The organism is Brevibacterium sp. Lmc1, from assembly GCF_057654315.1.
Map to the genome: position 1 here is coordinate 862,428 of NZ_CM172803.1, position 57,671 is coordinate 920,098.

At 64.2% G+C, this 57,671-nt stretch carries 45 protein-coding genes, 3 rRNA genes and 1 riboswitch (1 of these 49 only partly in view); of the genes, 27 read left to right on the forward strand and 21 right to left on the reverse strand.

Annotated elements, in window-relative coordinates; all coding sequences use genetic code 11:
• The first annotated feature begins 106 nt into the window (after positions 1–106).
• From AC239G_RS03675 to AC239G_RS03690, 4 genes are all read left to right on the forward strand, one after another.
• Positions 107–1,634, forward strand: a 16S ribosomal RNA gene (locus tag AC239G_RS03675).
• A 423-nt stretch (positions 1,635–2,057) separates the two neighbouring features.
• Positions 2,058–5,172, forward strand: a 23S ribosomal RNA gene (locus AC239G_RS03680).
• Positions 5,173–5,358: 186 nt separating this feature from the next.
• Positions 5,359–5,477: ribosomal RNA gene (gene rrf / locus AC239G_RS03685) — 5S ribosomal RNA — on the forward strand.
• The 16S, 23S and 5S rRNA genes sit together here, the layout of an rRNA operon.
• 240 nt (positions 5,478–5,717) lie before the next feature.
• Positions 5,718–6,767, forward strand: a complete 1,050-nt coding sequence (locus AC239G_RS03690; RefSeq protein WP_487489839.1) for a DoxX family protein — start codon at positions 5,718–5,720, stop codon at positions 6,765–6,767.
• Between the two features lie 78 nt (positions 6,768–6,845).
• Here AC239G_RS03690 and AC239G_RS03695 read toward each other — a convergent pair whose 3' ends face one another.
• Entirely contained in the window at positions 6,846–7,955 is a 1,110-nt protein-coding gene (locus tag AC239G_RS03695; protein ID WP_487489840.1) for a DUF6882 domain-containing protein, read from the reverse strand.
• Between the two features lie 215 nt (positions 7,956–8,170).
• Between AC239G_RS03695 and AC239G_RS03700 the strand changes: the two genes are divergently transcribed.
• From AC239G_RS03700 to AC239G_RS03710, 3 genes are all read left to right on the forward strand, one after another.
• A complete protein-coding gene (locus tag AC239G_RS03700; protein ID WP_487489841.1) occupies positions 8,171–9,904 on the forward strand; it encodes an ABC transporter ATP-binding protein in 1,734 nt (577 codons plus the stop codon).
• 1 nt (position 9,905) lies between these two features.
• Complete coding sequence (locus AC239G_RS03705; RefSeq protein WP_487489842.1) at positions 9,906–12,026, forward strand: ABC transporter ATP-binding protein; 2,121 nt, start codon at positions 9,906–9,908, stop codon at positions 12,024–12,026.
• 402 nt (positions 12,027–12,428) lie between these two features.
• Positions 12,429–14,144, forward strand: a complete 1,716-nt coding sequence (locus tag AC239G_RS03710; protein ID WP_487489843.1) for an LPXTG cell wall anchor domain-containing protein — start codon at positions 12,429–12,431, stop codon at positions 14,142–14,144.
• 118 nt (positions 14,145–14,262) lie between these two features.
• On the opposite strand, the gene AC239G_RS03715 is transcribed toward AC239G_RS03710, so the two are convergent.
• Positions 14,263–15,471, reverse strand: a complete 1,209-nt coding sequence (locus AC239G_RS03715; protein ID WP_487489844.1) for an MFS transporter — start codon at positions 15,469–15,471, stop codon at positions 14,263–14,265.
• Positions 15,472–15,531: 60 nt separating this feature from the next.
• On the opposite strand from AC239G_RS03715, the gene AC239G_RS03720 reads away from it, so the two are divergent.
• Positions 15,532–15,912 carry an ArsR/SmtB family transcription factor gene (locus AC239G_RS03720; RefSeq protein ID WP_487489845.1) on the forward strand — a complete coding sequence of 127 codons (381 nt, stop codon included), beginning with the start codon at positions 15,532–15,534 and terminating at the stop codon, positions 15,910–15,912.
• Between the two features lie 456 nt (positions 15,913–16,368).
• Positions 16,369–17,142: a hypothetical protein gene (locus tag AC239G_RS03725; protein ID WP_487489846.1), complete on the forward strand. Its 774-nt coding sequence runs from the start codon at positions 16,369–16,371 to the stop codon at positions 17,140–17,142.
• 120 nt (positions 17,143–17,262) lie between these two features.
• Here the strand turns inward: AC239G_RS03725 and purQ are convergent, their stop codons facing one another.
• The 9 genes from purQ to purD all read right to left on the reverse strand — a co-directional run bounded on the left by purQ (position 17,263) and on the right by purD (position 28,338).
• On the reverse strand, positions 17,263–18,000 hold the full coding sequence (purQ, locus tag AC239G_RS03730; protein WP_410710963.1) for a phosphoribosylformylglycinamidine synthase subunit PurQ: 738 nt from the start codon (positions 17,998–18,000) through the stop codon (positions 17,263–17,265).
• Positions 17,997–18,254 (reverse strand): phosphoribosylformylglycinamidine synthase subunit PurS, encoded by a 258-nt coding sequence (gene purS, locus AC239G_RS03735; protein ID WP_487489847.1) that lies wholly within the window; start codon positions 18,252–18,254, stop codon positions 17,997–17,999. Before purS ends, purQ begins: the two co-directional genes overlap by 4 nt.
• A 115-nt stretch (positions 18,255–18,369) precedes the next feature.
• Positions 18,370–19,791, reverse strand: coding sequence for an NAD(P)/FAD-dependent oxidoreductase (locus AC239G_RS03740; RefSeq protein ID WP_487489848.1), 1,422 nt, complete (start codon positions 19,789–19,791; stop codon positions 18,370–18,372).
• Positions 19,792–19,916: 125 nt separating this feature from the next.
• Positions 19,917–20,780, reverse strand: a complete 864-nt coding sequence (locus tag AC239G_RS03745) for an ABC transporter permease (RefSeq protein WP_139470423.1) — start codon at positions 20,778–20,780, stop codon at positions 19,917–19,919.
• A 1-nt stretch (position 20,781) separates the two neighbouring features.
• Positions 20,782–21,720 (reverse strand): ABC transporter permease, encoded by a 939-nt coding sequence (locus tag AC239G_RS03750; protein WP_487489849.1) that lies wholly within the window; start codon positions 21,718–21,720, stop codon positions 20,782–20,784.
• Entirely contained in the window at positions 21,717–22,880 is a 1,164-nt protein-coding gene (locus tag AC239G_RS03755) for a polyamine ABC transporter substrate-binding protein (protein ID WP_435002082.1), read from the reverse strand. The genes AC239G_RS03750 and AC239G_RS03755 overlap by 4 nt, the downstream gene beginning before the upstream one ends.
• Position 22,881: 1 nt before the next feature.
• Complete coding sequence (locus AC239G_RS03760; RefSeq protein ID WP_487489850.1) at positions 22,882–24,069, reverse strand: ABC transporter ATP-binding protein; 1,188 nt, start codon at positions 24,067–24,069, stop codon at positions 22,882–22,884.
• A 15-nt stretch (positions 24,070–24,084) separates the two neighbouring features.
• Positions 24,085–25,803, reverse strand: coding sequence for an amidohydrolase (locus AC239G_RS03765; protein ID WP_487489851.1), 1,719 nt, complete (start codon positions 25,801–25,803; stop codon positions 24,085–24,087).
• Positions 25,804–26,097: 294 nt separating this feature from the next.
• Complete coding sequence (gene purD / locus AC239G_RS03770) at positions 26,098–28,338, reverse strand: phosphoribosylamine--glycine ligase (protein WP_139470418.1); 2,241 nt, start codon at positions 28,336–28,338, stop codon at positions 26,098–26,100.
• Positions 28,339–28,371: 33 nt separating this feature from the next.
• Between purD and AC239G_RS03775 the strand changes: the two genes are divergently transcribed.
• The 4 genes from AC239G_RS03775 to AC239G_RS03790 are packed head-to-tail and all read left to right on the forward strand — an operon-like array spanning position 28,372 to position 32,255.
• A complete protein-coding gene (locus AC239G_RS03775) occupies positions 28,372–29,496 on the forward strand; it encodes an asparaginase (protein ID WP_434593790.1) in 1,125 nt (374 codons plus the stop codon).
• Positions 29,496–29,891, forward strand: a complete 396-nt coding sequence (locus tag AC239G_RS03780; protein ID WP_139470416.1) for a sterol carrier family protein — start codon at positions 29,496–29,498, stop codon at positions 29,889–29,891. Before AC239G_RS03775 ends, AC239G_RS03780 begins: the two co-directional genes overlap by 1 nt.
• Positions 29,892–29,893: 2 nt before the next feature.
• A complete protein-coding gene (locus AC239G_RS03785; RefSeq protein WP_139470415.1) occupies positions 29,894–31,336 on the forward strand; it encodes an aldehyde dehydrogenase family protein in 1,443 nt (480 codons plus the stop codon).
• Between the two features lie 25 nt (positions 31,337–31,361).
• The gene (locus AC239G_RS03790) at positions 31,362–32,255 is read left to right on the forward strand and encodes an EamA family transporter (RefSeq protein ID WP_139470414.1); all 894 of its coding nucleotides are present in this window, start codon (positions 31,362–31,364) and stop codon (positions 32,253–32,255) included.
• A gap of 12 nt (positions 32,256–32,267) precedes the next feature.
• Here the strand turns inward: AC239G_RS03790 and AC239G_RS03795 are convergent, their stop codons facing one another.
• A complete protein-coding gene (locus AC239G_RS03795) occupies positions 32,268–33,245 on the reverse strand; it encodes a universal stress protein (RefSeq protein ID WP_139470413.1) in 978 nt (325 codons plus the stop codon).
• A 188-nt stretch (positions 33,246–33,433) separates the two neighbouring features.
• Here AC239G_RS03795 and AC239G_RS03800 point away from each other — a divergent pair, with 188 nt between their 5' ends.
• Genes AC239G_RS03800 through purM form a run of 3 tightly spaced genes read left to right on the forward strand, consistent with a single transcriptional unit; the run spans position 33,434 to position 36,556 of the window.
• Positions 33,434–33,931, forward strand: a complete 498-nt coding sequence (locus AC239G_RS03800; protein WP_248284107.1) for a hypothetical protein — start codon at positions 33,434–33,436, stop codon at positions 33,929–33,931.
• Between the two features lie 44 nt (positions 33,932–33,975).
• The gene (gene purF, locus AC239G_RS03805) at positions 33,976–35,457 is read left to right on the forward strand and encodes an amidophosphoribosyltransferase (RefSeq protein ID WP_139470412.1); all 1,482 of its coding nucleotides are present in this window, start codon (positions 33,976–33,978) and stop codon (positions 35,455–35,457) included.
• Between the two features lies 1 nt (position 35,458).
• The gene (gene purM / locus AC239G_RS03810; RefSeq protein WP_487489852.1) at positions 35,459–36,556 is read left to right on the forward strand and encodes a phosphoribosylformylglycinamidine cyclo-ligase; all 1,098 of its coding nucleotides are present in this window, start codon (positions 35,459–35,461) and stop codon (positions 36,554–36,556) included.
• Positions 36,557–36,961: 405 nt separating this feature from the next.
• Here purM and AC239G_RS03815 read toward each other — a convergent pair whose 3' ends face one another.
• The gene (locus AC239G_RS03815) at positions 36,962–37,171 is read right to left on the reverse strand and encodes a DUF3073 domain-containing protein (protein WP_139470410.1); all 210 of its coding nucleotides are present in this window, start codon (positions 37,169–37,171) and stop codon (positions 36,962–36,964) included.
• A 127-nt stretch (positions 37,172–37,298) separates the two neighbouring features.
• Between AC239G_RS03815 and AC239G_RS03820 the strand changes: the two genes are divergently transcribed.
• The 3 genes from AC239G_RS03820 to AC239G_RS03830 all read left to right on the forward strand — a co-directional run bounded on the left by AC239G_RS03820 (position 37,299) and on the right by AC239G_RS03830 (position 39,718).
• Positions 37,299–38,114, forward strand: a complete 816-nt coding sequence (locus AC239G_RS03820) for a DUF8083 family protein (protein ID WP_139470409.1) — start codon at positions 37,299–37,301, stop codon at positions 38,112–38,114.
• A 129-nt stretch (positions 38,115–38,243) separates the two neighbouring features.
• Positions 38,244–38,837, forward strand: a complete 594-nt coding sequence (locus AC239G_RS03825) for a hypothetical protein (protein ID WP_139469141.1) — start codon at positions 38,244–38,246, stop codon at positions 38,835–38,837.
• Positions 38,834–39,718, forward strand: a complete 885-nt coding sequence (locus AC239G_RS03830) for an HTTM domain-containing protein (protein WP_248284016.1) — start codon at positions 38,834–38,836, stop codon at positions 39,716–39,718. The genes AC239G_RS03825 and AC239G_RS03830 overlap by 4 nt, the downstream gene beginning before the upstream one ends.
• Here AC239G_RS03830 and AC239G_RS03835 read toward each other — a convergent pair.
• A complete protein-coding gene (locus AC239G_RS03835) occupies positions 39,715–40,620 on the reverse strand; it encodes a LysR family transcriptional regulator (protein ID WP_216657269.1) in 906 nt (301 codons plus the stop codon). The two genes, AC239G_RS03830 and AC239G_RS03835, sit on opposite strands and share 4 nt — an antisense overlap.
• A 72-nt stretch (positions 40,621–40,692) precedes the next feature.
• On the opposite strand from AC239G_RS03835, the gene AC239G_RS03840 reads away from it, so the two are divergent.
• Together AC239G_RS03840 and AC239G_RS03845 are read left to right on the forward strand one after the other, a co-directional pair.
• Positions 40,693–41,682, forward strand: a complete 990-nt coding sequence (locus AC239G_RS03840; protein WP_139469143.1) for an EamA family transporter — start codon at positions 40,693–40,695, stop codon at positions 41,680–41,682.
• Positions 41,679–42,881 carry a hypothetical protein gene (locus tag AC239G_RS03845; protein WP_139469144.1) on the forward strand — a complete coding sequence of 401 codons (1,203 nt, stop codon included), beginning with the start codon at positions 41,679–41,681 and terminating at the stop codon, positions 42,879–42,881. Before AC239G_RS03840 ends, AC239G_RS03845 begins: the two co-directional genes overlap by 4 nt.
• 16 nt (positions 42,882–42,897) lie before the next feature.
• On the opposite strand, the gene AC239G_RS03850 is transcribed toward AC239G_RS03845, so the two are convergent.
• The 4 genes from AC239G_RS03850 to AC239G_RS03865 all read right to left on the reverse strand — a co-directional run bounded on the left by AC239G_RS03850 (position 42,898) and on the right by AC239G_RS03865 (position 47,021).
• Positions 42,898–44,379 (reverse strand): phytoene desaturase family protein, encoded by a 1,482-nt coding sequence (locus AC239G_RS03850; protein ID WP_139469145.1) that lies wholly within the window; start codon positions 44,377–44,379, stop codon positions 42,898–42,900.
• Between the two features lie 54 nt (positions 44,380–44,433).
• A complete protein-coding gene (locus tag AC239G_RS03855) occupies positions 44,434–45,120 on the reverse strand; it encodes a TenA family protein (RefSeq protein ID WP_139469146.1) in 687 nt (228 codons plus the stop codon).
• Positions 45,115–45,221, reverse strand: a riboswitch (TPP riboswitch). Its footprint overlaps the gene before it by 6 nt.
• An 85-nt stretch (positions 45,222–45,306) precedes the next feature.
• The gene (locus AC239G_RS03860) at positions 45,307–45,924 is read right to left on the reverse strand and encodes a nucleoside/nucleotide kinase family protein (RefSeq protein ID WP_482401443.1); all 618 of its coding nucleotides are present in this window, start codon (positions 45,922–45,924) and stop codon (positions 45,307–45,309) included.
• Between the two features lie 71 nt (positions 45,925–45,995).
• The gene (locus tag AC239G_RS03865; protein WP_139469147.1) at positions 45,996–47,021 is read right to left on the reverse strand and encodes an ATP-grasp domain-containing protein; all 1,026 of its coding nucleotides are present in this window, start codon (positions 47,019–47,021) and stop codon (positions 45,996–45,998) included.
• A 128-nt stretch (positions 47,022–47,149) separates the two neighbouring features.
• Here AC239G_RS03865 and AC239G_RS03870 point away from each other — a divergent pair, with 128 nt between their 5' ends.
• Positions 47,150–47,512, forward strand: a complete 363-nt coding sequence (locus AC239G_RS03870; RefSeq protein ID WP_139469148.1) for a VOC family protein — start codon at positions 47,150–47,152, stop codon at positions 47,510–47,512.
• A 54-nt stretch (positions 47,513–47,566) separates the two neighbouring features.
• Here AC239G_RS03870 and AC239G_RS03875 read toward each other — a convergent pair whose 3' ends face one another.
• Positions 47,567–48,949 (reverse strand): MFS transporter, encoded by a 1,383-nt coding sequence (locus AC239G_RS03875; RefSeq protein ID WP_229664224.1) that lies wholly within the window; start codon positions 48,947–48,949, stop codon positions 47,567–47,569.
• 312 nt (positions 48,950–49,261) lie between these two features.
• Here AC239G_RS03875 and AC239G_RS03880 point away from each other — a divergent pair, with 312 nt between their 5' ends.
• The 3 genes from AC239G_RS03880 to AC239G_RS03890 all read left to right on the forward strand — a co-directional run bounded on the left by AC239G_RS03880 (position 49,262) and on the right by AC239G_RS03890 (position 53,076).
• Positions 49,262–49,795: a HutD family protein gene (locus tag AC239G_RS03880; protein WP_487489853.1), complete on the forward strand. Its 534-nt coding sequence runs from the start codon at positions 49,262–49,264 to the stop codon at positions 49,793–49,795.
• 199 nt (positions 49,796–49,994) lie between these two features.
• On the forward strand, positions 49,995–51,362 hold the full coding sequence (locus tag AC239G_RS03885; protein ID WP_139469151.1) for a hypothetical protein: 1,368 nt from the start codon (positions 49,995–49,997) through the stop codon (positions 51,360–51,362).
• Between the two features lie 235 nt (positions 51,363–51,597).
• Complete coding sequence (locus AC239G_RS03890; RefSeq protein ID WP_434593824.1) at positions 51,598–53,076, forward strand: catalase; 1,479 nt, start codon at positions 51,598–51,600, stop codon at positions 53,074–53,076.
• A gap of 180 nt (positions 53,077–53,256) precedes the next feature.
• On the opposite strand, the gene AC239G_RS03895 is transcribed toward AC239G_RS03890, so the two are convergent.
• Positions 53,257–55,191, reverse strand: coding sequence for an aconitate hydratase (locus tag AC239G_RS03895; protein WP_482401448.1), 1,935 nt, complete (start codon positions 55,189–55,191; stop codon positions 53,257–53,259).
• A 231-nt stretch (positions 55,192–55,422) separates the two neighbouring features.
• Here AC239G_RS03895 and AC239G_RS03900 point away from each other — a divergent pair, with 231 nt between their 5' ends.
• Positions 55,423–56,268 (forward strand): DNA-formamidopyrimidine glycosylase family protein, encoded by an 846-nt coding sequence (locus AC239G_RS03900; RefSeq protein ID WP_139469154.1) that lies wholly within the window; start codon positions 55,423–55,425, stop codon positions 56,266–56,268.
• Positions 56,269–56,345: 77 nt separating this feature from the next.
• On the opposite strand, the gene AC239G_RS03905 is transcribed toward AC239G_RS03900, so the two are convergent.
• Positions 56,346–57,026, reverse strand: a complete 681-nt coding sequence (locus AC239G_RS03905) for a TetR/AcrR family transcriptional regulator (RefSeq protein ID WP_180345638.1) — start codon at positions 57,024–57,026, stop codon at positions 56,346–56,348.
• A 48-nt stretch (positions 57,027–57,074) separates the two neighbouring features.
• On the opposite strand from AC239G_RS03905, the gene AC239G_RS03910 reads away from it, so the two are divergent.
• A protein-coding gene (locus AC239G_RS03910) for a flavin-containing monooxygenase (protein WP_181272260.1) crosses the window boundary here: on the forward strand, positions 57,075–57,671 show its start. Its footprint extends 780 nt past the window's final position; only the first 597 of its 1,377 coding nucleotides appear in the window; its start codon is at positions 57,075–57,077; its stop codon lies beyond the right edge, outside the window.

Consider the following 57,671-nt stretch of genomic DNA (forward strand, 5'->3'; position numbering starts at 1 on the left):
CGCATCACATGGGTGGATGGTGTGTTTGGTCAGTATTTTTTGGTCAACCTTCTCACCCCGTGAGGGGTTGGCTGTCTTGCTGGGATTCATTCGTAACATAAAGTTTTTTATGGAGAGTTTGATCCTGGCTCAGGACGAACGCTGGCTGCGTGCTTAACACATGCAAGTCGAACGCTGAAGCCGACAGCTTGCTGTTGGTGGATGAGTGGCGAACGGGTGAGTAACACGTGAGTAACCTGCCCCTGATTTCGGGATAAGCCTGGGAAACCGGGTCTAATACCGGATACGACCATCCCTCGCATGAGGGTTGGTGGAAAGTTTTTCGATCGGGGATGGGCTCGCGGCCTATCAGCTTGTTGGTGGGGTAATGGCCTACCAAGGCGACGACGGGTAGCCGGCCTGAGAGGGCGACCGGCCACACTGGGACTGAGACACGGCCCAGACTCCTACGGGAGGCAGCAGTGGGGAATATTGCACAATGGGGGAAACCCTGATGCAGCGACGCAGCGTGCGGGATGACGGCCTTCGGGTTGTAAACCGCTTTCAGCAGGGAAGAAGCGAAAGTGACGGTACCTGCAGAAGAAGTACCGGCTAACTACGTGCCAGCAGCCGCGGTAATACGTAGGGTACGAGCGTTGTCCGGAATTATTGGGCGTAAAGAGCTCGTAGGTGGTTGGTCACGTCTGCTGTGGAAACGCAACGCTTAACGTTGCGCGTGCAGTGGGTACGGGCTGACTAGAGTGCAGTAGGGGAGTCTGGAATTCCTGGTGTAGCGGTGAAATGCGCAGATATCAGGAGGAACACCGGTGGCGAAGGCGGGACTCTGGGCTGTAACTGACACTGAGGAGCGAAAGCATGGGGAGCGAACAGGATTAGATACCCTGGTAGTCCATGCCGTAAACGTTGGGCACTAGGTGTGGGGGACATTCCACGTTCTCCGCGCCGTAGCTAACGCATTAAGTGCCCCGCCTGGGGAGTACGGTCGCAAGGCTAAAACTCAAAGGAATTGACGGGGGCCCGCACAAGCGGCGGAGCATGCGGATTAATTCGATGCAACGCGAAGAACCTTACCAAGGCTTGACATACACTGGACCGTTCTGGAAACAGTTCTTCTCTTTGGAGCTGGTGTACAGGTGGTGCATGGTTGTCGTCAGCTCGTGTCGTGAGATGTTGGGTTAAGTCCCGCAACGAGCGCAACCCTCGTTCTATGTTGCCAGCACGTGATGGTGGGAACTCATAGGAGACTGCCGGGGTCAACTCGGAGGAAGGTGGGGATGACGTCAAATCATCATGCCCTTTATGTCTTGGGCTTCACGCATGCTACAATGGCTGGTACAGAGAGAGGCGAACCCGTGAGGGTAAGCGAATCCCTTAAAGCCAGTCTCAGTTCGGATCGTAGTCTGCAATTCGACTACGTGAAGTCGGAGTCGCTAGTAATCGCAGATCAGCAACGCTGCGGTGAATACGTTCCCGGGCCTTGTACACACCGCCCGTCAAGTCACGAAAGTCGGTAACACCCGAAGCCGGTGTCCCAACCCACTTGTGGGAGGGGGCCGTCTAAGGTGGGACTGGTGATTGGGACTAAGTCGTAACAAGGTAGCCGTACCGGAAGGTGCGGCTGGATCACCTCCTTTCTAAGGAGCACACATTAAGATCCTCATGGTATGACCCGTATGTGGTCATCATGAGAGCTCAAGGGTGGAACATCACTTCTTCCGCTTGCCCACACAGCCCGGCTGGGGTCAATGCCCCGGGTGCGGTGAGTGATCGGGTGGGCTAGAACGAACACGTTATTGGGTCCTGGAATCACAAACCCCACACGATTGTGTGGGTGTGGTTTCAACCAACAGGACCAACCCGACCAACAGGCAGCAGCGTGAAGCGGTTGTGTGGTGGTGGGTGTTTGGTAGTGGTTTGAGAATCGTATAGTGGACGCGAGCATCAAACACCATATTTGTGTGGTGTTTATGTAATGTGATTTTTCTTGTCATCATCTAGTTAAGGTGAATGAAACAATATTTTTCGCGCACATGAAGCTGGTCCCTTTTTTGGGGGTTGGGTGAGTGTGTAAGAGCGCATGGTGGATGCCTTGGCATCAGGAGCCGATGAAGGACGTGGAAATCTGCGATAAGCCTCGGGGAGCCGATAAACAGGCGTTGATCCGAGGGTCTCCGAATGGGGAAACCCCGCCACTCGTGAGGGTGGTGACCCGTGTCTGAATATATAGGGCATGTGGAGGGAACGCGGGGAAGTGAAACATCTCAGTACCCGCAGGAAGAGAAAATAACAATGATTCCGGGAGTAGTGGCGAGCGAAACTGGATGAGCCTAAACCTGTGCAGTGTCAAGCGTGCTGGTGTTGCTGCAGGGGTGTTGTGGGGTGTACGTGGTCCGGTCCAGCATGACCGGTCTGTGAGTGTTGTTGGTGTAGTCGAACCTGGTGGGAAACAGGACCGGAGTGGGTGAGAGTCCCGTAGACGAAACGCTGACTGTTCGCAGTGTGTGCATGCCCGAGTAGCACGGAACTCGTGGAATTTCGTGTGAATCTGCCAGGACCACCTGGTAAGGCTAAATACTTCCTGATGACCGATAGCGGAATAGTACCGTGAGGGAATGGTGAAAAGTACCCCGGGAGGGGAGTGAAAGAGTACCTGAAACCATGTGCTTACAATCCGTCAGAGCAGTATCTAGATGACTGTGATGGCGTGCCTTTTGAAGAATGAGCCTGCGAGTTAGCGGTGCGTGGCGAGGTTAACCCGTGTGGGGTAGCCGTAGCGAAAGCGAGTCCGAATAGGGCGTTCCAGTCGCGTGTCCTAGACCCGAAGCGGAGTGATCTAGCCATGGGCAGGGTGAAGCGTGTGTAAGAGCGCGTGGAGGCCCGCACCCACTTCAGTTGAAAATGGAGGGGATGACCTGTGGTTAGGGGTGAAAGGCCAATCAAACTCTGTGATAGCTGGTTCTCCCCGAAATGCATTTAGGTGCAGCGTTGCGTGGTTCTTGCTGGAGGTAGAGCTACTGGATGGCTGATGGGCCCTACCGGGTTACTGACGTCAACTAAACTCCGAATGCCAGTCAAGGTTCAGCGTGGCAGTGAGACAGTGGGGGATAAGCTTCATTGTCGAGAGGGAAACAGCCCAGACCATCAACTAAGGCCCCTAAGCGTGTGCTCAGTGGGAAAGGATGTTCAGTTGCGAAGACAACCAGGAGGTTGGCTTAGAAGCAGCCACCCTTGAAAGAGTGCGTAATAGCTCACTGGTCAAGTGATTGAGCGCCGATAATGTAGCGGGGCTAAGTACACCGCCGAAGTTGTGGCAGCACCACAATCGCCGTAATGGTGTGGTGTTGGGTAGGGGAGCGTCGAGTTGCCGGAGAAGCTGCCGTGTGAACGAGTGGTGGAGGCGATTCGAGTGAGAATGCAGGCATGAGTAGCGAAAGACGGGTGAGAAACCCGTCCACCGGATGACCAAGGGTTCCAGGGCTAGGCTAATCCGCCCTGGGTAAGTCGGGACCTAAGGCGAGGCCGACAGGCGTAGTCGATGGACAACCAGTTGATATTCTGGTACCGACACACAACCGACAGTACCAAAACACACGATACTAACCATCCAATTCCTCCTTTGAGTCTTCGGACTTGATGTTGGGGTTGCGGGTGGGACCTGAGTGTGGAGTCGGTAAGCGTGAGGTGTGACGCAGAAAGGTAGCCAGGCCGTGCGATGGTAGTCACGGTCTAAGGTTGTAGCACGTGGGGGTAGGTAAATCCGTCCCCGCATAGAGTGTGAGAGCTGATGGGCGCCCCACATTGGTGGGGTGATCTGGTGATCCTCTGCTGCCGAGAAAAGCATCGACGTGAGGGTGTGTGTTGCCCGTACCCTATAACCGACACAGGTGGTCGAGTAGAGAATACTAAGGTGATCGAGAGAATCGTGGTTAAGGAACTCGGCAAAATGCCCCCGTAACTTCGGGAGAAGGGGGACCATCCCGGTGAACCCAACTTGCTTGGGGATGTGCTGGTGGTGGTCGCAGAGGCCAGAGAGAAGCGACTGTTTATTAAAAACACAGGTCCGTGCGAAGATGTAAGTCGATGTATACGGACTGACGCCTGCCCGGTGCTGGAAGGTTAAGAGGACCTGTTAACCCGTAAGGGTGAAGCGGAGAATTTAAGCCCCAGTAAACGGCGGTGGTAACTATAACCATCCTAAGGTAGCGAAATTCCTTGTCGGGTAAGTTCCGACCTGCACGAATGGCGTAACGACTTCTCTGCTGTCTCAACCACGAACTCGGCGAAATTGCATTACGAGTAAAGATGCTCGTTACGCGCAGCAGGACGGAAAGACCCCGAGACCTTCACTATAGTTTGGTATTGGGATTCGGTGTGGTTTGTGTAGGATAGGTGGAAGACTGGGAAGCCCTGACGCTAGTTGGGGTGGAGTCGATCGGTGAAATACCACTCTGACCATAGTGGATTCCTTAACTTCGGACCCTGATCGGGTTCAGGGACAGTGCCTGATGGGTAGTTTAACTGGGGCGGTTGCCTCCTAAAGAGTAACGGAGGCGCCCAAAGGTTCCCTCAGCCTGGTTGGCAATCAGGTGTCGAGTGTAAGTGCACAAGGGAGCTTGACTGTGAGACGGACGTGTCGAGCAGGAGCGAAAGCTGGGACTAGTGACCCGGCCATGGCTTGTGGAAGCGTGGTCGCTCAACGGATAAAAGGTACCTCGGGGATAACAGGCTGATCTTGCCCAAGAGTCCATATCGACGGCATGGTTTGGCACCTCGATGTCGGCTCGTCGCATCCTGGGGCTGGAGTCGGTCCCAAGGGTTGGGCTGTTCGCCCATTAAAGCGGTACGCGAGCTGGGTTTAGAACGTCGTGAGACAGTTCGGTCCCTATCCGCTGCGTGCGTAGGAAATTTGTGGAGGTCTGTCCTTAGTACGAGAGGACCGGGACGGACGAACCTCTGGTGTGCCAGTTGTTCCGCCAGGAGCATGGCTGGTTGGCTACGTTCGGGATGGATAACCGCTGAAAGCATCTAAGCGGGAAGCCGGCTCCGAGATGAGATTTCCAACTGACTTTTGTCAGGGGAGGTGTCCTATAGATGATGGGGTTGATAGGCCGGGTATGGAAGCACTGTAAGGTGTGGAGTTGACTGGTACTAATACACCGATCACTCACCAACTTTTTCCCTTTAGTGGGGTTGGTGTGTGCGAAGAGTCTTTATTCGCCTTTCTGGTTGTGATGAGAGAATGCGCCCCGTTTTGTGGGGTGTGCATGACATAGTTTTGGTGTTCGCGTTCGCTGTGCGGTTCTTGGACCACTACCGCTGACAACCCTGTGTGGGGTTGTGGTGGTGGTTTGTTGGTTTTGCGGTGGTGATAGTGGTGGGGAAACGCCCGGTTAACCGTTCCGATCCCGGTAGCTAAGCCCATTCGCGCTGATGGTACTGCAACTTGGTGGTTGTGGGAGAGTAAGTGACTGCCGCAATAATTTTTTAGTGGGGGAGGCCTCATCTGACCGTTTGGTCGGGTGGGGCCTTTCTTCTATTCGCGGGTGGAATGGTCGGGCCTATTGGTACGCGCTCTATTGCTACCTGGCGGGGGCGCAGCTACCTGGCGCTAGGTAGCTGCACCCCCGTCAGGTAGCAATAGGGGTGGGGGATGTCTTTTGGAGTAGTCCGGAGAACCCTACTTCGGGACAAGTCGTTTTGTCAGTAATGTGAACATTATGACGACGAACGATACTGCACTGCACGTTCAACCAGCAGAGCCGGACGCTCAACAGGCTCGTTCACGGTCGCGCTGGTTCGGTATCCTCTGGGCCCTGCATTGGCTGCTGCGCATCGGATTGGCGATCGCGCTCCTGCCCTACGCCTGGACGAAGATCTTCCACGTTCAGATGGGCTATGCGGACTACGCCGACGCATTAGTCCAGTACGGCGAGATGAGCCCCATGGGTCTGCTGTGGCGTTTCATGGCGTTCTCCCCGACCGTTCAATTCCTGGCGGGTCTGGCCGAGCTTCTCGCTGTCATCCTGCTGCTCTTCCGTCGTTCTGCCTGGCTCGGCGCACTCATCGCGGCTCTGGACATGAGCGTGGTCTTCCTTCTCAACCTGACGTTCGACGTGCCGGTGAAGCAGCTCTCAGGAGCGATGGCCCTGGTCGGTCTCGTCCTTCTCATCCCCAACGTGCCCCGAGTCGCGAGATTCGCACTCGGGCGCAGCGTCGGGCCAGCGGTCAGCGGCCTCATCTGGCAGAACCGGATCTTCGTTCGTATCACCCGCTGGGTCTCCCCGATACTCGCTGTCGTCATCATCGTCGGCAGCGGACTGGCCACCGGAATCAGTCTCAACTGGGGCCGGCCTGGGACCCCTGAGGAGATCTCAGGCGTCTATACCGTCACCGCGTCAGGCAAGCCTGCCCCGATCGAAGGCACCGACCATGCAACCGCAGACATCACTCAGATCGCTTTCGGGCAGATAGGCTCAGGCAAGGGCAAGAGAATGAGCGTGCGGTACTCCGACGGAGACTTCCAGGACGGTATCTACAGCGTCGAAGGCCAGTCGATCACAGCGAAGCTCTACCCCGTCCGCAAAGGGGCTCAGACGCTTATTCGCGCTCCCTCCGGCACGGTAGAGTTCCGGTACTCGAAGGTCGGAGAGGGGAAGTTCTCTCTTCAAACAGCGGACTCGGAACTGACGCTGCGCAATGACGAGGAGCGAAGGTTCCTCTTCGACCGAGGCTTCCGCTGGGGACCCGAGACGCCCGTCAACCGCTGAAAGCCGATGAATTATGTGGGGCCCCGCCGGTCGGCGGGGCCCGAACATCCTTCAGGGATCCAACAGCTCAGCGGCGCATCAGCGTCCGAACAGCTTGGAGAACAGACCCTTCTTCTTCGGCTTGGCCTCCTTGCTCGGCTCTTCCTCGATCGGAGTCTCCGCCTCGGCGGGTTCGACAGACCCATCTGCGAGCGGCCGCTCGTCTTCCGGCTGCTGCTGTCCGCGTGCGGCGTCCGTAGCCTCCGCCGCAGGCTCTGCAGCTTCCTCGGCCTGAGCCTCGGCCGCCGGGGCCGCTTCCGCTGCCGGCTTCTCGTCCGGCACGGTCTCTGTGGGCGCAGGCTCCTCTATCTGAGCAGGCGTCGGTGTCGCTGGGGTCGAAGCAGGTGGTGCGGCAACATCCTTCGCGGCGGGAGCGGAAGTCGAATCGGTCGCGCGAGAGGCGGCGGCCGCCTCGGTGGGGGTGCCTGTGGGTTCCGCGGCGGCGTACTGCTCGGCGGCCTCGCCCTCCAGTGGTGCATTCAGGTCGCAGTTGGAGATGCGACGCTGATCGTCGAAAGACAGGTCGGCCGAGCCGTCGGCGAACAGCATCCGCAGGCCACCCTCGGGGAGCTCTGCCGTCGGAATGCCGCGTTTGGCGACGTACGCTTCGATGGCCGCGCGGTGGTCGGTCACCGTCGTCTGCGTCAGTCCCTGCATGAGCGCCCTCACAGAGACCTTGACCTGCGGTGCGGGCAGGGCGATCTCGGCGGCATCGACGAGGAGCCAGACAGTGGTCCCGGCGCCGGCGGCGGCAGGATAGTGGGCCCACTTGTCGGTGGCCTCCTTCGATGCCAGGGTCAGCCGCAGTGCGAGCTCCTCATCGAGGGAGAGCTCAGGTGTCGTGAGCTCGCTGACGTCCTCAGCGGCCCCGAACTTGCGCACCTCGTGGGAGAGCCCGACGACGGCATCGGGGAAGTCATTGACGTTCTCCCAACCCCACAGCCACGTCTTCTCCCTGCCTGACTCCGATCCGAGCAGATGCGGCCGGGTGCGCAGGACGGCGCCCTCGGCCGACGTGAACGTCAGGTGCGGGTCGGAGCTGAAGTCGACTTCCCACTCGGCGTCGGCGATGAGCGCACCGAAATGCGTCTGCACCTCCGTCGAATAGAAGACGGCACGATTGACCAGGTCCTGCAGAGTTGAGCTCATGCTTTCAAGCGTATGCGGGAGCGCCCGAGAAGCGAGGAGGCACGCGGTGCGAAGGCCGTGTCAGTGCCTCATGGTGAAGTGGAGGTCGTGGCAGAACGCCACGATCTGCCGCCGGCTCGTCTATCTCTGAGAGGAGAATCAATGTAAGGTAGTCTGTTGCGCTTCGCAACTCTCACGCCTCCATCATCAGTCACTCATCACTCAGGACGTTCAACGTGGCATTACTCCGCCTGTCCCTGAAATACGCCAAAAACTACTGGCCGTTCATCACTCTGGTCGTGATCCTGCAGCTTGCCTCGACCATCGCAGCACTGTACCTGCCCAGCCTCAACGCCCGGATCATCGACGAGGGAGTCGCCAAGGGCGATACCGACTTCATCTGGTCGACGGGCATGACGATGCTGCTCGTCTGCCTCGTGCAGGTCGTCACTGCGATCACCGCGATCTACTTCGGCGCCCGCACGGGAATGGGTGTCGGCCGCGACCTCCGCAGAGCCATCTACCGTCAAGTCGACGACCTGTCGATGCTCGAAGTCGGAAAGTTCGGATCCGCCACCCTCATCACCCGCAACACCAACGACGTCCAACAGGTTCAGATGCTCGTGCTCATGACCCTGAACTTCATGGTCTCGACACCGATCATGTGCATCGGCGGCATCATCATGGCCCTGCGGGAAGACGCCGGGCTGTCCTGGCTGGTGTGGGTCTCCGTGCCGGTCCTCTTCGTCGTCGTCGCCATCCTCGTCTACCTCCTCATGCCGCTGTTCCGCCGCATGCAGGACCAGGTCGACGACATCAACGGTGTGCTGCGCGAACAGATCACCGGCATCCGCGTCATCCGCGCCTTCGTTCGCGAGCCCTTCGAGACCGACCGCTACGCCGATGCCAACCGAGCCCTGACCGAAACCTCGGTCAAGGTCGGCAACCTGTTCGTGCTCATGTTCCCCGCCATCATGATGATCCTGCACCTCGCGACCGCAGCTGTCCTGTGGTTCGGCGGGCACCGTGTCGACGCCGGACAGATGGAAGTGGGATCGCTGACCGCGTTCCTGCAGTATCTGCTGCAGATCCTCGTGGCCGTGATGATGGGTGTGTTCATGATGATGATGATTCCGCGCGCCGTCGTCTGCGCCGAACGCATCGCGGAGATCCTCGACACCCGCAGCACGATGACCATCCCTGCCGGTGTCACGGAGATGCCCAGCCGTGGTGAGCTCGAATTCCGCAACGTCACCTTCGGCTACCCCGGCGCCGAGGTGCCTGTCATCGAAGGACTGAACTTCACCGCCCGGCCCGGAACGACCACCGCGATCATCGGATCGACCGGTGCCGGCAAGTCGACGATCGTCAACCTCATCCCCAGACTCATCGACCCCCAGGACGGCGAGATCCTCATCGACGGAACGCCCGTCACCGAGTTCAACCGTCACCAGCTGGCCAAACTGATCGGTCTGGTGCCGCAGAAGCCGTACCTGTTCTCCGGCACCATCGCTTCCAACCTGCGCTTCGGCAATGACGACGCCACCGATGACGAGCTGTGGGAGGCCCTGCGCATCGCTCAGGCCGACGACTTCGTCGCCGAGAAAGAAGACCAGCTCGACGAACGGGTTGCCCAGGGAGGCACGAACTACTCCGGCGGGCAGCGTCAGCGCCTCTGCATCGCCAGAGCCCTGACGGTGAAACCGCAGATCTATGTCTTCGACGATTCGTTCTCCGCCCTCGACGTCGCCACCGACGCACGGTTGCGGGCGGCCCTCGACGAATCGACGGGGGAGGCGACCGTCATCGTCGTCGCCCAACGCGTGTCCACGATCCGCGACGCCGATCAGATCATCGTCCTCGAGGCCGGGAAGATCGTCGGACGCGGCACCCATGAGGAACTCGCCGAGGCGAACCCGACCTACCGCGAGATCATCGAATCCCAGCTGACCACGGAAGAGGTGAACTGACATGGCCAACGACACCTCCACAGAGACCGTGGTGGCAGCGGAAGACGAATACATCCCCAGCGGCGAAGAGCTGGAGATGAGCGGAGGCACACCTCCGCGCAAGGCCAAGCACTTCTGGCCCTCGGTCAAACGGCTGTTCGGACTCATGGCCAGCGAGAAGAAGGGCATGATCTACGTCGTCGCCCTCGTCGTCGGCTCAGTCGTCCTCACCGTCATCGCCCCGAAGGTCCTCGGCAAGGCGATGGACGTCGTCTACTCCGGAGTCATCGGCGCTCAGCTGCCCGCGGGTGCGAACATCGACGACATCATCGCCGGGGCACGCGCCGAAGGCCGTGACGACTTCGCCGATATGCTCGCCACCGCCGATGTCGTGCCCGGACAGGGAATCGACTTCACCGCGCTCGGTCAGATCATCATCGCCGTCCTGCTCATGTACCTCGTGGCCTCGATGCTCATGTGGGCGCAGGGGTACATCCTCAACGCCCTGGTCATGCGCGTCGTCTACCGACTGCGTGAGGACATCGAGCGCAAGATCAACCGGCTGCCGCTGCGCTACTTCGACACCCGGCAGCGCGGCGACGTGATGTCGCGAGTGACCAACGACGTCGACAACATCCAGCAGGCCCTGCAGCAGGCGTTCTCGCAGCTCGTGCAGTCTGCGCTGACGATCATCGGCATCGGCGTGATGATGTTCATCGTGTCCTGGCAGCTCGCACTGCTGGCTCTCATCGCTCTGCCGCTGTCGGCGATCATCGCCGGCGTCATCGGCACCCGTTCGCAGAAGCTGTTCAAGGCGCAGTGGAAGCACACCGGTGAGGTCAACGGGCACGTGGAAGAGTCATTCTCCGGCCTTGACATCGTCAGGGCCTTCGGTCGTGACGAGGCCATGCTCGAGGAGTTCGACCGTCGCAACGAATCGCTGTACAAGGCTTCGGCAGGAGCACAGTTCGTCTCCGGCATGATCATGCCCTCAATGCAGTTCGTGTCCTACCTCAGCTATGTCCTCATCGCCGTCGCCGGCGGACTCAAGGTGGCGACGGGACAGATGACGCTCGGTGATGCGACCGCGTTCATCCAGTACTCACGTGAGTTCTCGCAGCCGATCTCCGAAATGGCCGGTGTTGCGAATATGCTCCAGTCCGGTGTCGCCTCGGCGGAGCGGACCTTCGAACTGCTCGACGCCGAGGAGGAGGACCCCGACGAGGTGCAGCAAGAACTGCCCCCGCGCACTCCGGGCAAGGTCGAATTCTCCGAAGTGAGCTTCCGGTATGCTCCGGAGACGCCTCTCATCGAGAAGGTGTCCTTCACCGCCGAACCGGGACATACGGTGGCGATCGTCGGCCCGACCGGTGCCGGCAAGACCACCTTGGTCAACCTCGTGATGCGCTTCTACGAGATCACGGGCGGAACCATCTACCTCGACGGCATCGACACCCGCGACCTCAGCCGGGCCGACCTCCGCTCGCATGTGGGCATGGTGCTCCAGGATGCGTGGCTGTTCGAAGGCACCATCGCCGACAACATCCGCTACGGCCGGTTGGGCGCCACCGATGAGGAAGTCGTCGCAGCCGCCAAGGCGACGATGGTCGACAGGTTCGTGCGCCAGCTGCCCGACGGCTATGACACCGTCATCGATTCCGACGGCGGCAGCGTCTCGGCCGGCGAACGGCAGCTCATCACCATCGCTCGAGCGTTCCTCGCCGACCCCTCACTGCTCATCCTCGACGAGGCGACCTCATCGGTCGACACCCGCACCGAGGTGCTGGTGCAGCAGGCGATGGCAGCGCTGCGAACCGATCGGACGTCGTTCGTCATCGCCCACCGGCTGTCGACGATCCGTGACGCTCATACCATTCTCGTGATGGAGGACGGAGCGATCGTCGAACACGGCAACCACGAGCAGCTGCTCGCGGCAGAAGGCGCCTACCACCGGCTGTACATGTCGCAGTTCCGCGGGGAGGATGCCGAGGAGCAGTTCACTGCCGAGGTGCTTGCCGAGGCCGAGGCCGGTGCGTCGGTCGACGAGGCTGCGGCCTCTGACAGCGACAGCGCGGACGGACCGGATGCCGAAGGTGAAAGCCCCGAGGCGCCGGCAGAGGAAGGCCGCTCTCCGCAAGCCTGATCGTTCCGAAAAGTGGCAGGGTCCCCGAGCTTGAGCTCGGGGACCCTGCATCGCATTCACCGCAGAAATCAGATGGCGAACGAAAATCCGACATAACGTTTTTCGGGGCATGAATGCCGAAGTCGATCCAAATGTGACACTGTTCTGACCGCTCTGCCGTGCGGCTCACCAGCCCCAAATAGAAGTTGCTGTGCAGGTGAGAGCACAGCCCGAGGTACGAACACGTGAAGCACCATAATCAGGGCGCGCGACCAGTATTGCGAAGTGATAAACATTCGGCAAAACACCTCTATCACTTCTGTCATGACCTAAATGACCTAAAGTCGTGCGCTCTCCTATGCCTGCGTATGGTCCATGCCATAACTGAAGACGGCAACCGACCAGAACTCTGGAAGGACCATCATGAAACGGTTGGCAATGGCGGCAACGTTCGCTCTGGCACTCTCCCTCGGAGGATGGGGCCAGGCAGCCACACAAGCAGATGAGCGCACAACTGCGCAGGCGGCCGACGTCCAAGCCGCAGGAGAAGCAGGAAACAGCGACGCAGATTCCCCGGGAACAGAGGACCCGCCCACGGATCCTGGTGACGACGCCGCGGATCCCGGCACACCCACCGAACCCGGTGACGGGGAGGAATCAACTGATCCGGGAGGCGATGAGAACGCAGCCGATCCCGGCGACGGTGAAGAGGCGGCCGACCCTGGCGAAGGTTCGGACGAACCGACCGAGGACTCGACCCCGATCGATGCCTCGTTCTCCCTCGACCAGTCGTCGATGCCCGTCGACGAGGCAGCCGAGGCCATCCCGTACACCATCACCGGACTGAAAGCCGGAGACACCGTCACCGCCGGACCCGGCGAGAACGGCTCCATCACCGTCGACAGTGACGGAACGTTCAACGGAGAGCTCCGTGGCAACACCGAGCTCAAGGTCGGCGACGTCGTCGATGTCACCGTGACCGTCGCCCGCGACGGCGAGGAGTCGAAGACCTTCAGCGGCAGTGTGGAGATCACCGACAGCCAAGATGACTCGGATGCGGCCGTCAGCGTCGACCCGCAGAGCCAGGGGATCGACTCGTATCTCGACAACGGTGTCGACATCACCGTGAGCAATTGCGAGGCGGGCGAAGAAGTGACCGTCACTATCGTCCGCAAGGGCGAAGATACGAACATCTGGGAAGAGACGAAGACCGTCGGCGATGACGGTTCGGTCTCCACGTCCTTCATGCCAGGCACCGGCGGTGACGGATGGATCGGTGACTTCGTGGTCAGTGCAGAATGCGGTGACACGAGTGCCGAGACGACGTATTCCGTCACTGAGAACGACGATGGTTCAGATGCAGATCTCAGCGTCACCCCGCAGAGCCAGAAGCTCGCCGACTTCCTCGAGAACGGTGTCAACATCACCCTCGTCGACTGCCATGTCGACTCCGAGGTGAAATTCCAGGTGAGCTCCGCGAAAGACCCCGACACCGTGATCTGGGACGAGACCCAGGAAGCCGGTGAGGACGCAGCGGGATCCGTCCAGTTCCTCCCCGACGGTGACGGCGGCAAGGGCTGGATCGGTGACTTCAAGGTCGTGGCCTCCTGCGGTGATAAGAGCGCAGAGACCACGTTCACGGTCACCGATGACGGCAGCGTCGTCGACCCCGAGCTCTCGATCAACCCCGAAAAGATTTCGGGGGAGGACTTCATCGACCGGGCCCAAGGTGTGCAGCTGATGGTCAACAAATGCGTCCCGGATGCTGACGTCCACTTCGAGGTCTACTCCGGGGACGAGGGCGAGAAACTCTACGAACAGACCGCGACGGCCAATGAAGAAGGCGCGGCCGGAATCCACGTCTACGGACTCGGGGATGATCCTGCATACTACGTCGGGAACTACAAGGTCTTCGCCAATTGCATGGACATCGGCAGGTCAGGAAAGTTCGTCGTGACCGGCGGTGAGTCCGGTGGCGGCAACGGAGGAGACTCCGGTGAAGCCGGCGGATCCGGGGGCGGATCGTCGATGCCTCGCACCGGTGCCGAACTCACCGGGCTGGCTGCAGGCGCCCTGCTCATACTCGGCGGTGGAGCGGCCATCGGTCTGGCCCGCCGGAAGAACAAGAGCTGGCAGTGACCGGTGACCCGTCGGGTTGGTGACTCCACCCGGCCCGACGGCGAGAACCGGTCCTGGAGGGAAGCGATCGGCCTCGGCACTCGACTCATCGTCGAGGGCCGAGGCCGATGCGTGGTTGCTAAGCGGAGCGGGCCGGACAATGGTCGTGGGCATCCATGACGTCTTCCGTGCATGCTCGGCGGGCGGTGACCGTTGGTGCGGCGAGCAGGCACGCGCATAGCAGCGAGGCGGCCGCGACGAAGGGAATCGCTTGCACTCCCACCGAATCGACAACGATTCCTCCCAGTGCTGCGGCAATCGCAGTTCCGGCATAGAGTCCGGAGATATTGAGCGACACCGCGGTCATTGCGGCGTCGGGGGCAGCCGCAATCGTGCTCGCCTGCATTGGAGGATTGAGCGCCCACGCGAAGATCGACCACGCACCGATGCCGATTGCAGCAGCCCAGAGGGGAGCTCCCATGAGAACAGCACCCCCGATCGCAGTCAACGCCGCCGAATGTCCGGCCAAGATGCTGATCCGTGCCGATCGCGGTCCGAAACGGTCGCTCAGGATGCCGCCGAGCAGCGCGGAGGCGACTCCGACGATCCCGACGATCAGCAGAAACATCGTCAACTCGGAGTCATCGCCGAAGGCATAACGGGTCAGAGGTCCCAGATAGGTGTAGAACATCAGTCCGCCGCCACCGCAGAGGAAGATCGAACCGACCATGCGAAGCACACCAGGATTGCGCAGCGGAGCGACCCGTTCGCGCAGCGTGCGCGATCTGCTTCCGGAAAGGTGCGGAAGGCTGGCCGCAATCACTCCGGCTGCGAGCAAGGCGACTGCAGCAATCATGACGAATGTCGCTCTCCACGTCATCACCCCGGCCATCCAGGTGCCCAATGGGACACCCGAGAACAGAGCGACCGTCAAACCAGCCGTGACCACCGACAGGTAACTGCCCTGGCGCCCGTCCGGCGCGCCTTCGGCGGCGGCCGTGAACGCTGTTGTCGAAACGACGGCCGCTGAGAGTCCTGCGATGATCCGCAGAATCAGCAAGGGCGCAAAGTCCGAAGCGAGGGCGCAGACGACATTGGCGACGGCGAACAGCAGCAGTCCCGAGACCAGGGTGTTCTTGCGTGGGAAGCGATCGGCCCAGACTCCGAGAACCGGTGCTCCGAGTGCGAATGCGAACGCATATGCGGTCACCAACTGTCCGGTGACGCCTGGAGATATCTGCAGGTCATCCGCGACCCTGTTGAGGACGCCGGCGATGACGAACTCGTCCGTTCCGAGTGAGAGTGTGGCGACGAAGAGGGCGGTGATCCAGATGGTGCCACGTCGCATGTTGCTCCTTTCGGTGAATGTTCGATGTTCGACGAACATGAAACACGCTACCATGGATGAATGGCGCAATCGCAGCATCCGGACATCGATGACATTTCCCTCACGCAGGTTCTGTCGGCGATGTCGGATCCGCTTCGATTGGGCATCGTGCTTCTGCTCTCCGATGGCCAGGAGCGTCAGTGGGGAGAGCTCGATGCTCCCGTGTCGAAGTCGACCCTCAGCCACCACATGAAGACGCTGCGGAGCGCGGGAATCACTCGTACTCGCGATGAGGGCACCCGGTGCTATGTCCATCTGCGCCGGGACGATCTCGATGGCAGATTTCCCGGCCTGCTCGATTCCCTCTTGACCGCAGCGTCTGAGGACGCAACCCCGGTGGGGTTGAAGCAGCAGTCGCCTCAGCCTCTCGTGCCACGGTCAACGCGCCGCCTCGCAACATAAGCTTCAGCCGCACTGATCGGTCATGCATGTGGGATTTCGGCGGTTTGTGCTGATAACGATTCATTCGTGCGAAATCGGCGGTTTGACGCCGATGTGACCGGCAAGCTGATCACGACCTGAACGACGGACTCGGCGTTGCTCGACCAGGTGATTCCCTCGTCGGCGTTCGTCTTCGAAACGGCACGAATGACCTGGAACGACAGCCCCGCCTCGGCGAGGGGTGACGTCATGGTCAGAGTTCGAAACTGAGCGTCGGCTCAGCGTTCGATTCAGCAGGTCACATTGGTGTCACGGGGAGCCGCGGCGCCCTGTTTCGACTTTGTCATGACCACAATGATCAGAACTCCACAACACCTGTGTTTGCGGCCTAGCGTCGACACTACAACCGAATACGGCCGATCAACCCGACGACGCTCTCAGCACAACACTGACAACGACGAAAGAAGGATGATCACAATGAAGAAGCTCGCACTCGCCGCCACTCTTGCTCTCGGCGTCTCATCACTTGCTGCCGGACCAGCGACGGCAGCCGGTCTCGACGGCGCAGAGTCGAGCGATGCTGCTCGGACAGCCTCTGCAGCAAGCGCGCAGGAGGACAAAGCGAAGAGCGGTGATTCGGACGACGGTTCGAACCCGATCGAGGCCAGCCTCGCACTCAAGTACGCGTATATGAATCCGATGGGGTTCTCCAGTTTCGGAGGGATCCAATACACCATCGACTCGTTGGAAGAGGGGGACATCGTCACCAATACCCTGACCGACGAGACGGCTCGAGTGGATAAGGACGGCCCATACGACGGCTCGATCATGCTCGACAGGGAACCCGAAGTCGGCACGACTGTCGACTTCACCGTCACGGTGGAGCGAAGCGGGGAGAGGACAGAAGAGTTTTCCGCAAGCGTCGAAGTGATGGAGGGCGATCGTGGCGACTCCGCCGATGGGGACGTCATCATCGACAACGACGAGATGACAGCTGCCGATTTCGGGGAATTCGGAATCGACCTCACGGTGGTGCAGTGTCCGGCCGACAGAACGGCGAACTTCACAGTCGCGAAGAAGGACGCGCCGGACACGGTACTGACGGAAAAGTCGCAGCTGGTCGGCGACGACGAATCCGCATCGGTGCACGTGGTGCCTTCGGCAAAGGTCGAGAACCACACCGGCGAATACATCGTCAAGACCGAATGTGGTGACCTCAAATCCGAGGGAACGTTCACGATTACGGATTGAGATACGGCTGTCGGTGTGAGTCGATCGCTCGCATGAATCGACTCTGAGTACGGCTCAGGCCCCGAACCCGGTGTGTCACCGAGGCTCGGGGCCTGAGCCGTGTCCGACTTCTTCCGGTGTTCAGCCCTTGGCGACGAGCGTGCGCACGGCCGAGGAGAAGAACCCCTGACCGTCGATTCCGCCGCCGGACTCGGGGCCGAAGCCGGCCTCGACGGCGTGTTCGGGGTGCGGCATGAGGCCGACGACGTTGCCTGCTTCGTTCGTAATTCCGGCGATGTCGCGCAGAGATCCGTTCGGGTTGAAGCCCTGGTAGCGGAAGACGACGCGTCCGGTGGACTCGAGCTCGTCGAGCACCTCGTCGGTGGAGACGAACCCGCCCTCACCGTTCTTCAGCGGAATGCGGATCGTCTGACCCTGCTCGTAGTCGCTCGTCCACGCGGTGTTCGCGTTCTCCACGACCAGGTCCTGGTCGCGGCAGACGAAATGCTGGTGATCGTTGCGGATGAGCGCACCGGGCAGCAGACGGGACTCGCAGAGGATCTGGAAGCCGTTGCAGATGCCGAGCACCGGCATACCGGCATTCGCCGCAGCCACGACGGACTCCATGATCGGAGCGAATCCGGCGATCGCGCCGCAGCGCAGGTAGTCACCATAGGAGAACCCGCCGGGCAGGATGACGGCATCGACTCCGGACAGCGTCGAATCCGCATGCCACAGGTTCACCGGGTTCGCACCGGCGAGACGAACGGCGCGAGCGGCATCGCGGTCATCGAGAGTTCCGGGGAACGTGACGACTCCGACGGAGACACCGGACTCAGGCGTCGCCTCGGCGGTGGGGTCAGCCGCGACAGCGGTCACGATGCGTCCTCGGTCACGCGGACAGCCACAACGTTTTCGATCACGGGGTTCGACAGAAGCTTCTCTGCGGCTTCGCGTGCCTGGGCGAGGACCTCCTCGGTGGCTTCGCCGTCTACCTCGAGTTCGAACCTCTTGCCCTGACGAACCTCACCGAACCCGGTGAAGCCCAGACGGGTCAGTCCGCCGGAGATCGCCTTGCCCTGGGGGTCAAGGATCTCGGGTTTGGGCATCACCTCAACGACGACACGTGCCATGCGTGTACTGCTCCTTTGTGAAAGTGTTCGGGAGTTCCTCCCGCGCTCACCCAGAGTCTACCAACCACGGCCGAATTCCCCGCCCGCGGTCCGGTCGTCGGACAGGCCGGAGCCCTCAGGAATCGAAGCCCATGCCCACTGCATCGAGGACCTTGAGCAGAGGTCCGCGACGGCCTTCGTTCTCATCGGCCTTGATCAGCGCATTCGTCGTCATCTTGATGCCCAGCCACGCCACCGGCTCTGGCGGGAACGGCAGGGGCAGCTTGCGCACCATCTCGAGCTCGGTCAGCTCGGTGTCCTCGCCGGAGAGAAGATCGAGCATGACCGTTCCAGCGAACCGAGACGCACCCACTCCGAGCCCGGTGAATCCCGCAGCCATGGCGACCTTCTTCCCATAGGCACTGGTGAAGAACGAGAAGAACCGTGAACAGGTGTCGATCGGTCCGCCCCATTTATGGGTGAACTTCAGCCCGGCCAGCTGCGGGAAGGTCTCGAAGAAGTGCTCGGCGAGGGTCTCGAAGGTCTCGGGTCGCTGATCGTATCTCCACGACACCTGCCGCCCGAAGTGGTAGACGGCGTCCCAACCGCCGAAGAGGATCCGGTTGTCAGCGCTCAGCCGGTAGTAATGGAAGCGATTTGCACAGTCGCCGATGCCCTGACGACCCTCCCACCCGATAGAGGCCATCTGCTCGTCGGTCAGCGGCTCGGTCATCAGCGCATAGTCGTAGACGGGAACCGTATGCAGACTCACCCGTTTGAGCAGCGAGGGGAACACATTCGTCGCCAACGCCACCCGCTTCGCCGTGACCTGGCTGCACGGAGCTGACGCGCAGTCCTCGAGGGTCTCCGCGGTCACGCGGGTCTGGACTCGCACGCTCGTCTTCGCGTCGCTGACATCGGTGACCTTCGTGCCCTCATAGACCTCGACACCGAGTTCGCGGATGACCCGCAGCAGCTCCCAGCACAGCTTCGCCGGATGGACCAGCGCAACCTCGCGGGAATCCCACAGCGCACCCTTGTACGTCGGCGACTTGACGATCCCCGCGAGCTCCTGCTGGTCGAGGAAGATGAAACCGGAATCGGGATCGTGGGCCTCACGCAGCTCGGCGACCTGGTAGTCCTCGGTGGCGACATCGAGTTCGCCCGTGCGTTCGAACTCGACGTCCATCCCGTACTTCGCCACCGCTGCTTCGATGGCGTCGAGGTTCTCCCGGCCCAGCTGCGCGAGCCGATCGTTCTCCTCCGGCAGGTGGGCTTCCCCGTTGTCGTAGCCGTGAGTGAGGCTGGCCGCGCAGAATCCGCCATTGCGCCCCGAGGCGGCCCACCCGATCGAGTTCGCCTCGACGAGCACGACCCGACGGTTCGGGTCCCGCTCCTTGGCCTGCAGAGCAGTCCACAGACCCGTGAACCCGCCGCCGACGACGAGGAGGTCGGTCTCGCGGTTCTCCTGCAGCGGCGGCAGCGGCTCCGGACGGAGATCGGTGTCGAGCCAGAACGGAACGGTCGAGGCGTCGGCCAATGCGGCATTGACGTCCATGTCACTTCACTTTCTTCGCAGTGCGGTCGGTGGGCACTCTGCCGGATAGGCAGGTGCGGGGTGGTGCGGAACGGCGGGCCGGCGCGAGCCGGCGAACTTCGGGGCCGCCTCGGTGATGGAGTGCCTCATGCGGCCATCGTCTTGATGATCTCCGTGGCGTTGCCGCCGGCCTTGCGCAGGACGAAGCCGACGAAGCCGAGTGCGGCGAGGGTGAGGACGAACATCACCGTCGACATCGCCGCGACCTCGGGGCGCAGAGCCACGCGGACGGCGGAGAAGATGTAGACCGGCCACGGGGTGTAGCCCGGCTGCTGGACGAAGCTCGAGAGAATCGTGTTGTCGAGGCTGACGGTGAACGACATCAGAGCACCGGCGAGGATGCCGGGGGCCGCGATCGGCAGGGTGATGTCCTTGAACCGGTTCCACGGGGTGGCGCCGAGATCGGCGGCGGCATCCTCGAGCTGGGTGTCCATTCCGGCGAGGCGGGCCCTGACGATGAACGTCACGATCGCCATGGAGAACATCGCGTGCGAGATGATGAGCCTGACCAGGCCGTTGTTGAGCGGTGTGATGCCCCAGTCGACACCGACGGTGACGAACCACGGCAGGAACGAGATGCCGTCGACGATCTCGGGCGTGACCAAGGTCAGTCCAAGGATCGCGGTCAGTCCGAGCGCCCACCAAGCGCCCCTTCTGGCCCTGGCCAGAGCGACTCCGCCGAGGGTGCCGAAGATCGTCGAGACGATGGCGGTGCCGACGGCTGCCTGCAGGCTCGTGACGATGGAGGAGACGATGATGTCGTTGTTGATTCCGCTGATATAGGCGTGCAGGCCGAAGCCGCGGAAGTTCGCGAGCACCTTGCCGTTGTTGAACGAATAGGCGATGATCACCGCGATCGGCACGAACAGGTAGACGAAGACGAGGATGCCCCAGACGTGCAGGGCGATATCGGTCGGTGTCCGACGTGCGAACGTGTTCTTCTTCGGCATCTCAGGCCCTCCCGTCATGCAGCGGAACACTGTTGAGTTTGGCCGTGATCGCCTGCCCGAGCTTGAGCAGTGCGAAGCCGACCCCGACGACGGCCAAGGTAGAGATGATGAGGATCATCGCCATGGCCGCTCCGACCGCCCAGTTCTGTGCGGTGTTGAACTGATTGGCGATGAGCTGACCGACCATGGAGCCGCTCGCTCCGCCGAGGACGGTCGCGGTGACGTAGTCGCCGTTGAGCGGGATGAACACGAGCAGGCAGCCGGAGACGACTCCGGGCATCGCCATCGGCAGCGTGACCCGCATGAAGGTCTTCACCTTCCCCGCGCCGAGGTCGTAGCTGGCCTCGCGCAGCTTCTTGCCCGAGGCATCGATGGCGACGAACAGCGGCAGGATCATCAGCGGCAGGTAGTTGTAGACGACGCCGATCTGCACCGCCGTCCGCGTGTAGAGGATGTCGAGGGGGCCGTCGAGCAGCCCGAGCCCCTGCAGCCAGTTCGACAGGAACCCGTCGGGGGAGAGCATGATCTGCCAGCCGAGGGTGCGGACGAGGAAGTTCGTCCAGAACGGCACCATTACCAGGGCCAGAGCTAATGACCTGCGGGCGGGTGCAACCTTGATCGCCAGCCAGTACGCGAACGGCAGGGCGATGATCAGGCACAACAGGGTGCCGAGCAGCGAGATGCGCAGCGTCGCGAAGAAGGTCGAGACGAAGCTCGCGCTCATCGCCTCCGGGTACCGACCGAACGACAGGCGATCGGTGGCGATGGCCGTGAACTGGTCGGGCTTGTATCCGAAGCTGTAGAAGACGATGAGGGCGAGGGGAATGATGAAGAAGAACAGCGCATAGGCCCATGTCGGAAACGACATGGCCGCCGGGCCGAAGAGCTTCGTCGCCGGCTTCTTCGGTCGTGGCTGCTGCGGTCGGGTCTGAGTGCTCATGCTCCGCTCCTGGCCTGGGCGTCGGTGAGGATCTTCGTCCGGATCTGATCGGCCGGAGTCTGCTTGCTCGGTTCGAGTCGGTCGAGGACCTTCTGTGCAGGGAAGATGAGGTCCTGTTGGTCGAGGTCGGCCTTCTTCGCCTGCTCGGCCAGGCCCTTCGTTCCGATCGGGTAGCCGATGTAGTCGAGCTGGTCGACCGCGGTGTCCGGCGAGAGCATGTGGTTGATGAAGGCGTGCGCGGAATCCGGGTGCGGGGCGCCGGTGGCGATCGCCCAGCAGTCCATCCACAGATTCGCCGAGGGGGTCGGAAAGACGAACTTCCAGTTCTCCGGGTCCTTGACCTCGGTCAGGCCCTGCCTGGCATCGCCGTTGAAGGCGTGCAGAAGGGTGAAGCTGCCCTGGATCATGCTCGTGGCGGCGTTGCCGACATAGGCCTTCACGTTCGGGGCCAGGTCATCGACGATGATCTTCCGAGCCTGGTCGAGCTCTCCTTCGTCCTGGGTGTTGAGGCTGAAACCCTGTGCGGCCAGGGCGATCGCCGAGACCTCCCATGGGTCCTCGAGCAGTGCGGTCGTGCCGGCCGCTTCCTTCTGCGCGGCGTCGAGGAAGTCCTGCCAGCTCGTCATCTCCCGGTCGATCTTCTTCGTGTTGTAGACGAACCCGGTGGTGCCCCACGCCTTGCAGATCGAGTACGTGTTGTCCGGATCGAAGTACTGATGCGTGAAGTTCGGGTCCATGTGCTCGAAGTTCGGGATCAGGCTGAGGTCGAGCTCCTGGAGCAGGTCATGTTCGAGCATCTGCGGAATGTTCGACCCCGTCGGCACGACCACGTCGTAGCCGGACGTCCCGCGCGAGGTCGAGAGCTTCGCGACGAGCTCCTCGTTCGACCCGTAGGCGTCGACCTGGACGAGGATGTCGTTCTGGGATTTGAAGGCGTCGAGAAGTTCGGGGTTGTCGTAGTCGCCCCACGAGTAGAGGTTGAGCTTCGATTCGAGCTTTCCGTCGGTCGGCGGCGATGCCGCCATCTTCGTGGTCTTCCCACACGCGCTCAGTGCCCCGAGTCCGACGACGCCGAACCCGGCCAGCAGCGCTCGCCGGCTCAATCTCGCCGAGGCGGCCCGCGGGGCCAGGAACGTCACATCGGGTCTCTGCCGAACCATTTCAGGCACCGCCTTCGAGGAGGGACGTGACCGCGTTCGGCTCACGGTCGTACACGGCCACGGCGTCGGCGTCCCAGCTCAGCTCCACCTCGGTGCCGGCGCTGATCGGCTCCCGCCCGGCGGCAGGCACGCGGGCGAGGAGCTCATCGTTGTCGCCGACGACGATCATGTACTGGATGACATCGCCGAGGAACGAATACGAGATGACGGAACCGCGCGCCGTGTTCGCCTCCCCGGAGTTCTCGCCCGCCGGGGCGACGTGCATTCGTTCGGGACGGATGGCCGCGCGCACTCGGTCACCGACCTCGAGATCACGTGTCTCTCCGGCGGCGGTGGCCGGTCTGAGCGTCCGCGTCGGGGCAGTGAGCACGGCGTTGGCCGTGCGCAGGGTCACGGCCGACGAATCGGTCGACGCCACCTCGGCGGGAATGAAGTTCTGTTTGCCGATGAAGCCGGCGACGAAGCCGTTGTGCGGGTTCGCGTAGATGTCCTCACCGGAGCCGATCTGCTGGATGACGCCGTCGTACATGACGACGATGCGATCGCTCATCGCCAGCGCCTCATCCTGATCGTGGGTGACGAAGACGAAGGTCGTGTCGAGCTTCGTGTGGAGGCGTTTGAGCTCGAGCTGCATCTCCTCCCGCAGCTTCCGATCAAGCGCCGACATCGGCTCGTCGAGAAGGAGGACCTGCGGCCGGTTGACCAGCGCCCGGGCCAGGGCGATGCGCTGCTGTTGACCGCCGGAGAGCTGTTCGGGTTTGCGCCCGGCGAAGTCCTCCATCTGCACAAGGGCGAGGGCATCGCGGACGCGCTGCGCGATCTCCGGTTTCGGGACCTTCGCCTGCTTGAGTCCGTAGGCGATGTTGTCGGCGATGTTCATATGCGGGAACAGCAGGTAGGACTGGAACACCGTGTTGACCGGTCGGCGGTGCGGCGGCAGGGACACGATGTCCTTGCCGGCGAGCAGGATCGCACCGTCGGTGGGGGTCTCGAAGCCGGCGATCATCCGCAGCAGGGTGGTCTTTCCGCAGCCGGAGGGGCCGAGCAGGGAGAGGAATTCGCCCTTGCGGACGTTCAGATCGAGGCGTTCGATGGCGGTGTTGTCGCCGAAGACCTTCTTCACACCCTGGATCTCGAGGTGGTCGAGTCCGGTCTCCGCAGACGGCGTCGAGGTGGCTGTACTGGTCATGATGGCCTTTCGTCTTCAGCTGGCTGAGCCGGTGGCGGTCGGGGTGGACGGCGTGGTCGGTGCCGGTGTTCGAGGCAGCAGGGCGTCGTGGACGATGCGCCCGTCGCAGATCGTCAGTTCGTTCGTGATCTCCGCGATATCGGTCGGCGGCAGCGTGAACGGGTTGGCGCTGGCCAAGGCGAGGTTGGCCGGCTGACCGGTGCGGATGTGGCCGTTGTCGGCCGAGCGCAGCAGGTGTGCCGAACCTGCGGTGTAGGCACGCAGCGCCGTCGTCAGGTCGATCGCCTCGTCGGGCAGCAGCGGCGACTCATCCGCGGCGGTCGGGTGCGAGCGATTGAGCGCGACATGGATCGCGTCCCACGGGTTCGCCGTTGATACCGGCCAGTCCGAACCCATCGCCAGATGGGTGCCGGAGCGGTTGAGGGACCCGAAGGGATAGAGCCAGCCGCTGCGCTCGGCACCGAGGAACGGCAGGTTGAGGTCGATCATCTGCTCGTCATAGCAGGCCCACAGCGCCTGCAGGTTCGCGGTGACTCCGAGTTCGGCGAAGCGGGGGACATCGGCGGGATCGACGACCTGGACGTGGGCGATATGGTGACGGCGTTCGCCGGTGTCAGCTGCGCCGGTCGACCCGGTGCCGGCCGTGCCCTGGCTGCGGACGGCCTCGAAAGCGTCGAGGGCGGCCTTGACCGCGGCATCGCCGATCGCATGGCAGTGGATGTCGAAACCGGCCGCATCGAGAGCCGCGAACGAGGCCTCGAGGTGGGCGCGAGTGAAATAGCTCGTTCCGAAGCCGCCGCAGGTGCATGTGTATTCGGTCGTCATCGCCGCAGTCCGGGACTCGACGATTCCGTCGAGCATGAACTTCACCGAGGTGGCGCGGAAGCGTCCGTCGGAACGTGCGAGATCGGTCAGTCGGGCCACCTCGGCGTCGATGTCCTCGACTCCGCGCGGCCACCACAGGCTGCCGACGACCTCGGACCGGAGCGCGCCCGATTCCGCCGCCCCGACGTAGGTGTCGTACGGGTCGCGGTGGCCGCCGTAGTCGCCGACGATGGCGTCCATCCATGCGGTCACGCCGAGGGAGTTGAGGTAGCGCTGACCTTCGCGCAGACCGGCAAGGACCTCCTCCTCGGAGGCGGAGGGAACGTGGGCTGAGACGAGGTCGATGGCCGATTCGTGCAGGCACCCGGTGGGACGGCCCGCGGAATCGGCGACGATGACGCCGCCGGCAGGTGCCGTGGACGTCTCGTCGAGTCCGGCTGCGGTCATCGCCTGCGTGTTCACCCATGCCGAATGGTGGTCGGCGCTGAGGAGGATCGCCGGCCGATCGGGGCAGGCCTCGTCGAGGATGTCGGCAGTCGGGTCTCCTCCGGGGAAGTGGGCCATGGACCAGCCGCCGCCGATGACCCAATCGTTCGCGGGGTCGGTCGCGCCGTCATCACGGGTCGTGTCGGCGACATAGTCGCGGATCATCTGCAGTGCCGCCTCGAGGCTGTCCGCTCCGCTGATGTCGCAGGCCAGGGCCTCCTGGCCGCCGAAGGTCGTGTGCACGTGCGCATCGACGAAGCCGGGAGTGAGCAGCTTCCCGGCGGCGTTGATCGTGCGCGACGCGGGCACAGCTGCGGGTCCGGTGCCGATCTCGGTGATGATCCCGTCGCGGATGCTCACACGATTCTCGGCGCGCAGAGCCTCACCGTCGAAGATCGTGACATCGAGGATATCGAGGTCCAATGCTGCCTCCCGACTGCAGTGTCGTGGCAGAGGCGGATTGCCGAGCCCGCTCTCTGAGTGTGTTGTGGATCACTGTGAAGTCACCTTAGCGGAACTTCCCCCGTGATTCCACTGATTCCGTTGCGGAAATATGGGTCAAGTGAGGGAAACTGCAACACGGATTGCCGGTAGCGCTGATTCAGCGTCTCACACTGCGATATTCGCACAGGAGCCGCTGGCGGCAATGGTGAAGCCGCGAGGCACCGACTTGTCGTCGATGCCCCGCGGCTTCTGTGGGGTTGTGAACTGAGCGCTTCAGCCGGGGAAGGTCTCTCCGGTGAGCTTCTCGAAAGCCTCGATATAGCGGGCACGGGTCTTCTCGACCACCTCGGCGGGCAGGGCCGGGGGAGGAGTGTCCGACGCCTTGTCCCAGCCGGATTCTTCGGTCAGCCAATCGCGGACGAACTGCTTGTCGAAGCTCGACTGAGCCTTGCCTGCCTCATAGCCCTCGGCGTCCCAGAAGCGGGAGGAGTCCGGGGTGAGCACTTCGTCGCCGAGGACAATCGTGCCGTCGGGCAGGGTCCCGAACTCGAACTTCGTGTCGGCGAGGATGATCCCGCGTTCCCGGGCGATCTGCTCGGCACGCTGGTAGATCTCCACGGTCAGGTCGCGCAGCCTCTCTGCGGTCTCGGTCCCGACGGTCTCGGCGACGGCCTCGAAGCTGACGTTCTCATCGTGTTCGCCGAGCTCGGCCTTCGTCGCCGGAGTGAAGATCGGAGGCTCGAGGCGATCGGCCTCGACGAGTCCGGCCGGCAGCTGGATGCCGCACACGGACCCGGTGGCCCGGTAGTCCGACATTCCCGATCCGGTGAGGTAGCCGCGGGCCACGCACTCGACGGGGAACATGGAGAGGTTCTGCACGATGAGGCCGCGGCCGGCCACGGCCTCGGGCACGTCTGAGCTGATGACATGGTTGCCGATGACATCGGCGAGCTGATCGAACCACCACAGGCTGAGTCCGGTGAGCACCTTGCCCTTGTCCGGGATCTCCGAGTCGAGTACCCAGTCATAGGCGGAGATGCGGTCCGAGGCGACCATGAGCAGCTGCTGCGCACTCGCGGCATCGGCGGCGTCGGCGGGAATGTAGAGGTCGCGGACCTTCCCCGAATACACGTGCTTCCAGCCCGGCAGCACCGGGGCGACCGGTGCGGGGGCGGCGTATCCGGAGGCGAGATCGATACGTCCGGCGGCGGCCGCCTCGGCGATATCGGTGCGGTGCTGCTCACCGTCCCACTTGATCTGGCCGACCGCGGCATAGGCCTTCGCCCGCGCATCGTCGAGGTCGTCGCCGAGGGAGACGACGGAGAGCACGCGGCCGCCGGAGGTGACGATGTCACCGGTCTCGGCGATGTCCTTCGTGATCACGGCATCTTCGGGGGCGAATCCGCCGCTGGGACCGGTCGCGAGTTTCGTACCCGCGTGAAGGGCGCTGACGTCGGGCAGTGTCGCGACGGTGTCGAGTCCGCGGATGATGTCTCCGGTGCTCGGAGTCCCCGGGTAGTTCTCGGCGGCCATGACCACTGTCACCGATGAGCGCGGATCCCATTCGAGGGGCGCGGTCTCGTTCAGGCGTCCTTCGGCAGCGGCGAGCAGCGTCTGGCCCAGGGGGCTGGACAGGCGGGCGAGCACCGACTGGGTCTCCGGATCGCCGAAGCGGACGTTGAACTCGATGACGCGCAGACCCTTCGACGTCAGCGCGAGGCCGCAGTAGAGGAGCCCGGTGAACGGGGTGCCGCGGCGGGCCATCTCATCGACGACGGGCTGGGCGACGGTGTCGATGATCTCGTCAACGGTGCCGGCAGGCAGCCACGGCAGCGGCGAATACGCGCCCATCCCGCCCGTGTTCGGGCCGGTGTCACCGTCTCCGATGCGTTTGAAGTCCTGAGCCGGGGCCAGGGGAACGGTGGTCGTGCCGTCGCAGAGGACGAACAGGGAGACCTCGGGGCCGTCGAGATAGTCTTCGATGACGACCCGGTCGGAGACCTCGAGGCAGGAGCTCGCATGCGTCAGCGCGGCATCGAGGTCATCGGTGACGACGACTCCCTTGCCGGCGGCCAGGCCGTCGGCCTTGACCACGTGCGGGGCGCCGAATTCGCGCAGTGCGGCCGCCGCCTCGTCGGTCGAATAGGCGACCACCGTACGTGCAGTCGGCACGTTCGCGGACTCCATGACCTCCTTTGCGAACGCCTTCGAGCCTTCGAGGTGCGCCGCTTCCGCGCTGGGGCCGAAGACGGGGAAGGAAGCTTCGCGCAGAGCATCCGCAACTCCGGCGACCAGCGGGGCTTCGGGCCCGATGACGACGAGATCGACGTCGAGGGTCTCAGCCAGCGCGGTCACGGCGGCGGCATCCGAGGCATCGACCGCCTCGGTGTGGGCGATCTGCGCGATACCGGGATTGCCGGGAGCAGCGATGACGGCGTCGACCTGCGGGTCGCGCGAGAGAGCGAGGACAAGGGCGTGTTCACGGGCGCCCGAACCGATGACAAGAACCTTCACGCCACCAGCCTAAAGGGTCGTAGGCTTGAGTGCGTGACCTTCTCGACTTTCACCCCCGCGCAGGCTGCCGAGCTCGCAGTCGTCGAGCGCTCCGGCTTCATCGAATCCCGGCACATCGGGTCCGCCGTCGTCCTCGACCCGGACGGATCACCGCTGATCAGTCTGGGCGCCCCCGATGCTGCCGTGTTCACACGCTCGAGTCTCAAACCGCTGCAGGCGATCTCGGCGATGAGCCTTGGGGCGCAGCTCGACGGACAGTCCGCGGCCCTGGCCGCTGCCTCGCACAAGTCCGAAGCCGGGCACGTCAAGGTGGTGGCGTCGATGCTCGACGCTGCTGGGTTGAGCGTTGATGACCTGCAGTGCCCGTCCGCCCATCCCGCCGACGGAGCCTTCCGCCGCGAACTGCAGGAACGCGCACGGGCACAGGGGGACGAGAACACCGACCCGCGCTCGCCCCTGTATTTCAACTGCTCCGGCAAGCACGCGGCGTTCCTCGCCGCCGCCCGCGCCATCGGCGCCGACACCTCCACTTATCTGTCCCCGGACCACCCCGTGCAGCAGAAGGTCGCCGAGGTGGTCGAGACCCTCGCCGGTGAGTCCCCGTCCGCGGTCGGCATCGACGGCTGCGGGGCACCCGTGTTCGCGCTCAGCCTCACCGGTCTGGCCCGCGCGGTCGGCCGTGTCATCCGGATGGGCAGCGCCGACGGCGCGGTTGAGGAGACGGCCGGACCATGGACTGCCTATGAGCGTGAGGCCCGCACCCTCACCGAGGCGGTCTTCGCCGACCCATGGACGATCGAGGGGCACGGCCGACCGAATTCGACCGTCATCGACCGACTCGGCGTCTTCGCCAAGGGCGGGGCCGAGGGCGTCATCGTCATGGCCACTCGGACCGGGTTCGCCGTCGCCGTGAAATGCCTCGACGGAAGTTCCCGGGCCTCAGGGCTCGTCGCCCTCACGCTGCTCCAGCGGGCGGGAGCGTTCGACGCCGAGCCGGGAGCCGCCTCGGCGCCGGAGAACGACACGGTGGACGCCGTGATCGCAGCGATCACGGACCCGGTCACCGGGGGCACGGATTCCGAGGGGCGGACGAACGTTGTCGGGCGCCTGGAGCTCGGGGAAGATATTGCCGATATCGGTGAGAGGAAGAGGGACTGATGGCGATTCGCAGAAGGATCGACCCCGATCAGGGACGCAGCGCACTCGAGCTGTGGCTGACGCAGGCGAGGCTCGACGCGGCCCCGGCCGACCGATCGACCACCGCCACCGCAGTGCGCTTCACCCTCGAGGAGCTCGCCTCCCGCGCCGAAGGCAACAGCGTCGAAGTCCGGGTTCCGCCGTTCGGCGTCACCCAGTGCATCGCCGGTCCCCGGCACACCCGCGGTACCCCGCCGAACGTCGTCGAAACCTCTGCCGAGGTGTGGCTGGGTCTGGTCACCGGACGCACCGACTTCGCGACCGCGCTCGCCGCCGGGGACATCGACGCATCGGGAACCCGAGCCGACCTCGGCGATTTCCTGCCACTCTTCACTCCTGCAGAACTCGAGGCCTGAGCATGAGCGCACAGATCACGCAGACGACGTCGTTCATCGGCGGGCGGCATGTGCCGTCACTGCTCACCTACGCCAATATCGACCCGGCCACCGGCGGCCAGCTCGGCGATATCGCCCGCGCCGGGGCCGATGAAGTCGACCGGGCGGTGCAGGCTGCGGCGAAAGCGCAGCAGGAATGGAAGCGCTCGAGCCCCGAGCAGCGCTCCCGTCTGCTCATCGCCACCGCGGCCGTCATCATCGCCAACCGCGACGATCTGGCCCGCATCGAATCCGAGGACACGGGCAAACCTCTCACCCAGGCCTATGCCGACGTCGATGTATGCGCCCGTTACTTCGAGTTCTACGGGCACACCATCGAGTCCTATTACGGTCACGCGATCCCGCTGGCCGAGGACATGCACGTCTACACGCGCCGAGAACCCTTCGGCGTCACGGGGCACATCGTGGCCTGGAACTATCCGCTCCAGCTCATCGGCCGTGCCGCCGCCACCTCGCTGGCCACCGGCAACTGCGCCGTCGCCAAACCCGCGGACGAGACCCCGCGGTCGACCGTACGGCTGGCCGAACTCATCCACTCCGTCGGCTTCCCGGCCGGAGCCTTCAACGTCGTCACCGGCCTCGGCGCCGAGGCGGGAGCGGCACTGAGCGCCCACCCCGGAGTCGCACATCTTGGCTTCGTCGGATCGACGCAGACCGGTTCGGCCATCGCCCACGCCGCTGCCGATCGGGTCGTGCCCACGGTCCTCGAACTCGGTGGGAAGTCCGCGAACATCGTCTTCTCCGACGCCGATATCGATGTGGCGATCCCGTCGCTGGTGCGCTCCATCATCCAGAACGCCGGGCAGACCTGCTCGGCCGGGTCCCGGCTCATCGTCCACCGTGACATCCACGCCGAGGTCGTCGAGAAGATGGCCGCCGCCATGGCGCAGGTGACCATCGGCTACGGTCTCGACGACCCGATGCTCGGGCCCCTGATCTCGGCCAAGCAGCATGAGCGGGTGGACGGGTTCCTCTCCGAGGTCGACTCCGGGCAGATCGTCACCGGCGGAATACGGCCCGACGGGCTGGCCGACGACCTTGCGGCAGGGGCGTTCATCACCCCGACCATCGTCGACTCCGTCGACCCGGCGTCCCGGATCGCCCAGGAGGAAGTCTTCGGTCCCGTCGTCGTGACCCTGCCGTTCGCCGACGACGATGAGGCCGTGGCGCTGGCCAACGGCACCGACTACGGTCTGGTCTCGGCCCTGTGGACGCAGAACATCTCCCGTGCCCACCGACTGGCCGCCGAGGTCGACGCCGGTCAGATCTTCGTCAACACCTACGGTGCCGGCGGGGGAGTCGAACTGCCCTTCGGCGGGTTCAAGAAGTCCGGCTACGGACGCGAGAAGTCCATCGAAGCTCTCGACGAATACACGCAGACGAAGACCGTCGCCATCAAACTGTGACTGTGCCGAAGAGGGCGGTGCCGAGGTGACCTTTCCAGTCCTCGGGCTCGTCCTCATCGCTTCCGTCGCCCACGCCGTATGGAACCTCGCCGCGAAGTCCGTCACCGGCAAGGGCTTTGCCTTCGTGCTCGCCTACCACGGGCTCTCGGCGATCCTGCTCGCTCCGATAGCAATCGTCATCATCGCCTCCGGAGGCCAGTCGCTGAACTGGGGTCTGGTCGGTGCGGCGGCGCTGAGCGCGGTCTTCCACATCGCCTACTCCGTGGCCCTGCAGTCCGGCTACGACCACGCCCCGCTCGGCGTCGTCTATCCGACGGCGCGCGGCACCGGGCCCGTGGTCACGATCATCATCGCCGTGGCCTTCCTCGGTGAGCGTCCCACCCTCGCCGAGGCGGCCGGAGCCTTCACCGTCCTCGCCGGGATCGCTGTCGTCACGATCCGTCCCCGCGGCGGGGTCGGCCCCACCAGCAGCCACGGATTGCGCCGCGGACTCGCCTGGGGCGGGCTGATCGGGGCGTTCATCGCCTCATACACGCTGTGGGACGACTTCGCCGTCAACCATGTCAGCGACTCTCCGCTGCTCTACTTCGCCGTCTCCGAAGCCTGCGTCGGGCTGATCATGACCGCGGGAGCCTTCGCGCTTCCCGGCGGGCGGGAGAAGCGCGCCGATCTCAGAGAGATCCTGACGAGCCACAAGCGCGCGCTGGTGACCGTGGCGATCCTCTCACCCCTGGCGTATGTGCTCGTCCTCTATGCGATGCAGCAGGCACCGGTGGCGCTCGTGGCCCCCGTGCGGGAGACCTCGATCATCGTCGGCACCCTGCTGGCCTGGTGGTTCTTCGGAGAGAGGAACGTGGTGCTCAAACTCGCCGGTGCCCTCATCGTGGTCGTGGGTATCGGGCTCATCGCCATCGGGTGAGAGGGCCGCGGCTCAGCGGCGGCGCCCGGGCTGACGGCGGTTGACCCGCACCACCCGCACCGGGCACACGGCATGCGAGAGCACACCCTGCGACGTCGACCCGAGGACGGTGGCGACGAACCCGCCACGGCCGCGGGAGCCGATGACCATGAGATCGGCGGTGTACGTGGCGGATACGAGGACCTCGGTGGCGGGAGCATCGAAGACCGAGTACCGCACCTCGAGATCGGGGAAGTCGCCCTTCAGCGAGTCGGCAGCGGCAGTGAAGGACTTCGCCGCTTCGTCGTACATCCGGATGAGGTGCTCCTCGCTGGGCATCCACTCGGGCGAGAGGATGTGCGTGGCGGTGACTCCGACGAGGCGCAGCGGAACACCGTAGATCGCGGCCTGAGAGGCTGCGGCACGCAGCACCGGGGTGTCGGTCTCGAAGGGATCGACGGCGGCGACGACCTCCCCTGAGAAATCGGGTCGGGTTCGTCGGTCCGCCTCGGCGGAGGGATCATCCGTCGTGCGGACGGGATCGTCGACGGGCAGGGGAGTCGTCGGCATGACCCGGGTCGGCCACGTGCTCGGGACGACGACAGTGGGGCACTGCGAGTGCGCGGGCATCGCCAGGGCCACGGAGCCGAGTAGACGACCGGCGAACCCGCCGCGACCGCGGGCGCCGACGACGGCGAGGGCGGCGTTCTTCGAATGCTCGACCATGACCCCGGAGGCGTCACCGGGCGCGATCGTCGTCGATACGGGAACGCCGGCCTTGGTGACGGTGGCGGCGGCCGCCTCGGCGATGTCTTCGACGGTCTTCTTCACGGCGCTGTCGAAGTCGGCGGGGTAGACGATGTCGGCCTGGCTCATATTGACGCCGGGGACGGTGTAGGCGGAGACGATGCGGATCTCGGAGGAGGTCTTCTGTGCATGCGTGATCGCCCACTGCAGGGCGCATTCGGCGTTGTCGGAACCGTCGATGCCGACGATGATCGTGTGGGACATATCGGAACCTCTGTCTTCAGTGACCGTCAATCTGGTTGAGTCCAGCATAGTTGTGTCCAGTTTATGGGAACTGGCATGAGACTGCCTGGGAGGAACCTCAGGCTGACTCGACTAGACTGTTCGCGACCTGTTGTTCCGGGGCGATCCCGGCGTTTCATCGGCCTCAAGGCCACGTGTCCAAGGAGATCATGAAGGACCAGATCGACGTCTCCGTCCGTCGCAGCCCCAAGTACTCGGTGTTCATGGGCATCGGCGCGGTGCTCGGCATCGTGCTTGCTGGAATCCTCGCGGTCTTCGTCGACCCGGCCGATATGCCGATGGGCTACACGGTGGCCAAGGGACTGGGCCTGCTGCTGCTCGTCCTCGGGATCGGCGGACTGTTCCTCGGCGGACTCGTCGCGCTCATCCTCGATTGGCGGGGGCGGAAGAAGTCGAAGGAGTTCCGGGTCGGTGCGCAGATCGACATGGTCGACGACCCGAAGGAGATCGCGCGCCGTCGCATCGCCGAAGCCCGCGGGGAGGACCCGGATGCCGGCGCCGCCGAGGGCGGAGCCGCCTCGGCGAGCCTGGACGCCGCACCTGAGGCGGATGACTCCGCACCTGCGGCAGAGGATGTTGAGCCCACTGCCGACGATGCGGACGAGGCGGGTACGGGTCGGGATACGGCCCCCGGTTCCACAGTCTGATCACCGGGTCAGAGCGCCGTTGCGGGTATGAGACAATTTCACTCGTGGCAAGAGGAGACGGGCAGCTGACGCACGAAATCGACCCCCAGGACCGCGGACCGCAGGACGAATGCGGTGTGTTCGGAGTCTGGGCCCCCGGCGAGGAAACCGCCAAACTCACATACTTCGGGCTCTACGCCCTGCAGCACCGCGGACAGGAGTCCGCGGGAATCGCTGCCAGCAACGGCAAGCAGATCCTCATCTACCGTGACATGGGCCTGGTCTCTCAGGTCTTCCATGAGCGCGATCTCGAGCTTCTGCAGGGCCATATCGCCGTCGGGCATACGCGGTATTCGACGACCGGATCACCGTCGTTCGAGAACGCTCAGCCCACCCTGGGGCCGACTCCGTTCGGCACTGTGGCGCTGGCACACAACGGCAATCTGACGAACTTCGACGCCCTCGAGGCCATGGCCGATTCCCGTCGCGACCACGCGACGAAGGTCGTCGAGGAGGCCACGAAGAAGACGTCCCGCACCCGGCCCTTCCGTGATTCGTCGAACGACACCTCCCTGGTCACCGAGCTGTTCGCGACCGAAGAGGGTGAGAACCTCACCGAGGCGGCCCTGACCCTGCTGCCCCATGTCGAAGGGGCGTTCTCGCTGGTCTACATGGACGAGCACACCCTCTACGCCGCCCGGGACAGGCACGGGGTGAGGCCCCTGTCGCTGGGACGGCTGGAGAACGGCTGGGTCGTGGCCTCGGAGACCGCGGCGCTCGACATCGTCGGTGCGAAGTTCGTCCGCGACGTCGAACCCGGAGAGCTCATCGCCATCGACGAGGACGGTCTGCGTTCGCACCGCTTCGCCGAACCGGACCAGGCCCGCTGCGTCTTCGAATACGTCTACCTCGCGCGTCCCGACAGCATGCTCGCCGGCAAGAACGTCCACGCCGCGCGCACCCAGATGGGCCGGCAGCTCGCCGAGGAGTACCCGGTCGACGCCGACCTCGTCATCGCCACTCCCGAATCCGGAACGCCGGCGGCCGTCGGCTATGCCGAGGCCTCGGGCATCCCGTTCGGCCAGGGGCTGATGAAGAACGCCTATGTCGGGCGCACGTTCATCCAGCCCTCACAGACCCTGCGGCAGCTGGGCATCCGCCTCAAGCTCAATCCGATCCGGGAGAACATCGAAGGACGACGTCTCGTCGTCGTCGACGATTCGATCGTGCGCGGAAACACCCAGCGGGCGCTCGTGCGCATGCTGCGGGAGGCCGGAGCGGCAGAGGTCCACGTGCGCATCTCCTCCCCGCCGGTGAAATGGCCGTGCTTCTACGGCATCGACTTCGCCACCCGGGCCGAGCTCATCGCCAACGGACTGACAACGAACGAGATCTGCGAGAACCTCGGTGCCGATTCTCTGGGCTATATCTCTCTGGACGGCATGATCGCCGCCACCCAGCAGGAGCGCAGCCAGCTGTGCACCGCCTGCTTCTCGGGCGAATACCCGATTCCCGTCAACAACACCCCCGCCGACAAAGGATGCTGAGTTGAGTTCCGACGCGAACCCGAAGTCCACCACCTATGCCGCCGCAGGCGTCGACGTCGAGGCCGGAGACCGCGCCGTCGAACTCATGAAGGCCGCGGTCTCGGCCACCCACAACTCCTCGGTCGTCGGTGGGATGGGCGGATTCGCCGGACTCTTCGACATCTCCGTGCTCAAGGACTTCGAGCGTCCGCTGCTCGCCTCGTCGACCGACGGTGTGGGTACGAAGGTCGCCATCGCTCAGGCCATGGACAAGCACGACACCATCGGCTACGACCTCGTCGGTATGGTCGTCGACGACATCATCGTCTGCGGTGCCCGGCCTCTTTTCATGACCGACTACATCGCCTGCGGCAAGGTCGTGGCCGAACGCATCGCTGATATCGTGCGCGGAATCGCCGACGCCTGCGCCTCGGCCGGAGTCGCACTGGTCGGCGGGGAGACCGCCGAACACCCGGGTCTGCTCGGGGTCGATGAGTACGATGTCGCCGGTGCCGCCACCGGAGTCGTCGAGGCTTCGAAGCTGCTCGGCCCGGAGAAGGTCCGTGCCGGGGACGTGCTCATCGGTCTGCCGTCCTCGGGCATCCACTCCAACGGATACTCGCTGGTCCGCCACATCATCGCCGAGGCGGGATGGGGCCTGGATACGCATGTGTCGGAATTCGGGCGCACCCTCGGTGAGGAGCTGCTCGTTCCCACTCATGTCTACACCGGCGAGCTCGCCGCTCTCTTCGACGCACTGCCCGACGCGGTGCATTCGGTCTCGCACGTCACCGGCGGGGGACTGTCGGCCAATGTGGCCAGGGTGCTTCCGCAGGGTCTGGTCGCGAAGATGTCGCGCGCCTCATGGGAGATCCCTGCCGTGTTCTCCGTGCTCGGCGACCTCGGCGGAGTGCCGCAGGACGACCGGGAACGCACCTGGAACCTCGGCGTCGGCATGGTCCTCGTCGTCGACGCAGCGTCGGTCGATGGTGTGCTCAAGGCGAGCCCCGGAGCCTGGGTGCTCGGCGAAGTCGCCGCCGACGACGGTTCTCTGGCGAACGATCCCTACTATGTGCAGGGCGCCAAGGGCGTCGACGGCGGCGCCGCGATCCTGCAGTAATGGGTCGCGTGCCTCGCGCAGCCGGCTGGCCTGGTCGCGGGGCATCCCTCACCGTTAGTCTCGCCCTCTCGGCGCAGAGGCTTCGCACACCGTTAGTCTCACACCCTCGTGTTCCTGCACGGGGGTGTGCTGCTTGCGGTGCGTGATGGCCGCGGGAGTGGAGGAATTGCACTCAACGGTGCGTGATGCTCCTCGGTCACAGCCGCCTCGACGAGGGGATGGAACTCGAGTTCTCGGTCATTCGGCGCGGTTGCGCATGGCGGGCGCCGCCTCGGCGGGGGAATGCCCACGAGCGGATGGACCGGCGGGCCCACGACCGTCTGCGCGCACGACTGAGGGCGGGGACCGAAGTCCCCGCCCTCTGTGCGTGTCAGATCAGCCGTGTGCGGCTGGACTCATCCGAGATCAGTTCTCGTACTCGTCGTCATCGTCGACATTGTACTTGTCGGCGTAATCCGAGTAGTCGGGTTCATCGTCGTACGGATCGGACGGACCGGACTTGCTCGCGTCGGCGCCCAGCTCCTGCTGGAGTCTATTAAGGTCGGTATCCGGGCTGTAGTACTTCAGCTTCCGAGCTACCTTGATCTGCTTTGCCTTTGCGCGGCCGCGACCCACTGGCGTGACCCCCTCCGTCGTCAATGGGGCGAATGGCCCCGGACTAGATCTCTGCTATGCGCTTAAATCCTACCTGTTCATACTGGGAAGTTCCATTTTGTGAGTGGACCTTGGATAGGCTGAACCCATGGCCTACCGTCGCGATTATGTCGTCACCCTGCGGATCTTCGAACCCCTTGTGGTGCATTCCGAATTGCAAGACAGGCAGGTGGAGGACAACAGGTCACGCATCGAGGAGCAGATCTCCCACGACGCTGACAAGCGCTTGATCTCCCTGCCGCCTTCGCCCGTGGCTGATTCCTTTCGGCGCACTCCGATCTACCTTCCAGCGTCTCAGACCGCGGACGGGGTGGACCGTTTCTGTCCTGCTCAGGAAGACATTCGTGGATGGGAGGCGCTCGATTCGCTGGCCGAGCACACCTCGAAGGCGACCTTGGACATCGTCGCTCCGAAGTCCGCTCGCCGACGTGCCGCCAGCCGTCGTGCGGAGTGGCTGCAGGACGCCAAGGACACGCGGATCTTCACCCGCGTCTCTGCCTGGGACGTGCCCCCGTCGTGGTGGCTGTTCTTCTCTCTGACCGAGGATCAGATCATCACCGAGGAGACCGACGAGGGCCTCCGGGTGCTCATCCATACGGATATCCTGGCCGCCTCGGCGCGCATGGAATGGGCCTCGGAGACGATCGCGGACACCTCGAAGGTCGTCGATATGGTCGAGCAGACCTCGGTTCTGGCCGAGTGGATCGACACCTTCGACATGAACTCGGTCCTCGAACTCGACCTCGGCGGGATGTCCGATGTGCTGTGGCCGAGCGAAGCCGCGGAACTCGTCGACTCGTGGGTCACGGCGCTGAGCAACAACGATTCCGAGTCAGCGGTCGCCGCCTTCCAGAAGTATGCGGCCGGCTGGGAGCAGCTCAACCTCTACGCCCGCAGCTCCTGACCCCAATTACTACCTGACGGGGGCTGAGCAACCTGGCGCCAGGTTGCTCAGCCCCCGTCAGGTAGTAAGAAGGGCGGATAGGATTGTCTGCGAACGAGCCGCACCCGAGAGGACGAGTCCCGCAAGCGTATGGAAGAGAAGAAGCGCCGTCTCCTGACGAGCCAGGACCCCGCTGCTCAGGGGCCTGACCCCGCCGGTGCGTCCGATGGCCCCGGCGCCGGTGAGTCCGCGACCGACATCGCCAGGTCCGCTGGTGCCCCGAAACCCGCGACCCGGGTGAAGCCGCTGTCGAAGGTCTCCGTCGGCTGGCGCATCGTCGTTCCCGCCATCGCCTTCGTCATCCTCACCTGCGGACAGTTCCTCAACACGAACGACTTCTTCCCGCTCGGATCGCTCACCCAGTACGCCACCGCCAAAGACCTCAACGGAACCGTGAACTCCACGTGCATCGAGGCCCAGTTCCCCGGCGAGGACGAACCGCGCCGCCTCGGGTTCAACGCCGCGACCGTCGGCATCGAACGCGGTGACGTCGAATCCCAGCTCGACCGGGTCATCGCCCACCCCGAACTCCTGCAGTCGATGGCCGATTCGTACATCCGGCTGCACCCGGACGAACCGAAGCCCGAAACGATGATCCTCTGCCGCACCGCCACACAGCTGAAGAACGGCCTGGCCGTCGGCGAACCCGAACAGACGACGCTGGCGAAGTGGGAGGTCCGATGAGCAGCGTCCCGACCTTGAGGTCCACCCCCACCGAGGCGGCCCCCACGAATCCGTTCCTCCGCTGGTTCATGCCCGAGGTCCCCCTGGCTCGGGTGGCCGTGTTCCGCGTGTTCATCTACCTCTTCATCATCATCGATGTGCTCACGATCTCCGGTGATGTCATCGCCCACGGCTGGACGCCGGAGTTCTACCAGCCACTGTGGCTGGCCCGGTTCCTTCACATTCCCGCCGTCAGCGTCCTCGGTGCGCAGATCCTGCTCACCCTCATCATCGTCTTCTCTCTGCTCGCCGCCGCCGGATTCCTTCAGCGCCTCAGCGGCTGGGCGGTGGCGCTCAGCTTCGGCGCGTGGATGTTCTACACGCAGGGCTACGGTTACGTCGCCCACGATCATATGGCGCTCGTCATCGCCGCCTTCGTCCTGCCGACGATCGGAACGGCGCGCTTCCGGGACGTCGGCACCGCCTCGGCGCGGGCCGGCTGGGCGCTGCGGATGGTGCAGATCTCCGTCGTCCTCACCTACTTCTACTCGGTGGTGATGAAGTGGATCGCCTCGGGCAACATCACCCACTGGGCCAACGGTGCGGTCATCATCTGGGCGCTCATGCGCCGCGGCGCCGAATGGTCGAAGCCGTTCCTCGAGTTGCCCGGTCTCCTCATCGCCGCGCAATGGGCGACACTCGTCTTCGAGTTCCTCTCACCCGTCGTCCTGTTCCTCAAGCGCAAGTGGCTGTACGGGGCCGTGGCCTTCTTCTTCCTCTTCCACCTCATGACCTACCTGGCGCTGGGCATCCACTTCCTGCCGACCGTCATCTGCTGGGCGGCGTTCCTGCCCCTGGAGAAGCTCGTGCCCAAGCGCTTCACCAGCACGGGCACCGCCTAATCCGCGGCGTCGTCGACCCGGCTGAGCGCGCTGATCACAGCACGCACCGCGACACGTTCAGCCGTGTCCGGACGCATAACCGCTACGATCCAGCGTGTCGTCGTCACCCCCGTCAGCGGCACCAGTGACAGTCCCGCATCGCGCGGCGTCGTGAACCGGGGGAGGAGCGCGACCTGGTCCGAGGAGGCGACGATCGCTTCGATGAGCCGGTTGTCCCGGATGCGTTGGACGACGTCGAGGTCGCGACCGGTGAGATGCTCGATCGAGGTGAGGATCGTGTCGAAGGGGTATCCGCGGGGCACTCCCACCCAGCGACAATCGACGACATCGTCCGGGGTCAGCTCGGCGCGATCGGCAAGCCGATGGCCGATGGCGAGGGCCACGTCGATTGGTTCGCGGGCGAGCGGGACGACGGTGAGTCCGTCGGTACCCAGGGGGCGTTCGGCGACGAGGCTGTGTGCGACGACGATATCGACATCTCGGGTCAGCCCCGCGAATTCGTGCTCGGCGAGGTCGACATCGTCCATGCGCAGATCGATGTGCGGGTGGTCCTCCCGCAGCCTGCGCAGCGCATCGGGGAGGAGGTGGGTGAGCGCGCTCGGCAGCCCGGCCAGGGCGATCTCTCCGACAGCTTCGCCGAGGTGGCCCTCCCATTGGGCCTGCACCCTCGCAAGCGTGCGGGCCACGTCCCGACCGCCGTCGGCGAGCAGTCGTCCTGCGGCTGTGAGCGTGAGTCCGCGACCGGCGGGTTCGACGAGAGCGTGGCCGATCTCGCTCCCGGCCTGCCTCAGCTGCTGAGAAACGGCCGACGGGGAGCGATAGGTGACATCGGCGACGGCGGTGACGCTGCCGTATTCGTCGAACAGGCGCAGCAGCTCGAGATGCTTCGGATCGATGACCATGAAGCCATGCTACAGAGTCAGTGAAGCACTCTGCGATTGTGCTTCATTGTTGTCGAAGTCGAGAATGGGGCCATGTCATTCAAGCACTGTCTGCTCGCCGCCTCGGTGGCGGTGATGTGGGGACTGAATTTCCTCGCCATCGATCTCTCCCTGGCCCAGTTCCCGCCCTTCTTCCTCGTGGCTCTGCGCTTCGCCCTGCTCGCGGTTCCCGCGCTGCTCTTCGTACCGAAGCCCGACGTCAAAGCGCGGTGGATCATCGGCTACGGACTCGGCTTCGGACTGCTGCAATTCCTCTTCCTCTACTGGGCGATGGCCGCCGGCATGCCCGCGGGACTCGCGTCCCTCGTCCTCCAAGCCTCGGGCCCCTTCACGGTGCTGCTGGGCATGACATTCCTGCGCGAGAGGGTACGCGGCTCGCAGATGGCCTTCCTCCTCATCGCGATGGCAGGGCTCGCCGTCGTCGGCTGGCAGCGCTTCGACTCGAACGCGAGCTTCCTGCCCTTCCTCCTCACCCTCGCCGGCGCCTTCGGCTGGGCGATCGGCAATATCTGCAACCGGCAGGCTCACACCACTGAGCCGATCAAGCTGACGATGTGGATGTCGCTCGTCCCGCCCGTGCCGATGCTCGCCCTCTCCCTCCTCGTCGAAGGACCGGCGAGGGTCGGCGCATCGTTTTCGGGACTGACCACACCGACAGGGCTGCTCGCGATCGCGGGACTGCTCTACACCGTGGTCATCGCGACGATCCTCGGTTCGGGCGTGTGGTCGTGGCTGATTTCGCGCAACCCCGCCGGAGTCGTCGCCCCCTTCTCGATGCTCGTGCCCGTCGTCGGAATGAGCGCGGCGTTCGTCTTCCTCGGCGAGCGGGTCACCGTCGGCGAGCTGTGCGGGGCCGTCCTTGTCATCATCGGGGTCCTCGGCGCGGGTTTGAAGGCCGCGAAAGGGGCGCGGATTCTCGCCGCCGCTGAGGCGGTCGTGCCGGTGAGCGCGCCAACGGAGGATTCGACGCGGGCGATTCCATCAGGGCCAGTTGACAGGTGTTCGCGTAGCCTGAGGTCATGACCGCCGATGATGCGCCTCCGACCCTTCATGACGACCGCCTGTCCGCCGAGGATCTGCTCGCGTCCCCGCGGGGACGCTCGCTCGTGTTCGGGCTGGCCCTCGAGCAGGTCGAGAGTTTTCCGTGGACTGGCGATGAAGAAGCCCCAGGCGCGGAGGCGGTGGTGCGCAATCTGAGGTGCCTGTGCCCGATTGCGCCGACTTGGAGTGCAGTTAAGGAAGCCATGTCCGACGTAGTCGACGCTGCAGTGTATTGGCAGCCTCCTGATGATGACGATTGGGGGACCGCGGAAATCGGCGAGGTGCGCGAGGCTCTGCGTCCTTTCGCCGAGATGCTCGTTTCCACGGGCTTGCTAGATGCCTGGTCGAAGCCACTCGATCCCGATGATCAGTGGGCGCTGGGCTGGGACGACAAAGAACTCAATGAAGTCAATGGACGCCACACAGGACTGCCCGCGGTCTTCGACCTCGAGACAGGCCCGACGGATGAGCGCATAGAAATCACTCTGACCGATCTATACCCGCCTCTTGACGAAGACGGAACGAGGCTCCCCTGGGGATTCGACGAGTGGCTCGCCTCTGTCCTCACCACGGAAACCCGTTACCGTCACAACTTCGCCAAGGACCCCTACGACGAGCTCACCGGCGAATGGTGGTCGACCCCACCCCATGGCCTCTGGTCGTCGACGGGAACGTGGCCGGATGGAACCCCGATCGGCCTCGAACTCGTTGAGGATGACCTCGGTCTCGAACGCGCCCGAACCTGCCGTCTGCGCCTGCGCCCGGACGCCCGCATCGCCGAGATCCGCCGTCCGGAGGACTGGGCGGATCTGTGCCGCCGCTACCCACTCGACGTCACCGCCCAGCGCCGTCAGGTGTGGTTCGAGACCACCGGTCGCAGGGGACGCTGGGTCATCCCCGACTGGACACGCGTGGCCGAGGAATACGACGGTGTCCACGTCGGTCTCGCCGGCTATCTGCGGGCGGCAGGTGCGGTCATCGATGTGGCGGAGGGCCACCTCGGTGAGGATCCGGATCCGGACACAGTCCCCACCGCGGGGAACACGGACGATCGGACCGCGAGCCTCATGGCGGGCTGGCACCCGGATACGACGTTCTGGCTGAACGACGTCATCGAAGCAGTCACCGAGGTGGCCGAATGGCACTATGACAGCGACGCTGATCGGTGGGTGCAGGACTGAGTGAGCTGAATGAAAGTCAGTCGCCCGGGGCCAGGCTCGGAGCTTCCGTGATCCCGAACCGGGACTTCAGGGCGCGACGGGCGGCGAACCATCCGTTCATCCCGTGCACGCCCGGTGCCGGCGGGGTCGCCGCCGAGCACAGGTAGGCGCCGGGGACGCCGAGGCTGTAGTTGTCCCAGCTGGTGCGCGGGCGGGCCATCATCCGGTAGAAGGAGACGATGCCGGTGGCGATGTCCCCGCCGATGTAGTTCTGGTTGTGCCCGGCCATCTCGGAGGCGGGGATCGCGTTGTGCGCGACGATGCGGTCGCGGAAGCCCGGGGCGAAGCGTTCGAGCTGGCGGGTGATGTACTCGGTCGGGTCGAGCGGGCAGTCGAAGGGCACGTGCGCATACGTCCACAGCGGTCGCAGGCCGTTCACCTCGCGGGATGGGTCGAAGACGGTCGGATCCGAGACGAGGCACACGGGATCGGCGGGCATGCGACCGGACATCACCTGTGCCTCGGCGGCGGCCATCTGCGCCCGTGAGCCGCCGATGTGGATAGTGCCGGCACGGCCGACGTCGGGGTCGGACCAGGGGACCGGCCCATTGAGGACGAAATCGACCTTGGCCGCGGCGTTGCCGTGTTTGAAGCTGCGCAGGGCTTTGTCGACGTGGCTCGGGATGAGGCCGGAGAAGATCTGCGCGGCGTTCAGCGCCGAGGTGTCGAGCAGGTAGGCGCGGGCAGCGGGCATGTCCGATACGTGGTCGATGCGCGCATCCGTGTGCACGGTTCCGCCGTGGGCTTCGAGGTCGGCGACGAGGTAGTCGATGATCGACTGCGATCCGCCGATGGGGGAGGGCCAGCCGCCCGCGTGGGCGACGGTAGAGAGCATCGTGGCCGTGGCCGCGGTGCCCATCGCCGGCAGCCCACCGATTGCGTGCGCGGCGACACCGGTGAACAGGGCCTGGGAGGATTCATGGGAGAGCGGAATGTTCCACGCCGGACTGGCCTGGGACAGGAGCCGCAGGCCGAACTTCACGACGTTCGCGATGCCGGGAAGATCGCGCAGGGTCTCCGGCACAGAACGTTTGTCACCGAGGGAGAGCCAGATCGCGTCATCGACCCGGTCGAGCAGCGGAGCGAAGAAACGCCGCCATTCCGGTCCTGCCGCGCCGAGGTGGTCGACCGTCTTTTCGAGATCGTGGAAGGCCAGCGCGGCGGGTTTGCCGTCGAGGGGCTGGGCGTAGGAGATCTCGGGGGTGGTGAACTCGAGGCCGCGGGCACGCAGGTCGAAGTCGACGAAGAAGGGGCTGGCGATGGCCAGTGGGTGGACGGCCGAGCAGATGTCATGAGTGACGCCGGGGGCCAGACCGAGGTCGAGGGTGCGTGCACCGCCGCCGATCGTCGGCTGAGCCTCGTAAACTTCGACGCTCAGCCCGGCGCGGGCCAGGGTGACGGCGGCGGCCATGCCGTTGGGACCACTTCCGACGACGACTGCATCTACACCTGTGCTCATGGGGCCAGTCTAGGTCAGTGAGATGGACGGCTGCGGCGTGCGTTCCCTGGCGGCTCAGTTGTCGTACACGTTGTCGAAGAAAGCGCATTCGAGGTCGACGGCGTGCCGCCACACGCGGGTCAGGGACTCGGCGGCTTCGGCGTCGCCGGAGGGGAAGACGCGTTCGAGTTCGTCGACGAGGAACTGCACCCACCCGTGAAAGGCCTCGCCTCGGTGGAGATCGATCCAGCCTCGGTGAATATGTCGCGGCGGCATGTCCATCCGGGACTCGGCCCAGTCGAGATAGAGCCATTCGGCGACAACGAGGACGACGAGCAGCTGCGGATACGACGCCGAAGCGACTGACGAGTCCATGAGATCGCGGAACCCAACCGTCGGGGCGGTCAGTTCCGGGTGGAGATAATCGGCTGTATCGACTCCCAACTCGGCGAAGGAGTCGACGAAATAGGTGTCCTCATCGGCGACGAGCATTCCCAGCTGTCGGGCGAACCGCAGCTTCGCCTCGAGTTCATCGGCGTGGGCCACGCACGCGCCGAGCATCGACAGAAACGACTCGAAGAACTGATAGTCCTGCACCAGATAGTCGCGCATCACGGCGTCGTCGATGCTGCCGGCGAAGAGATCCTGGACGAATCTGTGTTCGACGGCTCCCGCCCACTGCCAGCTGGTCGAACTCACCAGTGCTGATACCGCTCCGTCGGCGTCCACGGTGATCGATGTGTCGAAATCTGTGGTGGTCATTGCTTGTCCACTCCCTCCGCCGGTGCTCACCGGATCAGGTTCAAAGGGTCTGCATGCGCACTCTCAGCGCCGGTCCTTTCGGCGCTCCCCTGTAGCACTTCGACACTATCATCGGGATAAGGTGTGCTGTCAGAGCGAACGGGCCAGGGCTGGCAGATCAGGGCCGGTCGGGCCCGGACCGGCGGATCAGGGTCGGCCGGGCCCGGACCGGCGGATCAGGGTCGGCCGTTCCAGATCGCGATTGTCGAGCACCCATGTGGCGTTTTCCCACGGAGCAGCCTCGGCGAAGTAGAGTCGCTGACCACCGACGTAGCGGCGATTCGACTCATCCTCTGGATCGGCATCGAAGGCTCCGGCAAATCGCTCGTTTCCTCGTGGGACCGAGACTTCAAACGGAACATCGACCCAGATGCTCGCATCCCAGAGATCCACAAGCTCGGGACGATGGAGGAAGATTCCCTCGACCAGGAGGACGCAGTCGTTCGGCAGGCTCCGAGGTTCGGGCGCTATCGGCCGATCCTTGTCGACGTCCCACACGGCTGGAACGACCGAGTCGCCTCGTCGAAATGGTTCGACGACGGATTCGACGAAAGCTCCGTAATCATAGGAACGGCGATAGAAAGTGTCTGGCCCCTTGCCTTGGGCGTACCGGATCGCCCGAGGGTGGTGGAACGCGTCGATGCTGATGGCGGTGACCCGGCGGTCGGAATCTTGTCCAGGAACGTCCGCAGCGGTCTCGGCCAAATTCACGAGCTCGTGAGCGAGCATCGTCTTCCCCGCACCGTCGACCCCATCGAGGGCCACGAGAGCGCGTTGCCTAGGCCGGACTGCGCGGAGATCGGCGAGCAGGTGACGTAGGACCGTGTCCCGGGACCTCACCTGGATGCGGACCCGGCGAGCGGCACGGACGGTGGGGCCGCCTCGGCGAGGGCATCGGCGATGAAATCGGCGATACGGTCCGCGGCAGGCTGACGGCCTGCCGACTGTTCGGCGGACTCGACGGACGGGTTGTAGTTCGTGTTCGTGTTGATGTCGTAGACGACCTGACGGCCGTCGGCGGTCTCGATGAACTCGACGCCGGCGATCTCGATGCCGAGGTCGGCCAACAACGTCTCGAGCCGAGCGATGAGCGGTGTTCCGGCCGTGATCTCCTCACGGCGGGCGAACTGGGGGACCGCCTCGACGTCGGGATCGGCCCCGGCACCCGGAATCGTGCAGGCATCGGCCGGGCACAGCTCGAATGACCCAGCCGAGACGTCGACGCGCACCGCATAGTGGAAGCGTCCGCCGATGACTTCGGCACGGGTGATGAACGGCTGGGCAGGCTGCACATATTCCTGGATGAGGGTGATGCCGTCGATCGGCGCATTCGCTCCACCGGGCGCGAACTCATCGGCGACCGCCTCAAGCTCGGCGTGGGAGTCGAAGCGACGCACACCGAGGCCCTTGCCGCCCTGATTGTGCTTCGTGATGAATGGGGGAGTGAAGCCGGCCGCGGCGTCGACGAGCGCCCGCGGTCCGAACGCGGCGGCGGTGCGCGGAACATCGAAGCCCCGGCCGGCCAGCTCGCGATGCTGACGGACCTTGCTCACCTCGAGCTCGTAGACATCGCGACCGTTGATGACTCGGCGGCCGGCGGCGGCGAGCCAGTCGAGGACCGCACGCCCGTACTCCTTCACATGCGGATCGGTCCGGGTGTGCGCCGACGCCGACAGCCGCGACCAGAACACCCCCTGTGGGGGCTCGGCGTCGAGATCGATCGTGGTCTCGGGCAGCAGCCATTCGACGTGTGCGACGCCGAGGCGGTCGAGCGCATCCGTGAATGGTGCGATCCATTCCGGATTGTCGTGGATGATGTGCACCGTCGGAGTGCCGCCGACGGGCAGGGCATGAGAACTCATCGCGAACCTTCATCGTGTGGAGCCGGTGCGGCCGAGAGTACGCGGAAACATCGGCGGATCTGCTCAACAATCCTACGCCCTGGTGTCCAGCCCTTCGCTGTGTCAGTGCGGCGGCGTAGACTCGGGGCATGGCTATCGCAAAGCAGCCCGTTGTCGTGCTCGACGCCCCTGACGCCGGTGAACTCGCAGAGTTCTACGGCAAACTCCTGGACTGGTCGGTCACCGTCGAAGAAGACGGCACCTGGGCAGAAGTCGTCTCCAATTCGTGGCCGCCGATCTGCATCCAGCAGGTCGAGGACTACCACGCACCCAGCTGGCCCGGGCAGGCCCACCCGCAGCAGATGCACCTCGACGTCATGGTCGATGACCTCGACGTCGCCGAGGAAGCCGTGCTCGAGATCGGCGCAGGCAAGGCCCCAGAGCAGCCGGGAGAGACGTTCCGAGTGTTCCTCGACCCGGCCGGCCACCCGTTCTGCCTGTGCAAGGGATGACCGGCCCCGCCCAGAGCTGATCCGGAGAGACCGACGGCGCTGATACGCGCCGGCTCAGACCAGGTCGGCCTCCTCGTTGAGCTCCTGGGCGAGGTCCTTCGCCTCTTCCTTCGACGCCGCCGACGGAGTCGAACCCCACAGCGGACGACGATTGCTCTCAGGCACGAAGTGGATCGTGACGAGCCCGATGACTCCAGCGGCCATGAGGTAGATCGCCGGCCACATGAGGAATCCGGTGGCGTTGATGAGCGAGGTCATGACGAACGACGTCGTGCCGCCGAACAGCGAGATCGAGACGTTGAACGCGATCGCCAGTGCACCGGCGCGGACCATCGTCGGGAACAGCGACGGCAGAGTCGAGGGCATCGTAGCGCTGAAGCAGATGAGGCTGAGCCCCATGATGAGCAGCCCGAGGAAGACCACGAAGTCGTTGTGCCCGCGGATGAGCCACAGTGACGGGAACGAGAGCACGATGAGCGAGAGCGCTCCCGCGCGCACAACGGCCTTGCGGCCCAGCCTGTCCGAGAGCTTGCCGATGACCGGGATGAGCGCCAGACAGCAGGCCATGACGATGATCTGCAGGACCTGCGAGGTCAGTTCTGAGACTCCGCCGCTGCCCTGGAGGTCCTCGACCATCGGGAAGTACACGGGAATGAAGGAGGTGAGCATGTAGTTCGTCACGTTCCACGCCAGCACCAGACCACAGCAGGCCAGCAGGTTCGGCCACAGCTTGAAGATCTTCTTGAACTCGCCCTTGGCGTGGTTCTTCTGCTCCTCCTGTTCGGAGAGCTTCTCCATCTCCTTGTAGGCAGGAGTGTCCGCGAGCTTCGTGCGCAGGTAGACGCCGATGAAGCCGAGAGGCAGAGCGACGAAGAACGGGATCCTCCAGCCCCACGACTCGAGGAACTCGGGAGTCGAAACAGCCTGCATGATCGTGGCGACGAGTGCACCGAGGACGTAGCCGGTGAACGTTCCGACCTCGAGCAGGCTGCCGAGGAAGCCGCGGCGCCGGTCGGGTGCGTATTCGGCGATGAAGGTCATCGCATTAGAGTACTCGCCGCCGGTGGAGAACCCCTGGAGCAGACGGCAGGCCAGCAACAGGAACGGTGCCCAGAGGCCGACGGTCGCATAGTCGGGGATGACACCGATGAGGAAGGTGCCGGCGGCCATCATGATCATCGTCATCGCCAGCACCTTGTTGCGCCCGATCTTGTCGGCCAAAGGGCCGAACACCAGACCGCCGAGCGGACGGACAAGGAAGGCGACGGCGAAGAGTCCGGCGACGATGACGGTCCCGATCGGTCCTGAGTCCTCCGGCAGGAAGATTCCCTCAATCACGACGGCGAGGTAGCCGTAGACACCGAAGTCGTACCATTCGGTGATGTTGCCGATGGCCGCGGCGCCGATGGCCCGCTTCGTGACGTCGGGCTTGGTCACTGTGATCTCTTCCGGCCGCCACCGCCGGCGGACATTATCCGGTCCGAACATGTCCCTCCCTCCGATTGCCGGTGAGAGGCTTGCGGGAACGCGACCCGGGCGCGAATCCACAGAGTGTGAGAATCACGCGCAGTCGTCTCCGCGAGCCCCTCATCGTTCTGGTTGATGTCGTTGTTCTCAGCCGGGTGGCCCCGACGAAAAACACCACTCAAGGCTAGTCCTCTCAGCTCTCATGGCAACCCCGATTGCGCGGGAACCCCCCCGATTCCGAGGTTGTGAACAGCTCGTCGCAGGTCCGTCTAAAGTGGTTCCATGCGCCTTCTCACCAGCTTTGATGATCGTGATCCCGTTCCCTGGGCCAACGGTGCCGGGGAGACGACCGAGCTCGTCTCCCTCGCCGACTCCGAGAATCTGACCCCGCTTGCGCGGTCGTGGCGACTGAGCATCGCACGGCTCGATCGCACCGCCGAGTTCTCCGTCCTGCCAGGGATGGAGCGCACCTTCCTGCCCACCGCCGAGGTGGTGCTGTCCGTCGACGGTCGAACACACCGCATTCCCCGGCTGACTCCGCTGCGCTTCCTCGGGGACCGAGCCGTCGTGCTTACTGAACTGGGTGAGCCGTGCTTCGCAGTCAATCTCATGGTCGCTCAGTCGGATTCGGTCGACCCGCCTCGGCGAGAGCTGGCGATGATCGGCCCCGACGAGGAACACGCAGTGAGGGCGGACGACGGCGCCGCCTTCCTCCTCACCCTCGCGTCGAGCCCGGACCGCCCGCGTTTCCAGCTGTTCGAACTCACCGGTTCCGACGGTCCGGCGGACCGCCTCGGCGGAGTCCTCCTGCGTTGAGGGAAGACGGGGCCCACACCGCTGGGGAAATGGTGTGAAGCGCGTGTCTGCCGCATCACACCGGTCGTCGTTTTCGCAGGTCAACACGCCTATCCGCGGTCGGGTGGGTCAGCGATCTCCCAGACTGCGAGGGGGTGGGTCAGGATGCCCGCACACTCGAGTCCGATACTGGTGAGAAGTACGTGTTTATGGAGGACCATTGGCATCGAATCACGGCGAAACCGACCAGACGGACAAGCAGCGGACGACTCCCGGCAGTGAGGCTCCGCCGAGCGCGCCGCGGCACTCTCAGACTCTGCCGCTCATCACCGAGGAGATCGCGGAGAGGCCTCGGACCGAGACGGCGCCGACCGAGCATGTCACTACTCCGGTGATGCCGCCCAATCCGATCCGCCGTGACGATCGGACCGGAGCAAGTCCGGCGAAGAGCGTGTCGACGGAGACCGTGGGCACCGAGGGCGGGCAGCGGACCGCCTCGGTGCCGTCGAGGGACGGAAGCCAGGCGGAAGAAGCGGCTGGCGGTGCCGACGAGAAGAAGTCCGAAGGGCGAATTTCAGCCACCCAGCTGATCGCGGGTGCCGGTGCCGCGGCGACCTCCTCGGTCATCGGCGGTCAGCTCGGCGTCGCCGGCACCGTCGTCGGCGCGGGCATCGCGAGCATCGTCACCGGTCTCGCCGTCACCCTCTACGGCCGCAGCCTCGACAAAGGCAAGGAGAAGATCCAAGAGGTCGGCTCCAAGCTGGCCCCGGCCGTCAAGGCGAAGATCGCAAAGAACCCCACCGCGAAGACCGCAGCTGTCGATCAGACACTTGCCGAGGATTCGGCCTTCGCCCCGCCGGAGCCCACCAGTGGCCATGCGACTGCGTCAGCCGCCTCGGTGCCGCACGACAGAACAGCCGAAGACGGCGACAGCAGTGAAACCGAGAGCGAGCCCCGCTCCTGGTGGCAGAAGCTGCGACGCAAACGAGTCCTCTACCCGTTGACGATCGGCGTCGCCGCCTTCGGAATCGGACTCGGCGCGGTCGTCGTGGCCGAGAACTTCACCGAAGCCGATATCTCACCGGGCACCTCGCAGATCTCACGATCAGTGACCGGACAGTCGACGAACGACGAATCCGTCACCGACGACGGAACCTCGAACTCCGGGAGCGCAGGAGACGAATCGTCGAGCGGATCCGGGTCGAGCGCCGACGGCGGTCAGAGCTCATCGAACAGCGGCTCGAACACGCAGAACGGTCAGTCCACCTCGGCGGGGGAGACCGGCACCGAAGGTGCGGCCGAGGGCCAGGACTCTCAGGGTACGGACACGACGACGGGCACGAGCGATTCCACCGGCGGTTCGACGAGCACCGACGGCACCGAAACGAGCAGCGGTTCCACCTCGACCGATGGCACCGGCAGCACCGGGGACACCAGCGGCGGCACAAACAGCAGCACAGGCTCCGGATCCGGCTCGGACGGTTCGGGCAGCGGTTCCGGCAGCGGCTCGTCGGGTTCGGGCGGATCCGGAACCGGCGGCTCGACCGGCGGTTCCGGTGGTGGGTCGGCCGCCTCGGCGGAGGGGTGAGCCGGACAACGTCGAGGACGGGAATTTAGACAGCCCACCCTTGGTTGTATGAAGTAGAGAACATCGCTAGGTTGAAACCAACTCCGACAGTGTTCTGCCGAAGTCGGGATAACGAGACTGGGCGAACGGCGCTCAGCCGATCGATCAGCTGCACCGGCGGGAACCGCATCTCACCGGTGGCCGTGATCGCGGGCTGGGCGACGACGCCTGAAATCAAACGGTTGAAGGAGATGTTATGACGCAACATACAGATCATGAATATGCCGGTCACGACAATACGAAGGCATCGACGACCGAGTCCGGTGCGCCGCGGGAATCCGATGCTCACTCGCTGAGTGTGGGCGCGAACGGGCCGCTGCTGCTCCACGATGTGGCTCTGGTTGAGAAGCTTGCTCGCTTCGACCGTGAGCGTGTTCCCGAGCGCAGCCCCCACGCCAAGGGATCCGGCGCATTCGGTGAGCTCGAAGTCACCGAAGACGTCTCCAAGTACACGAAGGCCGACTTCCTGCAGCCGGGCAAGAAGACCCCGATGCTGGCCCGCTTCTCCACCGTCGCCGGTGAACTCGGCTCGCCCGACTCATGGCGCGACGTGCGCGGATTCGCGCTGAAGTTCTACACCGAAGAGGGCAACTTCGACATGGTGGGCAACAACACCCCCGTGTTCTTCGTCCGCGATCCCATGAAGTTCCCCGACTTCATCCACTCGCAGAAGCGCACCCCCGATTCGGGTCTGCGCAGCAACAACATGCAGTGGGACTTCTGGTCGCTCTCGCCCGAGTCGGCCCACCAGGTCTCCTACCTCATGGGACCGCGCGGTCTGCCCAGGAGCTGGCGGAACATGAACGGCTACTCCTCGCACACCTACATGTGGATCAACGCCGAAGGTGAGAAGTTCTGGGTCAAGTACCACTTCCACACCGACCAGGGCGTGGAGAACATGAGCAACGAGGAAGCCGGTCGGATGGCTGGCGAGGACGCGGACATGCACCGTCGCGATCTGTTCGATGCCATCGAGCGCGGGGACTACCCGTCCTGGACCTTCAGCGTGCAGATCATGCCGTACGAAGAAGCCAAGGACTACCGCTTCAACCCCTTCGACCTGACCAAGACCTGGTCGAAGAAGGACTACCCGCTCATCAAGGTCGGCAAGTTCACCCTCAACGAGAACCCCTCGAACCACTTCGCGCAGATCGAGCAGGCTGCCTTCAGCCCCTCGAACACCGTGCCGGGAACCGGGCTCTCGCCGGACAAGATGCTGTTGGGACGCGTGTTCTCCTACCCGGATGCACAGCGCAACCGCATCGGCACGAACTTCAACCAGCTGCCGGTCAACGCCCCTGTCACGAAGACGAATTCGTATGACAAGGAAGGCCAGATGCAGTACCACCACTCGGGTAATGCACCGGTCTACGCCCCGAACTCGTACGGACGTTCCTTCCAGGACGAGCAGGGACCGGTCGACAACGGCTGGGAGGCCGATGGCGAGCTGGTCCGCAGCGCCTACAGCCTGCACGCCGAGGACGACGACTTCGGCCAGGCACACACCCTGGTTCGCGAGGTCTACTCCGAGGAGGAGCGCCAGGGGCTCATCGAGACTGTGGCCGGCGCACTCTCCGACGGAGTCGAGGAGCCGGTGCTGTCGAACGCGATCCAGTACTGGAAGAACATCGACGCCGAGGTCGGCGCAGCCATCGAGGCCAAAGTCAAGGGCTGACAAGCTCTGAGACTGTGAGCGTCTGACCGCTCGGAATTCGGCACGAGACGGCGGCCCGGAACCTCCCCACCGCGGGAGCGTCCGGGCCGCCTTCTCTTTTTCTCTTTTCCAATTACTACCTGACGGCGGCCCAGCAACCTCGCGCCAGGTTGCTGGGCCGCCGTCAGGTAGTTCGTGGAGTCAACTGAGGTGGGCGGCGCGTTGGGCGATGCGACCGCCGGCGAGGACCATCTCGACCTGACGCGGCGACAGGCCATGGCGGAATTCGAACTTTCGGCCGGCCGCCTCGGCGGTGATCGTCGTCCCTTCGCCGAGCTCATCGCGCAGACCACGGAACTCAAGCACATCACCCTGGGACAGGGATTCGTAGTCGGCCTCGTTCGTGAACTCGAGAGCGAGGACGCCGAAGTTCGCGAGGTTCTGCCAATGGATCCGCGCCAACGATTTCGCCACCACGACCCGCAGTCCGAGATAGCGCGGAGCGATGACCGCATGCTCGCGTGAGGACCCCTGACCGTAGTTGTCCCCACCGACGATCGCGTGCCCTCCGTCGTGGTCGGCGGCGCGGGTGGCATAGGTGTCATCGATCTGGATATAGACGAACTCGGAGATCTTCGGGATGTTCGACCGATACGGCAGAACGCGGGATCCGGCGGGCATGATCTCGTCGGTGGAGACGTTGTCGCCGACCTTGAGCAGGATCTCCAGATCGATGTCATCGGGCAGCGGTTCGAAGTCCGGCAGGGTCGAGATGTTCGTTCCCTTCACGAGCTCGACCGACCGGGCTTCCTCCGGTCCCAGCGGTGGGACGAGCATCTTGCGGTTCGCGGAGTACTTCTCGGGTAGCCGCACCTCGGGATAGTCCATGTCGAGATCGCGAGGATCGGTGATCTTCCCGGTCAGCGCGGCAGCGGCTGCGGTCTCCGGCGAGCACAGCCACACGGCGTCCTCGTCGGTGCCGGACCGGCCGGGGAAGTTCCTCGGCATGGTGCGCAGACTGTTGCGCCCGACCGCCGGAGCCTGGCCCATGCCGATGCAGCCCATGCAGCCGGACTGGTGGATCCTGGCCCCGGATCCCACCAGAGAGGTCAGCCATCCGCCGGCGATGAGGTCGGCAAGGACCTCTCGTGAGGTGGGGTTGATGTCAAGTGAGATCTGCTGGTGGATCTGGCGGTCGGCAAGTGTTTCGGCGACGACGGCGAAATCCCTCAGACCCGGGTTCGCCGAGGAGCCGACGACGACCTGGAAGACGTCTTCGCCGGCGACCTCGCGCACCGGAGTGACATTGCCCGGCGACGAAGGTGCGGCGATGAGCGGCTCGAGCTGGGAGAGGTCGATGGCGTCGGTGAGGTCGTATTCGGCGCCCTCATCGGCCTCGATGCGCGTGAAATCCTCACCGCGGTCGACGGCTTCAAGGTAGTCGCGGACGGCATCGTCGGCGGGGAAGACCGTGGCGGTGGCGCCGAGCTCGGCACCCATATTCGCAATCACGTGACGGTCCATGGCCGTGAGGCTCTTCAGTCCGTCCCCGTGATATTCGATGATCTTTCCGACTCCGCCTTTGACGCCGTGGCGACGCAGCATCTCGAGGATGACGTCCTTGGCCGAGACCCAGTCGGGCAAAGTGCCCGTGAGTTCGACGCCCATGATCTGCGGCGCGCTGATGAAGAGGGGTTCACCGGCCATGGCCATGGCGATCTCGAGCCCGCCGACGCCGATCGCGAGCATTCCCAGGGCGCCGGCAGCGCAGGTGTGTGAGTCGGAACCGATGAGAGTGGCTCCGGGCTTTCCGAATCGCGACTGGTGAACGGGGTGGGAGACGCCGTTGCCGGCAGGGGAGAACCACAGACCGAACCGTGCCGCGGCAGAGCGGAGGAACTCGTGGTCCTCCGGGTTCTTCTCATCGGTCTGCAGCAGGTTGTGATCGACGTACTGCACGGACAGTTCCGTGCGGATGCGGTCGAGGCCGAGCGCCTCGAGCTCGAGCATGACCAGGGTGCCCGTCGCATCCTGGGTGAGAGTCTGGTCGATCCGGATCCCGAGTTCGTTTCCGGGAGCGAGCTCCCCGGACTCCAGATGTGACCGGATGAGCTTCTGAGCAACGTTCTCAGCCATTGTCCGCCTCCTTCGGCAGTCAGCGATCCACCGAAGCCACTCGGTTTGCGGTGGTCAATCCACGCTAGTCCTCGACCGACGGGTTCTCAAGGTCGGTCACCTCCTGCGACCGGGTTTGCGCGTCTCAGAACTACCCGACGGCGGCTCAGCAACCTCGCGCGAGGTTGCTGAGCCGCCGTCAGGTAGCAATTGGGGGTGTTGGGATTGGGAGGTGAGGAGGATACTGGGACTATGCCGGAGCTGCCCGAGGTCGACGCGCTGGTCGACTTCCTGCGTCCTCGGCTGGTCGGGGACTTCGTCACCCGCGCGGACATCGCCGAGCTCAGCCTGCTCAAGACCGTCGACCCGAGCATCGATGCGCTCGCCGGACTTGCAATCACCGAGGTGGCCCGCCGTGGGCGAGCCCTCGTCATCGGTCTCGACGGACTTAACCTGGTCTGCCGGTTCGCCCGAATGGGCTGGCTGAACTGGCACGACACCGCACCGAATGGTCCGGTCCGGATGGGCAAGGGGCCGTTGGGAATGCGCGTAACCCTGGCCTCGGGAGCCGCCTTCGACCTCATCGAACCCGGATCGAAGAAGAACGCCGCCGTGTCCCTCGTCCGTGACCCCTCCGAGGTGCCCGCCCTCGCCTCGCTGGGTCCCGACGCCCTGAGTCTCACCGTCGACGAACTCGCCGCGGCACTGTCCGAGTCGACCTCCCGGATCAAAACGGTCCTCGAAGATCAGAGAATCATCTCGGGCCTCGGCAATGCCTATACCGATGAGATCCTCCACGCTGCGAAGCTCTCCCCGTTCGCAACCGCGAAGACCGTCGACCCGCAGACGCTGCACACCGCCATCCATGAGGTGCTCGATGCCGCCCGCACAGCCCTCGTCGGCCTGCCGCCGGGCAAGATCAAAACCGCGAAGAAACGCGGATTCTCCGTTCACGGCCGCACAGGTGAGACCTGTCATGTCTGCGGGGAGACCATCGCCGAGGTGTCCTTTGCCGACAAATCCCTCCAGTACTGCCCCGGCTGTCAGACCGGCGGAAGGAAGCTCTCCGACCGTCGAATGGACCGCCTCCTCAAGTGATGCGCCTCCTCAAGTGAGGTCCGACCACCGGCATGGACGGCACCATCGACAGGATCTGTACCGCGCTCACCGCACTCTCACGCTGGGCGGAGGCGAAAATGGCGGTCGGCGATGCCATGGGCACGCAGGGCCACCTCGGTGATGTCGGTGAGGAACTCATCCCGGGATGATCGCTCATCGGCGGGAGTGTGGATGCGCTGCACGAGCGTCTCGGTGATTCCGCCGACGAGGACGATGCTTGTGAGGTCATTCGACGCCGCCGGCGCGGTCAGGCCGTAGGCGTGATCGAGTTCGTCGAAGGCTCCCTGCACCGAGGCGGCCAGCAGTCGCATCGTCTGATGACGCCGTTCCTCGAGTGAGTCGCAGATGCCGACGGCTTCTACCTCGAGGACGCGAGCCTTGCGCTCGTCATCGAGCATCGGCGACAGGGCCGCGCCGACGATCAGCCTGGCAGCTTCGGCCAAAGTGGCGTCAGAGGGGATCTGCGCCTCGTCGAGGACCGTGGTGATCTCCTCGTTGAGTTCGATGTAGAGGTCTTCGAGGAGACTCTCCTGAGTCGGGAAGAGCTCGTAGAAGGACCGGCTGGAGACCCCCGACTCCTGGCACAGGGCTTGCACCGAGGTCTTGCGGAACCCGATCGTTCCGTAGAGCTCGAGCGCCGCGTCGAGCAGGCGCGTACGACGCGCCGAATCCCGTTCCGACCGCAGGGTGCCGTGCCAGCGACGTGGGGACGAAGGCTGGGCCGGAGAAGAATCCATCCTCCCATAATAGTGAAAATTCATATTTTCACTGGCATACTCTGTGACATGGCTTACATGATTCGACAAGGTCGTCGCGCACCGGCCCCCACCGCCCCGATCGCCCCGGACCCCTCACTGCCGAAGGTCTGCATCATCGGAGCGGGATCCTCCGGCATCGCCGCCGCGAAGACGCTCTACACCTCAGCCATCCCCTTCGACTGCTTCGAAAAGGGCAGCGAAATCGGCGGCACATGGCTCTTCGATAACCCCAATGGTCAGAGCGCCTGCTACGAGACCCTGCAGATCAACACCTCGTGCCCGCGCATGGCCTTCTCCGACTTCCCGATGCCCGAGCACTACCCGCACTACGCCAGCCACGATCAGGTCTTCGACTATTTCCGTGACTACGTCGACCACTTCGGATTCGGTCACACGATCACCTTCAACACCGAAGTCACCGATGTTCGCCGAGGCGGCCGTGGCGGTTGGGATGTCGACATCAGATCCGGAATAGGTCAAGATGCCGTGTCGGAGACCCGGCACTACGATGCCGTGATGGTCGCCAACGGCCACCACTGGGATGCCCGCTGGCCCGACCCTGCCTACCCGGGGGACTTCGCCGGCGAACAGATCCACGCCCACGACTACCGCAGCGGTGACCAG

Bases quoted from the DNA above. Each gene is read 5' to 3' on its own strand.
- AC239G_RS03690 (WP_487489839.1), top strand. From the start codon at position 5,718: ATGACGACGAACGATACTGCACTGCACGTTCAACCAGCAGAGCCGGAC.
- AC239G_RS03695 (WP_487489840.1), bottom strand. From the start codon at position 7,955: ATGAGCTCAACTCTGCAGGACCTGGTCAATCGTGCCGTCTTCTATTCG.
- AC239G_RS03705 (WP_487489842.1), top strand. From the start codon at position 9,906: ATGGCCAACGACACCTCCACAGAGACCGTGGTGGCAGCGGAAGACGAA.
- AC239G_RS03710 (WP_487489843.1), top strand. From the start codon at position 12,429: ATGAAACGGTTGGCAATGGCGGCAACGTTCGCTCTGGCACTCTCCCTC.
- AC239G_RS03715 (WP_487489844.1), bottom strand. From the start codon at position 15,471: ATGCGACGTGGCACCATCTGGATCACCGCCCTCTTCGTCGCCACACTC.
- AC239G_RS03720 (WP_487489845.1), top strand. From the start codon at position 15,532: ATGGCGCAATCGCAGCATCCGGACATCGATGACATTTCCCTCACGCAG.
- AC239G_RS03725 (WP_487489846.1), top strand. From the start codon at position 16,369: ATGAAGAAGCTCGCACTCGCCGCCACTCTTGCTCTCGGCGTCTCATCA.
- purS (WP_487489847.1), bottom strand. From the start codon at position 18,254: ATGGCACGTGTCGTCGTTGAGGTGATGCCCAAACCCGAGATCCTTGAC.
- AC239G_RS03740 (WP_487489848.1), bottom strand. From the start codon at position 19,791: ATGGACGTCAATGCCGCATTGGCCGACGCCTCGACCGTTCCGTTCTGG.
- AC239G_RS03745 (WP_139470423.1), bottom strand. From the start codon at position 20,780: ATGCCGAAGAAGAACACGTTCGCACGTCGGACACCGACCGATATCGCC.
- AC239G_RS03750 (WP_487489849.1), bottom strand. From the start codon at position 21,720: ATGAGCACTCAGACCCGACCGCAGCAGCCACGACCGAAGAAGCCGGCG.
- AC239G_RS03755 (WP_435002082.1), bottom strand. From the start codon at position 22,880: ATGGTTCGGCAGAGACCCGATGTGACGTTCCTGGCCCCGCGGGCCGCC.
- AC239G_RS03760 (WP_487489850.1), bottom strand. From the start codon at position 24,069: ATGACCAGTACAGCCACCTCGACGCCGTCTGCGGAGACCGGACTCGAC.
- AC239G_RS03780 (WP_139470416.1), top strand. From the start codon at position 29,496: ATGGCGATTCGCAGAAGGATCGACCCCGATCAGGGACGCAGCGCACTC.
- AC239G_RS03785 (WP_139470415.1), top strand. From the start codon at position 29,894: ATGAGCGCACAGATCACGCAGACGACGTCGTTCATCGGCGGGCGGCAT.
- AC239G_RS03795 (WP_139470413.1), bottom strand. From the start codon at position 33,245: ATGTCCCACACGATCATCGTCGGCATCGACGGTTCCGACAACGCCGAA.
- AC239G_RS03800 (WP_248284107.1), top strand. From the start codon at position 33,434: ATGAAGGACCAGATCGACGTCTCCGTCCGTCGCAGCCCCAAGTACTCG.
- AC239G_RS03820 (WP_139470409.1), top strand. From the start codon at position 37,299: ATGGCCTACCGTCGCGATTATGTCGTCACCCTGCGGATCTTCGAACCC.
- AC239G_RS03825 (WP_139469141.1), top strand. From the start codon at position 38,244: ATGGAAGAGAAGAAGCGCCGTCTCCTGACGAGCCAGGACCCCGCTGCT.
- AC239G_RS03830 (WP_248284016.1), top strand. From the start codon at position 38,834: ATGAGCAGCGTCCCGACCTTGAGGTCCACCCCCACCGAGGCGGCCCCC.
- AC239G_RS03835 (WP_216657269.1), bottom strand. From the start codon at position 40,620: ATGGTCATCGATCCGAAGCATCTCGAGCTGCTGCGCCTGTTCGACGAA.
- AC239G_RS03840 (WP_139469143.1), top strand. From the start codon at position 40,693: ATGTCATTCAAGCACTGTCTGCTCGCCGCCTCGGTGGCGGTGATGTGG.
- AC239G_RS03845 (WP_139469144.1), top strand. From the start codon at position 41,679: ATGACCGCCGATGATGCGCCTCCGACCCTTCATGACGACCGCCTGTCC.
- AC239G_RS03850 (WP_139469145.1), bottom strand. From the start codon at position 44,379: ATGAGCACAGGTGTAGATGCAGTCGTCGTCGGAAGTGGTCCCAACGGC.
- AC239G_RS03855 (WP_139469146.1), bottom strand. From the start codon at position 45,120: ATGACCACCACAGATTTCGACACATCGATCACCGTGGACGCCGACGGA.
- AC239G_RS03865 (WP_139469147.1), bottom strand. From the start codon at position 47,021: ATGAGTTCTCATGCCCTGCCCGTCGGCGGCACTCCGACGGTGCACATC.
- AC239G_RS03870 (WP_139469148.1), top strand. From the start codon at position 47,150: ATGGCTATCGCAAAGCAGCCCGTTGTCGTGCTCGACGCCCCTGACGCC.
- AC239G_RS03880 (WP_487489853.1), top strand. From the start codon at position 49,262: ATGCGCCTTCTCACCAGCTTTGATGATCGTGATCCCGTTCCCTGGGCC.
- AC239G_RS03890 (WP_434593824.1), top strand. From the start codon at position 51,598: ATGACGCAACATACAGATCATGAATATGCCGGTCACGACAATACGAAG.
- AC239G_RS03895 (WP_482401448.1), bottom strand. From the start codon at position 55,191: ATGGCTGAGAACGTTGCTCAGAAGCTCATCCGGTCACATCTGGAGTCC.
- AC239G_RS03900 (WP_139469154.1), top strand. From the start codon at position 55,423: ATGCCGGAGCTGCCCGAGGTCGACGCGCTGGTCGACTTCCTGCGTCCT.
- AC239G_RS03905 (WP_180345638.1), bottom strand. From the start codon at position 57,026: ATGGATTCTTCTCCGGCCCAGCCTTCGTCCCCACGTCGCTGGCACGGC.